Annotated in this window: 56 protein-coding genes (2 of these 56 only partly in view); 19 read left to right on the forward strand and 37 right to left on the reverse strand. The window is 64.0% G+C overall.

Annotated features, from left to right (window positions below):
- From LB559_RS23250 to LB559_RS23270, 5 genes are all read left to right on the forward strand, one after another.
- Positions 1-813, forward strand: the 3' portion of a protein-coding gene (locus tag LB559_RS23250; protein WP_224675070.1) for a carnitine 3-dehydrogenase. It extends 291 nt beyond the left edge of the window; only the last 813 of its 1,104 coding nucleotides appear in the window; its start codon lies beyond the left edge, outside the window; its stop codon occupies positions 811-813.
- Between the two features lie 4 nt (positions 814-817).
- Positions 818-1,981: an acyl-CoA dehydrogenase family protein gene (locus LB559_RS23255; protein ID WP_224675071.1), complete on the forward strand. Its 1,164-nt coding sequence runs from the start codon at positions 818-820 to the stop codon at positions 1,979-1,981.
- A 3-nt stretch (positions 1,982-1,984) separates the two neighbouring features.
- A complete protein-coding gene (locus tag LB559_RS23260; protein ID WP_063169797.1) occupies positions 1,985-4,063 on the forward strand; it encodes an acetate--CoA ligase family protein in 2,079 nt (692 codons plus the stop codon).
- Entirely contained in the window at positions 4,056-4,838 is a 783-nt protein-coding gene (locus LB559_RS23265) for a carnitinyl-CoA dehydratase (protein WP_013528298.1), read from the forward strand. The genes LB559_RS23260 and LB559_RS23265 overlap by 8 nt, the downstream gene beginning before the upstream one ends.
- Positions 4,839-5,055: 217 nt before the next feature.
- On the forward strand, positions 5,056-5,994 hold the full coding sequence (locus LB559_RS23270) for an alpha/beta hydrolase (protein ID WP_063169796.1): 939 nt from the start codon (positions 5,056-5,058) through the stop codon (positions 5,992-5,994).
- Between the two features lie 35 nt (positions 5,995-6,029).
- Here the strand turns inward: LB559_RS23270 and LB559_RS23275 are convergent, their stop codons facing one another.
- From LB559_RS23275 to LB559_RS23295, 5 genes are all read right to left on the reverse strand, one after another.
- The gene (locus LB559_RS23275) at positions 6,030-7,688 is read right to left on the reverse strand and encodes an FAD-binding dehydrogenase (protein WP_224675072.1); all 1,659 of its coding nucleotides are present in this window, start codon (positions 7,686-7,688) and stop codon (positions 6,030-6,032) included.
- 41 nt (positions 7,689-7,729) lie between these two features.
- Complete coding sequence (locus LB559_RS23280; protein WP_013528301.1) at positions 7,730-8,716, reverse strand: Gfo/Idh/MocA family protein; 987 nt, start codon at positions 8,714-8,716, stop codon at positions 7,730-7,732.
- Between the two features lie 68 nt (positions 8,717-8,784).
- Positions 8,785-9,360 (reverse strand): YceI family protein, encoded by a 576-nt coding sequence (locus LB559_RS23285; protein ID WP_224675073.1) that lies wholly within the window; start codon positions 9,358-9,360, stop codon positions 8,785-8,787.
- A 69-nt stretch (positions 9,361-9,429) separates the two neighbouring features.
- Complete coding sequence (locus LB559_RS23290) at positions 9,430-10,002, reverse strand: cytochrome b (protein WP_224675074.1); 573 nt, start codon at positions 10,000-10,002, stop codon at positions 9,430-9,432.
- Between the two features lie 291 nt (positions 10,003-10,293).
- A complete protein-coding gene (locus LB559_RS23295; protein WP_224675075.1) occupies positions 10,294-11,184 on the reverse strand; it encodes a LysR family transcriptional regulator in 891 nt (296 codons plus the stop codon).
- Between the two features lie 96 nt (positions 11,185-11,280).
- Here LB559_RS23295 and LB559_RS23300 point away from each other — a divergent pair, with 96 nt between their 5' ends.
- Positions 11,281-12,276 (forward strand): aldo/keto reductase, encoded by a 996-nt coding sequence (locus tag LB559_RS23300; protein ID WP_224675076.1) that lies wholly within the window; start codon positions 11,281-11,283, stop codon positions 12,274-12,276.
- 111 nt (positions 12,277-12,387) lie between these two features.
- Here LB559_RS23300 and LB559_RS23305 read toward each other — a convergent pair whose 3' ends face one another.
- The 8 genes from LB559_RS23305 to infC all read right to left on the reverse strand — a co-directional run bounded on the left by LB559_RS23305 (position 12,388) and on the right by infC (position 19,333).
- On the reverse strand, positions 12,388-12,990 hold the full coding sequence (locus tag LB559_RS23305) for a nucleotidyltransferase family protein (RefSeq protein WP_027161016.1): 603 nt from the start codon (positions 12,988-12,990) through the stop codon (positions 12,388-12,390).
- 40 nt (positions 12,991-13,030) lie between these two features.
- Positions 13,031-15,439: a phenylalanine--tRNA ligase subunit beta gene (gene pheT, locus LB559_RS23310; protein ID WP_224675077.1), complete on the reverse strand. Its 2,409-nt coding sequence runs from the start codon at positions 15,437-15,439 to the stop codon at positions 13,031-13,033.
- Entirely contained in the window at positions 15,436-15,858 is a 423-nt protein-coding gene (locus tag LB559_RS23315; protein WP_224675078.1) for a GFA family protein, read from the reverse strand. The genes pheT and LB559_RS23315 overlap by 4 nt, the downstream gene beginning before the upstream one ends.
- Positions 15,855-16,952, reverse strand: a complete 1,098-nt coding sequence (gene pheS / locus LB559_RS23320) for a phenylalanine--tRNA ligase subunit alpha (protein ID WP_013528309.1) — start codon at positions 16,950-16,952, stop codon at positions 15,855-15,857. Before pheS ends, LB559_RS23315 begins: the two co-directional genes overlap by 4 nt.
- Before the next feature lie 153 nt (positions 16,953-17,105).
- Positions 17,106-17,507, reverse strand: a complete 402-nt coding sequence (gene rplT, locus LB559_RS23325; RefSeq protein WP_013528310.1) for a 50S ribosomal protein L20 — start codon at positions 17,505-17,507, stop codon at positions 17,106-17,108.
- Between the two features lie 93 nt (positions 17,508-17,600).
- Positions 17,601-17,804: a 50S ribosomal protein L35 gene (gene rpmI / locus LB559_RS23330; protein ID WP_006201248.1), complete on the reverse strand. Its 204-nt coding sequence runs from the start codon at positions 17,802-17,804 to the stop codon at positions 17,601-17,603.
- A 181-nt stretch (positions 17,805-17,985) separates the two neighbouring features.
- Positions 17,986-18,633, reverse strand: coding sequence for a methyltransferase family protein (locus tag LB559_RS23335; RefSeq protein WP_013528311.1), 648 nt, complete (start codon positions 18,631-18,633; stop codon positions 17,986-17,988).
- Between the two features lie 163 nt (positions 18,634-18,796).
- Positions 18,797-19,333, reverse strand: coding sequence for a translation initiation factor IF-3 (gene infC / locus LB559_RS23340; protein ID WP_013528312.1), 537 nt, complete (start codon positions 19,331-19,333; stop codon positions 18,797-18,799).
- 220 nt (positions 19,334-19,553) lie between these two features.
- Between infC and LB559_RS23345 the strand changes: the two genes are divergently transcribed.
- The 4 genes from LB559_RS23345 to LB559_RS23360 all read left to right on the forward strand — a co-directional run bounded on the left by LB559_RS23345 (position 19,554) and on the right by LB559_RS23360 (position 22,925).
- On the forward strand, positions 19,554-20,324 hold the full coding sequence (locus LB559_RS23345) for an alpha/beta hydrolase (RefSeq protein WP_224675079.1): 771 nt from the start codon (positions 19,554-19,556) through the stop codon (positions 20,322-20,324).
- Positions 20,324-21,466, forward strand: a complete 1,143-nt coding sequence (locus LB559_RS23350; RefSeq protein WP_013528314.1) for a benzoate/H(+) symporter BenE family transporter — start codon at positions 20,324-20,326, stop codon at positions 21,464-21,466. Before LB559_RS23345 ends, LB559_RS23350 begins: the two co-directional genes overlap by 1 nt.
- A 117-nt stretch (positions 21,467-21,583) precedes the next feature.
- The gene (locus tag LB559_RS23355; protein WP_063169787.1) at positions 21,584-22,066 is read left to right on the forward strand and encodes a DUF2852 domain-containing protein; all 483 of its coding nucleotides are present in this window, start codon (positions 21,584-21,586) and stop codon (positions 22,064-22,066) included.
- 100 nt (positions 22,067-22,166) lie between these two features.
- Complete coding sequence (locus tag LB559_RS23360; RefSeq protein ID WP_013528316.1) at positions 22,167-22,925, forward strand: M48 family metallopeptidase; 759 nt, start codon at positions 22,167-22,169, stop codon at positions 22,923-22,925.
- 5 nt (positions 22,926-22,930) lie between these two features.
- Here LB559_RS23360 and LB559_RS23365 read toward each other — a convergent pair whose 3' ends face one another.
- Complete coding sequence (locus tag LB559_RS23365; protein WP_013528317.1) at positions 22,931-23,149, reverse strand: hypothetical protein; 219 nt, start codon at positions 23,147-23,149, stop codon at positions 22,931-22,933.
- A 112-nt stretch (positions 23,150-23,261) separates the two neighbouring features.
- Between LB559_RS23365 and LB559_RS23370 the strand changes: the two genes are divergently transcribed.
- From LB559_RS23370 to LB559_RS23390, 5 genes are all read left to right on the forward strand, one after another.
- Complete coding sequence (locus tag LB559_RS23370; RefSeq protein WP_224675080.1) at positions 23,262-23,921, forward strand: phosphoribosylanthranilate isomerase; 660 nt, start codon at positions 23,262-23,264, stop codon at positions 23,919-23,921.
- A 91-nt stretch (positions 23,922-24,012) separates the two neighbouring features.
- Positions 24,013-25,263 carry a tryptophan synthase subunit beta gene (trpB, locus tag LB559_RS23375; protein WP_224618287.1) on the forward strand — a complete coding sequence of 417 codons (1,251 nt, stop codon included), beginning with the start codon at positions 24,013-24,015 and terminating at the stop codon, positions 25,261-25,263.
- Positions 25,264-25,265: 2 nt separating this feature from the next.
- Entirely contained in the window at positions 25,266-26,105 is an 840-nt protein-coding gene (gene trpA, locus LB559_RS23380; protein WP_013528320.1) for a tryptophan synthase subunit alpha, read from the forward strand.
- Between the two features lie 100 nt (positions 26,106-26,205).
- On the forward strand, positions 26,206-27,132 hold the full coding sequence (accD, locus tag LB559_RS23385) for an acetyl-CoA carboxylase, carboxyltransferase subunit beta (RefSeq protein WP_013528321.1): 927 nt from the start codon (positions 26,206-26,208) through the stop codon (positions 27,130-27,132).
- A 118-nt stretch (positions 27,133-27,250) separates the two neighbouring features.
- Positions 27,251-28,576 (forward strand): bifunctional folylpolyglutamate synthase/dihydrofolate synthase, encoded by a 1,326-nt coding sequence (locus tag LB559_RS23390; RefSeq protein ID WP_224675081.1) that lies wholly within the window; start codon positions 27,251-27,253, stop codon positions 28,574-28,576.
- Positions 28,577-28,640: 64 nt separating this feature from the next.
- On the opposite strand, the gene LB559_RS23395 is transcribed toward LB559_RS23390, so the two are convergent.
- From LB559_RS23395 to LB559_RS23465, 15 genes are all read right to left on the reverse strand, one after another.
- Positions 28,641-29,054 (reverse strand): type II toxin-antitoxin system VapC family toxin, encoded by a 414-nt coding sequence (locus LB559_RS23395; RefSeq protein WP_013528323.1) that lies wholly within the window; start codon positions 29,052-29,054, stop codon positions 28,641-28,643.
- Positions 29,051-29,299, reverse strand: a complete 249-nt coding sequence (locus LB559_RS23400; RefSeq protein ID WP_013528324.1) for a type II toxin-antitoxin system VapB family antitoxin — start codon at positions 29,297-29,299, stop codon at positions 29,051-29,053. The genes LB559_RS23395 and LB559_RS23400 overlap by 4 nt, the downstream gene beginning before the upstream one ends.
- A 107-nt stretch (positions 29,300-29,406) precedes the next feature.
- Positions 29,407-29,688, reverse strand: coding sequence for a cupin domain-containing protein (locus LB559_RS23405; protein WP_013528325.1), 282 nt, complete (start codon positions 29,686-29,688; stop codon positions 29,407-29,409).
- A 128-nt stretch (positions 29,689-29,816) separates the two neighbouring features.
- Positions 29,817-30,140: a thioredoxin gene (trxA, locus tag LB559_RS23410; RefSeq protein ID WP_013528326.1), complete on the reverse strand. Its 324-nt coding sequence runs from the start codon at positions 30,138-30,140 to the stop codon at positions 29,817-29,819.
- Positions 30,141-30,216: 76 nt separating this feature from the next.
- Entirely contained in the window at positions 30,217-33,735 is a 3,519-nt protein-coding gene (gene addA, locus LB559_RS23415; protein ID WP_224675082.1) for a double-strand break repair helicase AddA, read from the reverse strand.
- Positions 33,732-36,866 carry a double-strand break repair protein AddB gene (gene addB, locus LB559_RS23420; protein WP_224675083.1) on the reverse strand — a complete coding sequence of 1,045 codons (3,135 nt, stop codon included), beginning with the start codon at positions 36,864-36,866 and terminating at the stop codon, positions 33,732-33,734. Before addB ends, addA begins: the two co-directional genes overlap by 4 nt.
- Positions 36,863-37,591 (reverse strand): nucleotidyltransferase family protein, encoded by a 729-nt coding sequence (locus LB559_RS23425; RefSeq protein ID WP_224675084.1) that lies wholly within the window; start codon positions 37,589-37,591, stop codon positions 36,863-36,865. Before LB559_RS23425 ends, addB begins: the two co-directional genes overlap by 4 nt.
- Positions 37,588-39,099 carry a tRNA (adenosine(37)-N6)-threonylcarbamoyltransferase complex ATPase subunit type 1 TsaE gene (tsaE, locus tag LB559_RS23430; RefSeq protein ID WP_224675085.1) on the reverse strand — a complete coding sequence of 504 codons (1,512 nt, stop codon included), beginning with the start codon at positions 39,097-39,099 and terminating at the stop codon, positions 37,588-37,590. Before tsaE ends, LB559_RS23425 begins: the two co-directional genes overlap by 4 nt.
- An 8-nt stretch (positions 39,100-39,107) precedes the next feature.
- Positions 39,108-41,663 carry a sensor histidine kinase gene (locus LB559_RS23435; protein WP_224675086.1) on the reverse strand — a complete coding sequence of 852 codons (2,556 nt, stop codon included), beginning with the start codon at positions 41,661-41,663 and terminating at the stop codon, positions 39,108-39,110.
- Between the two features lie 199 nt (positions 41,664-41,862).
- Positions 41,863-43,263, reverse strand: a complete 1,401-nt coding sequence (gene ahcY, locus LB559_RS23440) for an adenosylhomocysteinase (protein WP_224675087.1) — start codon at positions 43,261-43,263, stop codon at positions 41,863-41,865.
- A 181-nt stretch (positions 43,264-43,444) separates the two neighbouring features.
- Positions 43,445-43,741, reverse strand: a complete 297-nt coding sequence (locus tag LB559_RS23445) for an HPr family phosphocarrier protein (protein ID WP_027039963.1) — start codon at positions 43,739-43,741, stop codon at positions 43,445-43,447.
- The gene (locus tag LB559_RS23450) at positions 43,738-44,139 is read right to left on the reverse strand and encodes a PTS sugar transporter subunit IIA (RefSeq protein ID WP_023761135.1); all 402 of its coding nucleotides are present in this window, start codon (positions 44,137-44,139) and stop codon (positions 43,738-43,740) included. The genes LB559_RS23445 and LB559_RS23450 overlap by 4 nt, the downstream gene beginning before the upstream one ends.
- A 164-nt stretch (positions 44,140-44,303) precedes the next feature.
- On the reverse strand, positions 44,304-44,765 hold the full coding sequence (locus LB559_RS23455; protein WP_224675088.1) for an HPr kinase/phosphorylase: 462 nt from the start codon (positions 44,763-44,765) through the stop codon (positions 44,304-44,306).
- Positions 44,766-44,782: 17 nt separating this feature from the next.
- The gene (locus tag LB559_RS23460) at positions 44,783-46,567 is read right to left on the reverse strand and encodes a sensor histidine kinase (RefSeq protein WP_013528336.1); all 1,785 of its coding nucleotides are present in this window, start codon (positions 46,565-46,567) and stop codon (positions 44,783-44,785) included.
- 20 nt (positions 46,568-46,587) lie between these two features.
- Positions 46,588-47,289 (reverse strand): response regulator transcription factor, encoded by a 702-nt coding sequence (locus LB559_RS23465; RefSeq protein ID WP_013528337.1) that lies wholly within the window; start codon positions 47,287-47,289, stop codon positions 46,588-46,590.
- A gap of 343 nt (positions 47,290-47,632) precedes the next feature.
- Between LB559_RS23465 and LB559_RS23470 the strand changes: the two genes are divergently transcribed.
- From LB559_RS23470 to LB559_RS23485, 4 genes are all read left to right on the forward strand, one after another.
- Positions 47,633-49,243: a phosphoenolpyruvate carboxykinase gene (locus LB559_RS23470; RefSeq protein ID WP_224675089.1), complete on the forward strand. Its 1,611-nt coding sequence runs from the start codon at positions 47,633-47,635 to the stop codon at positions 49,241-49,243.
- An 86-nt stretch (positions 49,244-49,329) separates the two neighbouring features.
- Entirely contained in the window at positions 49,330-49,767 is a 438-nt protein-coding gene (gene arfB / locus LB559_RS23475) for an alternative ribosome rescue aminoacyl-tRNA hydrolase ArfB (RefSeq protein WP_109666974.1), read from the forward strand.
- Between the two features lie 90 nt (positions 49,768-49,857).
- A complete protein-coding gene (lysM, locus tag LB559_RS23480) occupies positions 49,858-50,331 on the forward strand; it encodes a peptidoglycan-binding protein LysM (protein WP_224675090.1) in 474 nt (157 codons plus the stop codon).
- 102 nt (positions 50,332-50,433) lie between these two features.
- Complete coding sequence (locus LB559_RS23485) at positions 50,434-51,078, forward strand: alpha-ketoglutarate-dependent dioxygenase AlkB family protein (protein ID WP_224675139.1); 645 nt, start codon at positions 50,434-50,436, stop codon at positions 51,076-51,078.
- Here LB559_RS23485 and coaA read toward each other — a convergent pair.
- The 8 genes in view from coaA to LB559_RS23525 are tightly spaced (at most 23 nt apart) and all read right to left on the reverse strand, a layout consistent with a single transcriptional unit that may run on beyond the window.
- A complete protein-coding gene (gene coaA / locus LB559_RS23490; RefSeq protein ID WP_013528342.1) occupies positions 51,065-52,024 on the reverse strand; it encodes a type I pantothenate kinase in 960 nt (319 codons plus the stop codon). The genes LB559_RS23485 and coaA overlap by 14 nt on opposite strands.
- 23 nt (positions 52,025-52,047) lie before the next feature.
- On the reverse strand, positions 52,048-52,371 hold the full coding sequence (locus tag LB559_RS23495; RefSeq protein ID WP_224675091.1) for a phosphoribosyl-ATP diphosphatase: 324 nt from the start codon (positions 52,369-52,371) through the stop codon (positions 52,048-52,050).
- Between the two features lie 9 nt (positions 52,372-52,380).
- On the reverse strand, positions 52,381-53,175 hold the full coding sequence (gene hisF, locus LB559_RS23500; protein WP_224675140.1) for an imidazole glycerol phosphate synthase subunit HisF: 795 nt from the start codon (positions 53,173-53,175) through the stop codon (positions 52,381-52,383).
- Positions 53,172-54,008, reverse strand: a complete 837-nt coding sequence (locus LB559_RS23505) for an arginase family protein (protein WP_224675092.1) — start codon at positions 54,006-54,008, stop codon at positions 53,172-53,174. The genes hisF and LB559_RS23505 overlap by 4 nt, the downstream gene beginning before the upstream one ends.
- On the reverse strand, positions 54,005-54,748 hold the full coding sequence (gene hisA / locus LB559_RS23510) for a 1-(5-phosphoribosyl)-5-[(5-phosphoribosylamino)methylideneamino]imidazole-4-carboxamide isomerase (protein WP_224675093.1): 744 nt from the start codon (positions 54,746-54,748) through the stop codon (positions 54,005-54,007). Before hisA ends, LB559_RS23505 begins: the two co-directional genes overlap by 4 nt.
- Positions 54,749-54,752: 4 nt before the next feature.
- Positions 54,753-55,043 (reverse strand): DUF1330 domain-containing protein, encoded by a 291-nt coding sequence (locus LB559_RS23515; RefSeq protein WP_013528347.1) that lies wholly within the window; start codon positions 55,041-55,043, stop codon positions 54,753-54,755.
- A gap of 5 nt (positions 55,044-55,048) precedes the next feature.
- A complete protein-coding gene (gene hisH / locus LB559_RS23520) occupies positions 55,049-55,699 on the reverse strand; it encodes an imidazole glycerol phosphate synthase subunit HisH (RefSeq protein WP_224675094.1) in 651 nt (216 codons plus the stop codon).
- Position 55,700: 1 nt separating this feature from the next.
- Positions 55,701-55,813 carry the 3' end of a DUF2628 domain-containing protein gene (locus LB559_RS23525; protein WP_224675095.1) on the reverse strand. 364 nt of this gene lie beyond the right edge of the window, so only the last 113 of its 477 coding nucleotides appear in the window; its start codon lies off the right edge, out of view; its stop codon occupies positions 55,701-55,703.

Raw genomic sequence — 55,813 nt, forward strand, 5'->3', positions numbered from 1 at the left:
GTGCTGGCCGAGATCGACGCTCACGCGCCGGCCAACGCGATTGTCGGCTCCTCGACTTCCGGCATCAAGCCGACCGACATGCAGGTGGCGATGAAGAAGCATCCGGAGCGGCTGGTCGTCGGCCATCCGTTCAACCCGGTCTATCTCCTGCCGCTGGTGGAGATCGTCGGTGGCGAGCAGACCTTCCCCGAGGCGATCGAGGTCGCCAAGGAGATGTATGCCTCGATCGGCATGAAGCCTGTCGTCATCCGCAAGGAGATCGAGGCCTTCGTCGGCGACCGCCTGCTCGAAGCGGCATGGCGCGAGGCACTTTGGCTGATCAAGGACGGCATCTGCACGGTCGAGGAACTCGACGACATCATGCGCTATGGCTTCGGCCTGCGCTGGGCGCAGATGGGCATGTTCCAGGTCTATCGCGTCGCCGGCGGCGAGGCCGGCATGCGCCACTTCATGGCGCAGTTCGGGCCGTGCCTGAAATGGCCATGGACCAAGCTGATGGACGTGCCTGAGTTCAACGACGAACTGGTCGACCTGATCGCCACGCAGTCGGACGAACAGGCGCATGGGCTGTCGATCCGCGAGCTGGAAAAGATCCGCGACGACAATCTGGTCGCCATCATGGATGCGCTGTCGAAACAAAACAAAGGCAAGGGCTGGGGCGCCGGCGCGCTGCACAAGGACTATACCAGGCAGCTGGCCAAGCTGGCGGCGAAGAAGCCTGTGGCCTCCAAGGCGGCCGAGAAGGCCAAAGCCTTGAAACCGGTCAAGAAAGCCGAAAAGCCGAAGAAAAAGACCGGCAAGAAGAAAGGCTGAGAGCATGGATTTCGGGCTGTCGGAGGAACAGAAGCTCATCGTCGAGACGACGCGCGCGTTCGTCGAGAACGAGCTTTACCCGCATGAGCGCGAGGTCGAGCGCACCGGCGTGCTGCGCCGCGACCTGATCGAGGAGATCAAGGTAAAGGCGATCGAGGCAGGGCTCTATGCCGCCAACATGCCGGCCGATGTCGGCGGAGCGGGCCTCGATACGGTGACCTGGCTGCTCTACGAGAAGGAACTCGGCCGCGCCAATTACGCGCTGCACTGGACCTGCGTGGCGCGTCCCTCCAACATCCTCCTGGCCGGCACACCCGAACAGCGCGAGAAATATCTGTTCCCCTGCATCCGTGGCGAGAAATGGGACTGCCTGGCGATGACCGAGCCGGGCGCCGGCTCCGACCTGCGCGGCATGAAGGCGACCGCCGTGCAGGATGGCGACGACTGGGTGCTGAACGGCACCAAGCATTTTATCTCCCACGCCGACCTCGCCGACTTCGCCATCGTGTTCATGGCTTCCGGCGAAGAGGATTCGCCGCGCGGAAAACGCAAGAAGATCACCGCCTTCTTCGTCGATAAGGGCACCAAAGGCTTCACCGTCCGTGACGGTTACCGCAACGTCTCGCATCGCGGCTACACCAACGCCATCCTCGAATTCGACGATTGCCGGCTGCCCGCCGCCCAAGTGTTGGGCGAAGTCCATAAGGGGTTCGACGTCGCCAATTCCTGGCTCGGCGCCACCCGGCTGCAGGTCGGCGCCACCTGCCTCGGTCGCGCCGAGCGTGCGCTTGGCCATGCCGTCGAATACGCCGCGCAACGCCAGCAGTTCGGCCAGCAGATTGGCAAGTTCCAGGGCGTATCGTTCAAGCTTGCCGACATGGCGACCGAATTGAAGGCCGCCGACCTGATGGTGTTCGAAGCCGGCTGGAAGTACGATCAGGGCACCGTCACCGACCAGGACATGGCCATGGCCAAGCTGAAGGCCACCGAAATGCTCGCATACGTTGCCGATGAAGCGATCCAGATCCATGGCGGCATGGGGCTGATGGACGATCTGCCGCTGGAGCGCATCTGGCGCGACGCGCGCGTCGAGCGCATCTGGGAAGGCACATCCGAGATCCAGCGCCACATCATTTCAAGGGCGCTGCTGCGCCCGTTCGGGGCATAACATATGCATAAACTGGAGCGTCTCCTGCGGCCTAAATCGATCGCCGTCTTCGGCGGTGCGCAGGCTGCAGCCGTCGTCGCGCAATCGATCAAGATGGGTTTTGCCGGCGAGATCTGGCCGGTGCATCCGACCAAGGACGAGGTTGCCGGTCGCAAGGCCTATCGTTCGGTGGCTGACCTGCCCGGCGCGCCGGATGCTGCCTTTGTCGGCGTCAACCGGCATTTGACCATCGAGGTGATCAAGGCGCTGGCCGAACGCGGCGCCGGCGGCGCCGTCTGCTTTGCCGCCGGCTTCCTCGAAACCGAGGCCTATGACGATGATGGCGAGCGGCTGCAGGCCGAGCTGGTCGCGGCGGCCGGCCAGATGCCGATCATCGGGCCGAATTGCTACGGCCTGATCAATTATGCCGACGGCGCGCTGCTGTGGCCCGACCAGCATGGCGGCATAAGACTGGCCGAGGGCGGCAAGGGCGTCGCCATCATCACCCAGTCCTCCAACATCGCCATCAACATGACCATGCAGAAGCGCGGCCTGCCGATCGCCTTCCTGATGACCGCCGGCAACCAGGCGCAGACCGGCCTGTCCGAAATGGCGCTCGGCCTGATCGAGGATGAGCGGGTCACGTCGCTCGGCCTGCACATCGAGGCCTTCGATTCGGTAGCCGGCTTCGAACGGCTGGCGGCACGAGCCCGCGAGCTGAAGAAGCCGATCATCGCCATGAAGGTCGGCCGTTCCGAACAGGCCAGGCAAGCGACTGTCTCGCATACCGCGTCGCTCGCCGGCTCGGACGCGGCCTCGGGTGCGTTCCTGCGGCGGCTCGGCATTGCGCGTGTCGATTCGATCCCCGCCTTCATCGAGGCGCTGAAGCTGCTGCACATCACCGGACCTTTGCCCGGCTATAGGCTGTCGTCGATGAGCTGCTCCGGCGGCGAGGCCTCCGTCATGGCCGACAGCGCCGAAGGCCGCTGGGTCAATTTCCCTGTGCTGACCGACAGCCATCGCGCCCATGTCAAATCGACGCTCGGGCCGCTGGTCGCGGTCGCCAATCCCTTGGACTATCACACCTTCATCTGGAACAACGAGCCGGCGATGACCGCCACCTTCACCGCCATGGTGTCGGGCGGTTTCGACCTCAACATGCTGGTGCTCGATTTTCCGCGACCCGACCGCTGCTCGGTCACCGACTGGTGGGCGACGTTGCGCGCTTTCGAATCGGCGCTCAAGACCAACAAGGCGCATGGTGCGATCGTCTCCTCGCTGCCGGAGAACCTGCCGGAGGAATACACCGCCGAACTGATGGCGCGCGGCATGGTGCCGTTGTTCGGCATTTCGGAAGCGATGGATGCAGCCGGCGCAGCAGCCTTCATCGGCTGGGCTTGGGCTGAACCGCAGGCGCAGCCGATCGACACGTCGGCCTCCGGCGCCTCTGGCGGGGACCACGTCACGCCCGACGAAGCCGAGGCGAAGTCACGGCTGATCAAAGCCGGCCTGCCGGTGCCGAAGGGCGAGCGCGCCGCCAATGCCGTCGAAGCGGTGATTTCGTCCATGGCGCTCGGCTTTCCCGTCGCGTTGAAGGCGCTCGGCGTCACCCACAAATCCGAAGTTGGCGCTGTCAGGCTCAATCTCAGGGATGCCGAATCCGTCAGCACCGCAGCGCATAACCTGTTGCCGCTCGGCACCGGGCTCTATGTCGAGCGCATGGTGCGCGACGGTGTTGCCGAACTCATCGTCGGCTTCACCCGCGATCCGATGTTCGGCGCGGTGATGACGCTCGGCACTGGTGGCGTGCTGGTCGAGCTGTTGCGCGACAGCGTCACGCTGATGCTGCCGGCGACCCGCGACGATATCGAGGCGGCGCTGCGCGGCCTGAAACTGTTCCCGTTGCTCGAAGGCTATCGCGGCCGGCCGAAGGCCGATGTCGCGGCTGCCATCGATGCTATCTCTGGCATTGCCGCCTTCGTGCAGCAGAATGCCGGTGAGATCGAAGAACTCGACATCAACCCGCTGATCGTCTGTGCAGAGGGCAAGGGCGCCTGGATCGCCGACGCGCTGCTGGTGCTGGGAGAGAACAAGAATGTCTGACGTCATTTCGACCCGCCGCGAGGGCACCATCCTCGAAGTCACCCTCGACCGGCCCAAGGCCAACGCCATCGACCTGAAGACCTCGCGGCTGATGGGCGAGACCTTCAAGGCGTTCCGAGACGATCCGGAATTGCGCGTCGCCATCGTCAAGACCGCTGGCGACAAGTTCTTCTGCGCGGGCTGGGACCTCAAAGCAGCTGCCGGCGGCGATGCGGTCGACGGCGACTATGGCGTCGGCGGCTTTGCCGGCCTGCAGGAGCTGCGCGACCTCAACAAGCCGATCATCGCGTGCGTCAACGGCATGGCGGTCGGCGGCGGCTTCGAGCTGGCGCTGTCCTGCGACCTCATCTACGCCTCCGATCATTCCTCCTTCGCGCTGCCCGAGATCCGAGCCGGCACGCTGGCCGACGCGGCGACGATCAAGCTGCCGAAGCGCATCCCCTACCATGTCGCCATGGACCTTCTGCTCACCGGCCGCTGGATGGATGTCGCTGAAGCGCATCGCTGGGGCTTGGTCAACGAAGTGCTGCCCAAGGAAAAGCTGGAAGATCGCGTCTGGGAGATCGCCCGGCTGCTCGCAGGCGGCCCACCGCTGGTGTTTGCCGCGATCAAGGAGACGGCGCGCGTGGCCGAGGCGCTGACCTTCCAGGACGCCATGAACAAGGTGACCCGCCGGCAATTGCCGACGGTCGATGCGCTCTATGGCTCCGAGGACAATATGGAGGGTTTTCGCGCTTTTGCGGAGAAGCGGGAGCCGGTGTGGAAGGGGAAGTGAGGATTGTTGCCGAAATGACGGCGCTTATCCCCCTCTGTCCTGCCGGACATCTCCCCCTCAAGGGGGGAGATTGGCAGCTTCGATCTCTGCACTCTTCTTGCGACGCCGAAGGTTGGCGAAAGCCTTCGCAACATCCGATCTCCCCCCTTGAGGGGGAGATGTCCGGCAGGACAGAGGGGGGCGCCCAGGCTCAGCCTTGGCCGCCTCTCCAGCACCCATGACCGACTACATCAAGCTCATCGACGCCGAGACCTGGGCCTTCATCGAGCGCACCAATTCCTATTACCCGCCCGATACGATCGACTACACGATCGTGCAGCAGCGCGAGATTTACGACCGCATGTGCCGGGAATTCTTTGCCGGCTACCCCGAGGGCGTCGCTGTCGAAACCTCCGCCATTGCAACGCCGACGCACGATATCCCGATCCGTATCTACCGAAGCCCACTTCAGGCAGGCGTGACGGTGCTCTATGTCCATGGCGGTGGCTTCATCCTTGGTGGGCTGGACAGCCATGACGATGTTTGCGCGGAGCTGTGCTCGCGCACAGGCTATGAGGTGGTCTCCGTAGATTACCGGCTGGCGCCGGAACATTTGCATCCAGCCGCCTTTGACGATGCCATGAGCGCCTTCGAATGGGCCGCCGCCAATCGCGATCATCCTATCGTGCTCTGCGGCGACAGCGCCGGCGGCAATCTCTGCGCCGCCGTCAGTCACGCCACGCGCGGCCATTCGAAAAGGCCGGTCGGCCAGGTGCTGATCTATCCCGGCCTCGGCGGAAACCGCTCGAAAGGCTCCTATGTCAAGCACGCCGAAGCGCCGATGCTGACCGTGCGCGATCTCGAATTCTACAAGCACATTCGCACTGGAGGGCAAGACCGTAGCGGCGATGCGACGCTGGCCCCGCTTGCCGACACCGATTTCTCCAACTTGCCGGAGACAGTGCTGATCACCGCCGAATGCGACCCGCTGTCATCGGATGGCGAGACCTATCGCGACCTGATCATCACGGCAGGTGGCCACGCGACGTGGTTCGAGGAGCCGGGATTGGTGCACGGCTATCTCAGAGCCCGGCACACGGTTGGCCGCGCCCGCACCAGCTTCACCCGGATCGTCGGTGCGGTGACCGCGCTTGGACAGGGCGACTGGCGCTGGTGATCGCGGCCAAACTCTGAGGACCAAGTGACGCCCCTTCACGCCACCGAGGCAGCCGCTGCCCGGCCGGCGCTGCGGCCGGAAAAGATGCAGCCGCCGAGGAAGGTGCCTTCGAGCGCCGCATAGCCATGCACGCCGCCGCCGCCGAAACCGGCGGCTTCGCCGACGGCATAGAGCCCGGCTACCGGCTGGCCATCTGCCCCCAGCACGCGGCTGTCGAGATCGGTCTGCAGGCCGCCCAGCGTCTTGCGGGTCAGGATGTTAAGCCGCACCGCGATCAGCGGGCCATTTGCCGGATCGAGCATCTTGTGCGGCTTGGCCGTGCGGATCAGCCGGTCGCCGAGATAGGCGCGCGCGCCGCGCAGAGCGGTGATCTGCATATCCTTGGAGAACAGGTTGTCGAGCTGCCTATCGCGGGCGTGGATCTCGCGCTCGACTTGAGCCACCTCAAGCAGCGCCTCGCCGCCGGCCAGCGCGTTCATGCGCGCGACCAGCGCCGGCAAATCGGCCTCGACGATGAAGTCCTCGCCCTTTTCCATGAACGCCTTGACGGGGCCCGGAATGCCCGATGTGGCGCGGCCGAGCACCTGGCGCCAGCTCTTGCCGGTCAGATCGGGGTTCTGCTCGGAGCCCGACAGCGCGAACTCCTTCTGGATGATCTTCTTGGTCAGGATGAACCAGGAGTAGTCGAAGCCGGTGCTCATGACGTGGGAGAGCGTGCCCAGAGTGTCGAAGCCGGGATAGAGCGGCACCGGCAGGCGCTTGCCGCGCGCATCGAGCCACAGCGATGATGGGCCGGGCAGGATGCGTATCGCATGGTCGGTCCAGATCGGCGCCCAGTTCTTGATGCCCTCGACATAGTGCCACATGCGGTCGCGGTTGATGATCGAGCCGCCGGCCCGTTCCGTGATCGCCAGCATGCGGCCGTCGACGTGGTCGGGCACGCCGGTGATCATGCGCTTGGGCGCCGCGCCCAGCCGCTGCGGCCAGTTTTCCCGTACAAGCTGATGGTTGGCGCCGATGCCGCCGGAAGCGACGATCACGGCTTGCGCGCGAAGCTCGAAATCTCCCGATATTTCGCGCGAACTCTTGTGGCCGCGCTCGGCGGTGCTCGGTTGCAGGATGTCGCCGCGCACCCCGTCGACAGTCGCACCCGTGCGGGTCAATTCATCGACCCGATGGCGGAATTTGAAACTGATCAGTCCGCGCTTCTGCGCCTCGCGCACGCGCTGTACGAAAGGTTCGAGAACGCCGGGGCCCGTGCCCCAGGTGATGTGGAAGCGCGGTACCGAATTGCCGTGGCCGATGGCATTGCCGCCGCCTCGCTCGGCCCAGCCGACCACGGGAAAGAATTTCAGGCCGCGCTGTATCAGCCAGGAGCGTTTTTCGCCGGCGGCAAAGCCGACATAGGCTTCCGCCCATTTGCGCGGCCAGAAATCCTCGGGCCGATCGAAAGCCGCGGTGCCCAGCCAGTCTTCCAGCGCCAGGTCATGCGAATCGCGGATGCGCATGCGCCGCTGCTCGGGCGAATCGACGAGGAAAAGGCCGCCGAACGACCAGAATGCCTGGCCGCCGAGCGACTGCTCCGGCTCCTGGTCGACGATGATGGTTTTCTTGCCGGCCTCGGCGAGCTCGGCGGCGGCAACCAGCCCTGCAAGGCCGGCGCCGACAATGATCACGTCCGCATCGTCAGCCATTTTTCCTCCCAGAATTAGCCGGCTATTTCAATGCGAGGAATTCAGACGGTCTCCCAGCCTTCTTTGCCGCCGGCGCGGAAGATGGCGTCGATGACTTTCTGGTTGAGCACCGATTCCTCCAGCGTGAAGACGCGCTCCTTGCCGCCCTGTGCCGCGCGCGCGAAGGTCTCGACCTCCAGCCGGTACTGCTGCGTGCCGGGAAAGCGGAAAACCTGCGCCTCGGTGTGGTTCTGGTTGTGCAGTTCGACGCGGTGGTGGTCGTAGAGCCCGGCATTGAAAGGCGAGAACAACTCGATGAAACCCTTCTCGCCGTGGAACACCATCACCTGGCGCGCCGCCATCTGCGTCGACAGATAGAACGACAGCTCGAAGTCACCGAAATCGGCACGGATCGAGGAGTAGATGTCGGTGCCGAATGTCTTGTCGCGCTCGATCGTCGCCTGCACGCGCAGCGGCTCCTTGCCGGTGGAAAAGCGCGTCGACACGGTCGGGTAAACGCCGATGTCGGGCAGCGCGCCGCCGCCGAGGTCGAGCTGGTTGCGCATGTTGCTGGGGTCGACGTTGTAGTAGGAGAACGCGCCCTGCACATGGCGCAGCCGGCCGATGGCGCCGCTGGCGATGAGCTCGCGCACCTTGATCCATTGCGGGTGGTAGATGACCATGAAGGCTTCGCAGACCAGCACCTTTTTCTGGTCGCGCAGCTTGATCAGCGGCAGGATGTCCTTGGCGTCGAGCGCCAGCGGCTTTTCGACCAGCACATGCTTGCCGGCTTCGATGGCCTTGGCCGCCCACTCGACATGCTGCGAGGTCGGCAGCGGGATGTAGACGCCGTCTACTTCTTTCGAGGCGAGCAGTTCCTCATAGGAGCCGAAGGCATGGCGTGCACCGAAGCGGTCGGCCAGCGCCTTGGCCTTCGACAGGTCGCGGCTGGCGATCGCCGACAGCACGCCATTCTCCGCCTCGACCATCGCCGGCAACAAATGCTCGCGGCCGATCTTGGCCGTCGACAACACACCCCATCGGAACATCAGGCTTCTCCATCACGATTACAGGCGACGAGGTTTGCCCGAAATCGCCGGAAAAGCCAATGACGAGGTCAGCCCCTTTTGCCGGTCAGCGTCATGTCGAAGTCGACGATGTTGGAATAGATCGGCGTGCCGACATCCATGCCGTAGCGCGACCTCAGCACCTTGCCGGTGACATGGAATTTGATCATGCCGGCCTTGAGACCGCCGAGCTCGGCCGTGAATTTTTCCGGGAACGTCTTGCCGCGCGCCGTCAGCCGGCCGCTGACCAGAGCCGTGGTGTCGCTGGTTCGGGTCACGCTGGTAGAGCGGAACTGGATTTCCGGGCTGTTGGCGGCATCAAACACCGCGTCGGAGCGCAGGAAGGCATCGATACGGCCCTGGCCGGTGCCGACGCTTTCGGGAAAAATGGTGAAATTGACAGCTGAGCGCCCGACATCGCTGTTGTCGATGCGGATCGAGCCCTTGAAGCGGGCGAAGGTGCCATTGAGGCCGCCGCCGCCGACCTTGCCGATGGAGAAGCGGATGCTGGAGCTGACCGGGCTGATCGAATAGCTGCCGGCGGCGTCACCCAGCGCGACGGCCGCAGAAACAGGCATGGCAAGGCAAGCGGCGACCGCCGCAAATCCGAGTATGCGCGTGTACATGAGGATGTTCCTTGTTGGAGGCAGCGCATTTCTTGCGCCCTCACTCCATGAACGAATGAACCGCTCGCTCTATTCCGAATGTGACGAAGGCGTGACCATGCGCGTGAGCACGCCATCCCTGAGCTGGAAATGATGCCGCAGCGCCGCCGCGACGTGGAGAGCCACAAGCGTCATGCCGGCATAGGCGAGATACCAATGTGCCGCCGCCCAGAAGCTCTCGGCACCATCCGATTCGGCCAGCGGCAGGTTCGGCATGACGAACAGGTTGAACGGCAGGCTGGGGATCTCCAGCATCGAGACCGACACCAGCGCCCAGCCGGACAAGGGCAAGGCAAGCTGAAACGCGTAGAGCGCAAGATGGGCCAACGGTGCTGCCCGACGCTCCAGGGTTCCGACCGAGCGCGGCAGCGCCGGCGTTGCATTGCCAAGACGCCAGGCGATGCGCAGCAACACAAGCCCGAGCAGCAGGAAGCCGAAAGATTTGTGCAGTTGGATCAGCTCGAAGGCGGTGCGCTGGCTGGTCAGCCGCACCATGACGAAGCCGAGCCCGAACTGGCCGATGAAAATGAGCGCAATCAGCCAGTGGAGAAGGATCGCGCCCCAGCCATAGCGGGTGGCGCTGTTGGTGATCGATGTTTGCATGGGGAGTGAACGAATGTTGGTTCGGCTTTCTTCCCGCGCGCTTCACCCTCCACCTTGTGGGGAGGGTCGCGCAGCAAATGCCGCGAAGCGGCTTTTGCGAAGCGGGGTGGGGGTCTCGTAAGGCGCTACCCACCCCGTCCCTCAGCCGACCTACCGGGGCGAGCCGCCGATCTCGCCCGTCCTTCGGACTCCCATCAGGGCCCTCCGGAGGGAGACGAAAGGCGCGAGTTCGCCGAGCCTGACTCCCTTCCTCTCCCTCCGGAGGGCCACAAGGGGAGGGGCGAGCCCGCTCTATCCACTCACCTTGAAGAAATCGACAAACGCCCGGAGCGCCGGGCGCATCTGCCGGCGGCTCGGATAATAGACGAAGAAGCCGTCGAAGGAGGGGCACCAGTCCTCCAGCACACGGATCAGCCTGCCGTCGGCGAGCGGCGCGCGGACATAATCCTCAAAGACGAAGGCGAGCCCAGCGCCGTCGACCGCCGCCTGGGCGATCAAATGGTCCTCGTCGAGGATCAGCGGTCCCTCCACCGCCATCTCGATCGCCTCGCGGCCTTTCTCGAACTCCCAGCGGTAGAGGATGCCGCTGGAGAAGCGGAAGCGGATGCAGCGGTGGTCAGCCAGGTCGCGCGGGTGACGCGGCTTGGGGTTGACCTCGAAATAGACCGGGGCGCCGACCACCGCGCCGCGAAGGTCCGGCCCGATGCGCACCGCGATCATGTCGCGCTGCAGGCTCTCGCCTAGCCTGACGCCAGCATCGAAGCCCCCTTCCACCACGTCGGTGAAACGGTCCTCGATGACGATCTCCAGCACGATATCGGGATAGGCCGACGCAAAGGCGCCCAACCGTGGCGTCAGCGCCAAATGGGCTGCGGTGCGCGGCACGGTCAGGCGCAGATTGCCGGCCGGCCGGTCGCGTGTCTCGATTGCCGTCTCCAGCGCCAGATCGATCTCCGACAGCGCCGGCCGCAGCCGTTCCAGCAACTGCGCACCTTCTTCGGTCGGCGCGACGCTGCGTGTGCTGCGCGCCAGCAGCCGAACGCCAAGCCGCGCCTCTAGGCTGGACACCGCATGGCTGACCGCCGAAGGCGCGATGGCCAATTCCCTGGCCGCGCCGCGAAAGCTGCCGCATTGGGCAACGGTTGCCAGCACGGCCAGTTGGGAAAGATGCGCGCGATTCATTGATCTATCTTTTAGTACAGCCCGTGCAAATGAGAGCCGATTATCGAACACAAGGCAAGGCGCTATTTCTCCCGCATCGCAACAAGGAGACGCGTTATGCAAACCCGCAAACTAGGAACTGAATTGAATGTCTACCCCGTCGGCCTCGGCTGCATGGGCATGAGCTTCGCCTATGGCGGCCAGGCGGAAGCCGACGCAATCGCCACGCTGCACCGCGCCATCGATATCGGCATCAACTTCTTCGACACGGCGGAGGTCTATGGCCCTTTCGAGAACGAGATCCTGCTCGGCAAGGCGCTGAAGTCCGCGCGTGACAAGGTGACGATCGCGACAAAATTCGGCTTCAGGATTTTGGAGGAAGGTACAGGCCTCGACCGCATGGCCGGCGTCGACAGCCGCCCCAAGCACGTCAAGGCGGTCGCCGAGGCGTCGCTGAAGCGGCTCGGCACGGATGTGATCGACCTCTACTACCAGCACCGTGTCGACCCCAACGTGCCGATCGAGGACACGGTCGGTGCCATGGCCGAGCTGGTGCGCGAGGGCAAGGTGCGCGCGCTCGGCCTGTCGGAGGCGAGTGCGGCGACCATCCGCCGGGCCCATGCCGTGCATCCAATTGCTGCCGTGCAGAGCGAATATTCGCTGTGGAGCCGCGACCCGGAAGACGAGGTGTTCGCCGTCTGCCGCGAACTCGGCATCGGTTTTGTTCCCTACAGCCCGCTCGGCCGTGGCCTGCTGACCGGCACGATCGCCAAGCCCGAGGCGCTGAGCGACGACGACTGGCGCCGGACCTTGCCGCGCTTCCAGGCCGAGGCGATGGAAGCCAACGCCGCTGTCATCGCGACGCTGGAAAAGCTGGCAGCTGAAAAGGGGGTAACTTCGGCCCAACTGGCGCTGGCCTGGGTGCTGCACCAGGGCGATTTCATCGTGCCGATCCCCGGCGCAAGAAGGATACGCCATCTGGAGCAGAATGCGGCGGCTGCCGGGATCGCGCTGAGCGCGGTCGAGGTGCAGGCGATTGGTGACGCGCTGTCGCCCGACAAGGTGGTCGGTAGGCGCTATGCGGAGAAGGAGCTGACGCTGGTCAATGGTTGAAAACTGGTGAGTAATCGGAAGGGGCGCCGCGCGCCCCTTTTTCGTACGCAGCGCGGTGCAGAAGGTGGGGACGCTGACGTGAAGCGCCCCCCCTCTGCCCTGCCGACATTTTTACCAAGGCTCGACACTAATCTCCGGCCAGTTCTCCCTTGCACGCTTACCCTTCGCCTCATGCGTGCGCTGATTGTCCATCACCCGGTTCGGCGTGATGCGAAACGAGAAAATGTCGTCAAGACCAAACGGTGCCACGATCTCGAGCTGCCCGTCAGCGTCGTATCGAACCCCGACGGCGTGCGTCTTCGAGGCAAAATGGCTGACGGATTCGCTGGCGCTCGAATAGCGCGGGCACGGCCGTCCGAACTTCTGCGGATACCACAGATGCACCCGCGCCTGGTTGCGCACCTCGACCGGCAACGCCAGCCCCTCGAAATGCTTCTCCGCCCGGCGGATCACCGCGTCCTCGGCCTCATAGGACAGGTCGCTGTCATCGAAGTAGAAAAGATCAACATCCTTGATGCCGTAGCCCGACGGTTTGCCGGTCAGGTGGTTCCAGATGCTGTTGTAGAGAGCGCCGGATACCACCAGCCAGTCCGGCAGGTCGAGCGTGCGAGCCCGCGCCACCGCGTCGCATAACAGCGGGTCGGCAGACACGATGGCGAGAAACGCCGCGCGCTGTTCTTCAAGGGGAAGGCCGGAATACCGCAGATGGTCCATCGCCCTTTGGAGGGCGATTCGCCATCTGCTCGCAAGTTTTTTAGCCCCGCAGAACGCCCCCGGTCTGCTTGCCGACATTCTCGATGATGCGCTTGGCCAACGCCTCGAAATCCTCGTCGGTGAGCGTCTTTTCGACCGGCTGGATCGACACTTCGATGGCGATCGATTTTTTGCCCTCGCCCAGCGAAGCGCCTTCGAAAATATCGAAGACCGAGACGGCGGTGATGAGCTTCTTGTCGGCGGCGAGCGCTGCGCGCACCAGCGTGCCGGCCTCGACCGACTTGTCGACGACGAAAGCGAAATCGCGCTTGACCGCCTGGAAGGGCGACAGTTCCAGTTTCGGCTTGGTTTTCGTCGGCTTGGCCTTCGGTTCAGGCACGGCATCGACGAAGACCTCGAAGCCGCACAGCGGGCCGGAAACATCGAGCCCTTCCAGCGTCTTCGGATGGAATTCACCGAAAGTTCCGAGCACGGTTTTCGGGCCGAGCTTGATCGTGCCGGAACGGCCGGGATGATACCAGGCCGGGCCGCCGGCCTCGATCTGCAGCCGGTCGACAGGCGCACCGCAGGCTTCCAGTGCGGCGATCGCATCGGCCTTGGCGTCGAACACGCCGACTGGACCGGAATTGCCGGCCCAGTTGCGGCCGGAACCGTCGAGCTTGGCGGTGCCGCGACGCACGCCGGCGGCGACGCGCCGCTGCTGGTCGGCGCCGTCGCCCTCATAGGTGCCCGACACTTCGAACAGCGCCACGTCGCCAATACCCTTGTCGGCGTTGCGCTGGGCAGCCGCGATCAGCCCCGGCAGCAGCGAGGGCCGCATGTCGGACATATCGGCGGCGATCGGGTTGGCAAGCTTCAGCGCGGTCTGGCCGCCGCCGAACAGCTCGGCATGCTTGGCCGGAATGAACGACCAGGTAACGGCTTCCATCATGCCGCGCACGGCAAGCGCGCGCTTGGCTGTGCGGGTACGGACCTGCAGCGTGGTGAGGATCTTTGCATTGACCGCGTCATGCGCACCGAGCGGCTGCGGTGCGATGTTGTCGACACCGTGGATGCGCATGACCTCCTCGACCAGGTCTGCCTTGCCATCGACGTCGGGGCGCCAGGACGGCACGGCGACATCGACGACATCGCCCGAGCCCTCCGGCTTGAAGCCGAGGCGCGACAGGATGTCGAGGCTTTCCGCGCTGGGAACTTCGATGCCGGTCAGCCGCTTCACTTCCGAAAGCGGGAAGGAAACGATCTTCGGCGTGTGACCGGCATAACCGACGACCTCCATTTCGGTCGGCGTGCCGCCGCAGAAATCGAGCACCAGTTTCGTCGCCAGTTCGACGCCCGGAACCATGAATTCGGGGTCGACGCCGCGCTCGAAACGGTAGCGCGCGTCGGTAATGATGCCGAGCGTGCGGCCGGTGCGCGCCGTGGTGATCGGATCCCAAAGGGCGGATTCGATCAGCACATCTGAGGTGTTCTCGTCGCAGCCCGAATGCTCGCCGCCCATGACGCCGGCGATCGACTCGACGCCGTTGTCATCTGCGATGACGCACATTTCCGGCGTCAGCGTGTATTCGCGGCCGTCGAGCGCCTGCACCTTTTCACCATCGCGCGCGCGGCGCACGACGAGATTGCCGGCAACCTTGCTGGCGTCGAACACATGCAGCGGGCGGCCGCGGTCGAAGGTGACGTAGTTGGTGATGTCGACCAGTGCGCTGATGGGTCTCAGCCCAATGGCGATCAGCCGCTGCTGCAGCCATTTTGGCGAGGGTCCATTCTTGACGCCCTTGACCAAGTTGAGCGCGAAGCCGGGGCAAAGCTCCGGCGCTTCGATCGTCACCTTGACCGGACACATGCCATTGCCGACATGCGGCATGATGGCGCCGCCGACGAGGCGGCCAAGCCCGCTCGCCGCCAGATCCCTGGCGATGCCGTAGACGCTGGTGGCATCCGGCCGGTTCGGCGTCAAGTTGATCTCGATGACCGGATCGTCGATGTGCGCATAGGCGGCGAAGCTGGTGCCGACCGGCGCATCCTCAGGCAGATCGATGATGCCATTGTGTTCGTCGGAGAGCTCCAGCTCGCGCTCGGAACACATCATGCCGTGGCTTTCGACGCCCCTGATCTTGCCGACCGTCAGCGTTACGTCGATGCCGGGCACATAGGTGCCGGGCGCGGCAAAGGCGCCGATCAGGCCCGCGCGGGCGTTTGGCGCGCCGCAGACGACCTGCACCGGAGGCTTGCCGTCGCCGGTGTCGACGGTCAGCACGCGCAGCCGGTCGGCATCGGGATGCTGAACCGCCGTCAGCACCCTGGCGATGACGAATGGTTTCAGGCTCGACTTGTCGTCGACATGCTCGACTTCGAGGCCGATCGAAGTCAGCCGCTCGACGATCTCGTCGAGCGTGGCGTCGGTCTCGAGGTGGTCCTTGAGCCAGGAGAGGGTGAATTTCATGGGGCTGTTCCGTCTGGTCTTTTGACGCTTGATTTCAGATGTCTCGGCAGGTCGTCGGACATATGCAGGAAGGCAAGCTGCTCGCCGATATAGGCATGCAGCGTCGGCTGGAAATCGGCCGGCATGTCCATGGCGCCGAGCATGAAGTAGATGTCTTCTTCCAGCCGCTCGTCGACATAGGCGATGGGTGAGCCGCAGGTGCCGCAGAAAGAGCGCGTCACCGGGCCGTTCTCATACATCTTCAGCGCCTTGCCGGTGAAGGCGACCTGATCGACCAGGAAGCCGACAAAGGCCGACACCGGCGCGCCGCTGGCCCGCCGGCAATCGCCGCAATGGCAGTAGCTGACGTGATGCGGTTCGGCAGAGGCCTCGAACCGCACGGCGCCGCAGCGGCAGTCGCCGGCATAGGGCGCTGTCATGCGCTCAGGCCTCCGAACAAAGTCGGCATGTCGAGCGGCCGGAAGCCGTAATGCGACAGCCAGCGCACGTCTGCATCGAAGAAGGCGCGCAGGTCCGGCATGCCATATTTCAGCATGGCGATGCGGTCGATGCCCATGCCCCAGGCAAAACCCTGATATTCGTCCGGATCGAGACCGCCATGGCGCAGCACGTTGGGATGCACCATGCCACAGCCGAGGATCTCCATCCAATCGGAGCCTTCGCCGAAGCGCACTTCGCCGGGCCGCGAGCGATCGCACTGGATGTCAACCTCGAGGCTTGGCTCGGTGAACGGGAAGAAGGACGGCCGGAAGCGCATCTTGACCTGCGGCACCTCGAAGAAGGCCTTGCAGAACTCCTCCAGCACCCATTTCATGTTGGCAACGTTGGCCGTCTTGTCGATCACCAGCCCCTCGACCTGATGGAACATCGGCGAGTGGGTGGCGTCCGAATCCTGCCGGTACGTCTTGCCAGGAATGACGATGCGGATCGGCGGCTTCTTCGTTTCCATGGTGCGGATCTGCACCGGCGAAGTGTGCGTGCGCAAAAGCTTGCGCTCGCCCTTCTCGTCCGGCTGGAAGAAGAAGGTGTCGTGCATCTCGCGCGCCGGATGGCCTTCGGGGAAATTCAGCGCGGTGAAATTGTAATAGTCGGTCTCGATGTCGGGACCTTCCGCGATGGAAAACCCGAGGTCGCCGAAGATCGCGGCAATCTCGTCGATGACCTGGCTGATCGGATGGATACGGCCGCGCTCGGCCGGCGACTGCCGCACCGGCAACGTCACGTCGACCTTTTCGGCGGCGAGGCGGGCGGTGATCGCCACATCCTTGAGCTCAGCCTTGCGGGCAGTCAGCGCGTCGGTGACGCGGTTCTTGAGGCCGTTGATGGCCGGGCCTTTGATCTGGCGCTCCTCGGCGGTCATGGCGCCAAGTGTCTTCAGCATCTCGGACACGCTGCCCTTCTTACCGAAAGCAGCGATGCGCACGGCCTCGATGGCCGGCTCATCGGCGGCCGAGGCGATCTCGGCCAGAAGTGAGTTTTCAAGCGTATCCAGGCCAGTGGTTGCGTCGTTCACGGTCAAACTCGCTGCGTTGGGAGGTCGGCCTCAAAGTGAAAGTCACTCCTAAAGTGAAATCACTCCAAGGATCAGGCAAAAGAAAAACCCGCGCCAGCCGTGCCAGCGCGGGTTCCCCAAATCAGAATTGCGAATGCTTGGGAAGCGCTGGTCTTAGGCGACAGCGCTTTCAAAAGCGTTCGGCGTGGTGTTCTTCAGATATTCGAGCGCCACCTTGGCCTTGGCGACCAGGGCCGCGAAAGCCTGCGGCTCGTGGATGGCCATGTCCGACAGGATCTTGCGATCGATCTCGATGCCCGACTTGTTGAGGCCGTCGATGAAGCGGCCATAGGTCAGGCCATGCTCGTGGGTCGCGGCGTTGATACGCTGGATCCACAGCGCGCGGAAGGAGCGCTTGCGGTTCTTGCGGTCGCGGTAAGCGTATTGCAGCGACTTTTCCACCGCCTGCTTGGCGATGCGGATGGTGTTCTTGCGGCGGCCGTAGAAGCCTTTCGCGGCTTTCAGGACCTTCTTGTGCTTGGCGTGCGAAGTGACGCCTCTTTTTACGCGTGCCATGTCATGATCTCCTTAAAAGCAATTCCAGGAAAAGTGCCTTGCGGTTTTCCGTTCGGAATTGCGTAAAACAAATGCGTGTCCGGACCGAATGCCTTAGAGGCCGTTCGGCAGAAAATTCTTGATGACCTTCTTGCCATCCGGTTCAGCCAGAACCATCGTGCCGCGGGCATTTCGAATGAACTTGTTGGAACGCTTGATCATGCCGTGACGCTTGCCGGCCGCAGCCGACAGGACTTTACCCGTACCTGTGATCTTGAACCGCTTCTTGGCGGCCGATTTGGTCTTCATCTTGGGCATTTTGCTACTCCGTATTGTTGGCGCACTATCGCGCTTCTTGTTCGCTTCAGGCCGACCAAAGCCCGAAAAGCAAATGAAACCGCCACGGCATGCCCTGCCGGGCGGTTTTCTTGAACGGCGGTGCTATACGTCAAAGACGGCCCGCGCGCAACACCTGTGGAGATGCGGCGCTGTGTCCTCGTCAGGGCAGCGTGAACCAGACCGGCAACATGCCTGACAGCTGGGCGCCGTCGATCAATTCGAAGGCCGGCAGCGCGATCAGAAACACCAGGCCGTCGAGCAGCGTGGTCAACAGCAGGCGCGGCTTGAAGTTTCCGGTATCGCCCTCCTGGTAGAGCGACAGTTTTGGGAAGAAGCGCGGCACCCGCGCCAGATAGGCCTGATACGGCGCGCCGAGCGCTTCCTTGAGGAACTTCTCCTCGCGCAGGATGACGATATGGAACGCCCCCGCGCACAAAAGCCCGAAGAGGATGATACCGGAGAACGAACCGATCTGCGCGCCGACACCGGCTGCGGCTACGGTCGAGAACACATAGAGCGGGTTGCGGGTGATCGAGTAAGGCCCGCCAGTCACCACCTCGGACGATTTGCGCCCGCCTATGTAGAGTGTCGCCCAAAGGCGGCCCACGATGCCGAGGAAAATCAGCAGCACGCCGAACATTTCGATCGTCTCGTGCACGGCTGTGTCGGGCGGAAACGTCGATTGGCCAAATAGCAATGCTGCAAACAGCACGACCACGAGAACGGCAAGCACTATCCGGCGCATATGCTGGTAATTGCCCAGCCCGTGTTTGAAGTCCACGTCCGAAACCTTGACTTCATCGACCATAGTGAATCCGATCGTCAGGAATTTTGCCGGCGATCGCAGCGTCTGAACAAGAAGAAGGCGTCCCGCCGATCGCCGGGACGCCTTGCGATGTGATTCAGGCGGATTTAAGCGCGATGGCCAAGCCTGACGTCATCGTGATCCTAGATACGCGCCGATGCAGATCTTAGCGCGGCGACAGCACCATCATCATCTGGCGGCCTTCGAGCTTCGGTTCCGCTTCGACCTTGGCAATCGTCGCCACTTCCTCGCGGACCTTGTTCAGAAGCTGCATGCCGAGTTCCATATGCGCCATCTCGCGGCCACGGAAGCGCAGCGTCAGCTTGACCTTGTCGCCTTCCTCGAAGAAGCGGCGAACCGCCTTCATCTTGGTCTCATAGTCATGGCTGTCGATGTTCGGGCGCATCTTGATCTCCTTGATCTCGATGACCTTCTGGTTCTTGCGCGCCTCGGCCGCCTTCTTCTGGTTGGCGTATTTCAACTTGCCGAGATCAAGGATCTTGACGACGGGGGGCACCGCGTTGGGCGATATCTCGACGAGATCGAGCCCGGCCTCTTCGGCCAGCAGCAATGCGTCGTTGATGGAAACATCGCCGCGGTTCTGGCCTTCGGCGTCGATAAGCTGGACCCGGGGAACCCGGATGTCACGGTTGGAGCGCGGGCCATCCTTGGTCGGCGCCGCTGCTTTGAAAGGTCTGCGAATGGTCGTGGTCTCCTTGGCCGTTTCGTTCAGGATTTGTCAGTGTTGATGCATGGACGCGCCAATGTGGTGAGCGCGCGGGCGGAGTCAATAGCACAGCATTGACAGAAAATCACCCTGATCGCTGCCCTGCACCAAACAAAGAACATAGTGAGCACTTTTCGCCACGCCACCGACCGTGCCACAAGAATCCCGCGCCAGAAGAGGGCCTGAGGAAAAAGCCATGACCGCAACGCCCCCCGTCTTTATGGATGTCGATGGATCGCGCATCGCGGTGCGCCATACTGCTGGCTCTGCGCCCGGCATCGTCTGGCTCGGCGGCTACAAGTCGGACATGCTGGGCGCGAAGGCGCAGACGCTGTCGGACTGGGCGGCAAAAGAAGGCCGCGCCTTTCTGCGCCACGATTATTCCGGCCATGGCGAATCCGGCGGCGCCTTTGCCGACGGCACGATTTCGACATGGCTTGCACAAAGCCTTGCCGTGTTCCGGCATTTCACCAAGGGCAAACAGATCCTGGTCGGCTCCTCGATGGGCGCCTGGATCGCGCTGCGCATGGTGCAGGAATTGCGCAAGGCTGATGACAGCAACGTCGCCGGCCTGGTGCTGCTGGCGCCGGCACCGGATTTTACCGCTGAACTGATCGAGCCGGTGCTGACCAAGGCGCAGAAGCGCGATCTCGCCAAAAAAGGCTTCTTCGAAGAGCCGTCGGACTATTCCACGGAACCCTACATCTACACACGCGTGCTGATCGAGGACGGGCGCGACAACCGGGTTATGACAGGCCCGATCGACACCCATTGCCCGGTGCATATCCTGCAGGGCCTGGCCGATGCGGATGTGCCGGCAAGCCATGCACTGAAGCTGGTCAGCCTGCTGCCCGCCGACGACGTGACCCTGTCGCTGATCCCTGACGGCGACCATCGCCTGTCGCGACCGCAGGATCTCGACATGCTGGTGCGGGCCGTCGATGCGATGGCGCAGAGGGGAAACTGATGCGCCTTTCCATTCCGATATCCGCCTTCGTCGCGGCGATCGTCGGCTTCGGCGGCACGCTGGCCATCGTCATCGCCGCCGCCAATGCAGTCGGCGCGACGCAGATCGAGACGGCAAGCTGGGTGACGACGATCTGCCTGGCCATGGCGATCGAGAGCCTGTGGCTGTCATGGCGCACGAAAATGCCAGTCATCACCGCCTGGTCGACGCCGGGCCTGGCGCTGATCGCGGCATCGAGCGGCTTTTCGATGGGTGAGGCCGTCGCCGCCTTCATCGTCACCGGCGTCCTTCTGATCGCCACCGGGCTGTTTCGGCCCCTGACGAAGCTGATCTCGAGAATTCCGCCTTCCGTCGCCTCGGGCATGCTGGCCGGTATCGTCGTCACCTTCGCGCTCAATGCGGTGAAGACCATTCCCATCGACCCGTGGCTGATCCTGCCGCTGATTGCAGCCTTCTTCGTCATCCGCCTGTTCAACCCGGCGCTGTCGGTGCTGGCGGTGCTGATCGGCGGTGGCCTTGCCGCTTTCCTCACCGGCCGTGTCGGCGGCCTGCCGACACCGGAACTGTCGACGCTGACGCTGATTGCGCCTGATTTCACCGCCAAGGCGGTGATCGGGCTGGCACTGCCGCTCTATCTCGTCACCATGGCTTCGCAGAACCTGTCCGGCCTCGCCGTGCTGCGCGCCGCCGGCTACCATCCGGAGCCCGGCCCGCTGATCGGCGTCACCGGCCTGTTTTCGCTGCTGTCGGCGCCGTTCGGCGGCTCGACCACCAATCTGGCGGCGATCTCGGCGGCGATCTGCACCGGGCCGGACGTCCACCCCGACCCCGCCGAGCGCTGGAAGACCGGGCCGTTCTATGCGCTCGCCTATCTCATCTTTGCGATTTTCGGCGCTTCGCTGGTGGCGATCTTCGCGGTGCTGCCACAGAGCCTGATCGTACTGGTGGCGGGCCTGGCGCTGATGGCGTCGCTCGCCAACGCGCTTTCTATCGCGCTGAAGGAAGAGGCGGATCGCATGGCCGCCACCGTCACCTTTGTCGTCACCGCGTCGGGTCTGACGCTGTTCGGCGTTGGCGCCGCATTCTGGGGCCTGATTGCCGGGCTGGTCGTGCTTTTCCTCGATATGATCAAAAAGCGATAAACATTTCAGATGCTTGTCCGGATTTGGCGGACATTGTCTTGAATCGCCGTTTTTCTCTTCCCATTTCGATTCCACGCAGCCGGGTTTGGCTGTCTCCAACCGAAGGAATGGGAGAAAATGAACACATCCGCATTGATCCGTCCGGCCTGGACGCCGGCAACCATCGCGTTGATGGTTGTGGGTTTCATGGTGTTCTGGCCACTCGGCTTCGCCATGCTCGCCTACATCATCTGGGGCGACCGCCTCGATGGCTTCAAGCGTGACGTCAACCGCGCGACCGACGGCATCTTCGCCGGTTGCCGCCGCGGTTCCGACAAGGCCGCGCGCTGGGGCAATGGTTCCGCCCGCACCGGCAACGTCGCTTTCGACGACTGGCGCGAAAAGGAACTTGAGCGGCTGAACGAAGAGCGCCGCAAGCTCGACGAGATGCTGACCCAGTTCGACGAATACGCCCGCGAATTGCGCCGCGCCAAGGACCAGGACGAGTTCGACCGCTTCATGGCCAACCGCAACAAGTCGACGGCGCCGACGAAGACCGATCCGAGCACCGGAACGACGACCACCAAGCGTGGCAAGGGTTCGAACCTGCTTGACGACTGAGATCCGGCGACTGGTCACATCGTGAAAAAACGGCGTCGCGCGAGCGGCGCCGTTTCTTTTTTGTTCTAGTCGTTTTTCTCGAATCGCGTATCGTCCCGCCATGACTCTCGGCTTCTTTCGCAATCTGACAAAGCCCAAGCCCACGCCTGTCGTGGAGCGCGAATATTGCGTCGCCGGTCGCACGCTGCCGCTCAAGATCGTCGAGAGCGCCAGGGCGCGCCGAATGACGCTGCGTATCGATTCAGGCGGCCAGGGTCTGCGCATCACCGTGCCGCCAGGCCTGCGCCGCGGCGAAGTGGACAGGTTCCTCGAGCGGCATCAGGACTGGCTGGAGCAGCGACTGGCCAAGGTGCCGACGCGGCCGCAGGTGCGGCCCGGCATCAGGATCCCGGTGCGCGGCGTGCCGCACCGCATCGTCCATGAACCGTCAAAGCGCGGCACCGTCACCGTGTCGCGCGACGAACGTGGTCCGCTCTTGATCGTGCATGGCGACCGCATACATCTGCCGCGCCGCCTCGCCGATTTCCTCAAGCGCGAGGCCAAGAAGGAAATCGAGAAGCTGGTGGCCAAGCACACCGAGGCGCTTGGCAAGCGCGCCAAGGCGATCCGCTTCAAGGACACGTCAAGCCGCTGGGGGTCATGCACCTCCGAAGGCAATCTGTCCTTTTCCTGGCGCATCATGATGGCGCCGTCGCCGGTCATCAACTATCTCGTCGCGCATGAAGTGGCGCATCTCAAGGAGATGAACCACGGCCCGAAATTCTGGAAACTGTGCGAAAAGCTCTGCCCCGACACCGATCGCTGCAAGGACTGGCTGAAGCGCAATGGCGGTGCGCTGCAGGCGATCATGTTCGAGTAGATCGCTCAATCGTCGTTGGCGGCGTTCAAGTCTTCGGGCCGCAACCCCTCATCGCCATGATGCGGCCACGGCAGGAAATTGCCGTCGAACTCATCGCCGCCGAAATAGTCGAGCGCGCGGTGCGCCTCGGCGCCATTGAAGGCGGCCTTGTCGATCAGGTGCGCGATGACCTCGCGCGCCTGCGCAATCTTCTGCCTGAGTTCGGCTACGGTTCTGTCGGCCATGATCGTGCTCCCGCCTTGCGTCCTGTCCATCCATAGGTAGCGCCTTTGGCCGTGCCGGCAAACAGCATGCTTTTTCTCGACTCTTATCGCTTTTCATGCCAATTCCCGCGCCATGGCACTCGACATCAAAATCTGCGGCTTGAAGACCGACGCGGCAATGGCCGCGGCGCTGGCCGGCGGCGCCAGCCATGTCGGGTTTATCTTCTTCGCCAAAAGCCCGCGCTATGTCGAACCTGCCGAGGCTGGCCGTCTGCGCGAGGCCGCGCGCGGCAAGGCGATGGCGGTTGCCGTCACCGTCGATGCCGGCGACGCCTTCCTGGATGAAATCGTTGCCAAAATGCAGCCCGACATGCTGCAGCTGCACGGCGCGGAAACGCCCGAGCGCGTCGCCGAGGTCAAAGCCCGCTATGGCCTGCCGGTGATGAAGGCGCTGCCGCTCAGCGAGGCCGCCGATCTCGAACGAATGAAGCCATTCATCGGCATAGCCGACCGGTTCCTGTTCGACGCCAAGCCGCCGAAAGGCTCCGAACTGCCGGGCGGCAATGGTGTTGCCTTCGACTGGCGCATTCTCGCCGGCCTTGACGGCGGCGTCGATTACATGCTTTCCGGTGGGCTCAACGCCGCCAATATCGGCGATGCCCTTCGGCTTGCCAACCCGCTTGGGATCGACATTTCTTCAGGCGTGGAAAGCGCGCCGGGCGTCAAGGATCCGGCGCTGATCGAACAGTTTTTCCGGGCCGTCAGGGCCGCGCGGAACACCCGCGCAGCCTAGTGGTGCCTCAAACCAGAGCATGTCCCGGAAAAGTGGGAACCGGTTTTCCGACAAGGACATGCCTCATAGTCAAGATGCCAGGAGATCGGCGATGAACAAGCCGGCGACACCCAATTCCTTCCGCACCGGGCCCGACGAACAGGGCATGTTCGGCATTTTCGGCGGTCGTTTCGTTGCCGAAACGCTGATGCCGCTGATCCTCGATCTGGAGCGGCACTGGAACGAGGTCAAGAACGATGCGGATTTCAGGGCTGAGCTGACTGACCTGTCGACCCACTATGCCGGACGGCCGTCGAAGCTTTATTTCGCCGAAGGCCTCACGAAGCATCTTCGTGAGGTTTCCTCGGCCAGGGGCATCGCGGGCGGCGCGAAGGTCTACTTCAAGCGGGAGGATTTGAACCACACCGGTTCGCACAAGATCAACAACTGCCTCGGCCAGATCCTGCTGGCCAAGCGCATGGGCAAGAAGCGCATCATCGCCGAGACCGGCGCCGGCCAGCACGGCGTGGCCTCGGCCACGGTTGCGGCCCGCTTCGGCTTTCCCTGCGTCGTCTACATGGGCGCCACAGACGTTGCCCGGCAAAGCCCGAACGTCTTCCGCATGAAGCTGCTCGGCGCCGAAGTGCGCCCGGTGACCGCCGGCCACGGCACGCTGAAGGACGCCATGAACGAGGCGTTGCGCGACTGGGTCACCAATGTCGAGGACACCTATTACCTGATCGGCACCGCCGCCGGCCCGCATCCCTATCCGGAGCTGGTGCGCGACTTCCAGTCGGTGATCGGCATCGAGGCGCGGGCACAGATCCTCGAGCAGGAAGGCCGGCTGCCCGACACCATCATCGCCGCTGTCGGCGGTGGTTCGAACGCCATCGGCCTGTTCCATCCCTTCCTCGACGACAAGGAGGTCCGCATCATCGGCATCGAAGCCGGCGGTCGCGGTCTCGACGGCATCGAGCATTGCGCCTCGATGAATGCCGGCGCGCCGGGCGTGCTGCATGGCAACCGCACCTATCTCCTGCAGAATTCCGACGGCCAGATCATGGACGGCCATTCGATCTCGGCCGGCCTCGACTATCCCGGCGTCGGGCCGGAGCATTCCTGGCTGCGCGATTCAGGCCGGGTCGAATATGTACCCATTCTCGATGACGAGGCGCTGGAGGCTTTCAAGCTGACGACGCGCGTCGAAGGCATCATCCCGGCGCTGGAATCGGCGCACGCCATCGCGCATGCGGTGAAGATCGTGCCTGCCATGGACAAGGATCAGATCGTCATCGTCAACCTGTCCGGCCGTGGCGACAAAGACGTGCACACGGTGGCTTCGATGCTGGGCATGGAGATCTGATCATGGCCACCCGCATCGACCGCCGCATGGCGAAGCTCAGGAACGAAGGCCGCCCGGCGCTCGTCACCTATTTCATGGGCGGCGACCCCGACTACGACACCTCTTTGTCGATCATGAAGGCGTTGCCGGGCGCAGGTTCCGATATTATCGAGCTCGGCATGCCGTTCTCCGATCCGATGGCCGACGGCCCGGCGATCCAGGCGGCGGGCTTGCGGGCGCTGAAAGGCGGTCAGACGCTGGCCAAGACGCTGAAGATGGCGGCCGACTTCCGCGCCGGCGACAATGAAACGCCGATCGTGCTGATGGGCTACTACAATCCGATCTACATCTATGGCGTCGACCGCTTCCTCAAGGACGCGATCGCCAGCGGCATCGACGGGCTGATCGTCGTCGACCTGCCCCCGGAGATGGACGAGGAACTGTGCATTCCGGCATTGAAAGCCGGCATCAACTTCATCCGGCTGGCGACGCCGACGACCGACGACAAACGCCTGCCCAAGGTGCTGCAGAACACGTCGGGCTTCGTCTATTACGTGTCGATGACCGGCATCACCGGCTCGGCGCTGGCCGACACCGGCAAGGTGGCGGCGGCGGTCAAGCGCATCAAGGGCCACACCGACCTGCCGGTCTGCGTCGGCTTCGGCGTCAAGACCGCCGAGCAGGCCCGGGTGATCGGCGCCAATGCCGACGGCGTCGTCGTCGGCACCGCGATCGTCAATGCGGTGGCCAATGTGCTGGGACCGAAGGGCGAAAAGACCGCCGACCCGGCCGAGGCCGTCGCCACGCTGGTCAGCGGGCTGGCGCAAGGCGTGCGCTCGGCCCGCCTTGCTGCTGCCGAATAGTTCCCTACGTCAGGTCTTGTGCATGTCGTTATCCCAAAACCGGTTCCCACTTTTGGGCGACATGCATTAGCAACTCTTCGTCAGGACAGGAGCCGAAGCGATGAACTGGATCACCAATTACGTTCGCCCGAAGATCAATTCGATGCTCGGCCGGCGCACCGACATGCCCGAGAATCTCTGGATCAAGGATCCGGAGACCGGCGAGATGGTGTTCCACAAGGATCTGGAATCGAACCAGTTCGTCATTCCCTCGTCCGGCCATCACATGAAGATCTCGGCCAAGGAGCGGCTGAAATTCTTCTTCGATGGCGGCAAATACGAGACCCTGGACAACCCCAAGGTCATGCAGGATCCGCTGAAATTCCGCGACGAGAAGCGCTATGTCGACCGGTTGAAGGACGCCAAGGCCAAGACCGGCCTTGAGGACGCGATCATCAATGCGCTGGGCACCGTCGAGGGTCTGCCGGTTGTGGTCACGGTGCAGGACTTCGCCTTCATGGGCGGCTCGCTCGGCATGGCCGCCGGCGACGCCATCGTGCACGGCTTCGAAGTGGCCCTGCAGCGCAAGCGGCCGCTGATCCTTTTTGCCGCTTCCGGCGGCGCCCGCATGCAGGAAGGTATTTTGTCCCTGATGCAATTGCCGCGGACAACGGTCGGTGTCGACCGGCTGAAGGAAGCCGGCCTGCCCTACATCGTCGTTTTGACCAACCCGACCACGGGCGGCGTGACCGCCTCCTACGCCATGCTGGGCGACGTGCACATCGCTGAGCCCGGCGCGCTGATCGGCTTTGCCGGACCGCGCGTCATCGAACAGACGATCCGCGAGAAACTGCCCGATGGCTTCCAGCGCTCCGAATATCTGATGGAGCACGGCATGGTCGACATGGTCGTATCCAGGCTGGAAATGCGTGAAACGATCGCGCGCCTGCTCAAGATGCTGCTCAAGCTGCCGGAAGAGCAAAAAACGCTGGAGCCGGAAATCCTGCCGCCGGCGGTGGTTGCCGCGGAAGCTCGGCCGCAAGCCTGAAGCGACACGAAGCGCCGCGACCGCGATTGCACGAGGGCTTCGGCGCGCTGTAGCCTTTGATTGCCATGGCCATCCGAAACCGATTCTGGTTTTCAGGCTCATGCGCTAGGATTCCACCATGACGACGCTTGCCGCCGACCGCGAAATCGAAGCCCTGATGGCGCTTCATCCGAAAGGCTTCGACCTTTCGCTCGACCGCATTTCGCGGCTGCTGGAGCGGCTTGACAATCCGCAGGACCGGCTGCCCCCGGTCATCCACATCGCCGGCACCAACGGCAAAGGTTCGTGCGCAGCCTTTTCACGCGCCCTGCTCGAGGCTGCGGACTACCGCGTCCATGTCCATACCTCGCCGCATCTGGTCAACTGGCATGAGCGTTACCGGCTGGCCGCCGATGGCGGCGGCAGGCTGGTCGAGGACAGGGTTTTCGCCGATGCCATTGCCCGTGCCGCCAGGGCCAATGAAGGCGAGAAGATCACCGTCTTCGAGATCCTCACCGCCGTCACCTTCCTGTTGTTTTCCGAACACCAGGCCGACGCCGCCATCATCGAGGTCGGGCTCGGCGGCCGCTTCGACGCGACCAATGTCATCAAGGAGCCGGCCGTGTCGGTAATCATGCCGGTGTCGCTCGACCATGAGGCCTATCTCGGCGACCGTGTCGAACTGATCGCGGCCGAAAAGGCCGGTATCATCAAGCCCGGCTGTCCGGTGGTCATCGGCGCGCAGGAAAGCGAGACGGCGCTGCAGGTGCTGATCGAAACCGCCGAGCGGCTTGAATGCCCCACCTTCGTCTACGGCCAGGACTTCCTTGCCTTCGAGGAAAACGGCCGCATGGTCTACCAGGACGAAGACGGCTTGATGGACCTGCCGCCGCCCAGGCTGCCCGGCCGCCACCAGTTCGCCAATGCGGCGGCGGCGATCGCCGCGGTCAAAGCGGCCGGTTTCGAGATCAGCCATCGCGCCGCCGAAAAGGCGATGGTCAATGTCGCCTGGCCCGGCCGCATGCAGAAGCTCGTGCAGGGCCGGCTGGCCGAACTGGCACCCAAGGGCGCCGATATCTGGCTCGACGGTGGCCACAATCCGGGCGCCGGCGTGGTGGTTGCCGAAGCGCTGGCTGAGCAGGAAGAGAAGAACCCGCGTCCGCTGTTCCTCATCTCGGGCATGATCAACACCAAGGACCAGAGCGGCTATTTCCGTGCCTTCAAAGGCCTCGCCCGGCATGTCTACACGGTGCCGGTGAGCCTCAGCGAGGCCGGCGTGCCGAACGACGAACTGGCGATCCGCGCAACGGAAGCCGGGCTGACCGCCGAGCCGGTGAGTTCCGTCGCCAGCGCGCTGATGCTGCTGCGCGACACCTGGGACGGCCCGTCGCCACGCGTCCTGATCAGCGGTTCGTTGTATCTGACCGGAGCGGTGCTGGCCGAGAACGGCACCCCGCCGACCTGAAGCAGGCGACTATTCATGCCTTGGGTGGCTGCGGCGGCTGAGGCCGAACCTTGGCTTTCGACCTTCAGAAATCCCACGGTGAGATCAGATCAAGGCTGGTGGTGCCAAAGTCGCTGAGATTGCGCGTTGCCAGCCGGCCACCGTTCACGCGCGCTATCGCCGCAATCATGCCATCGGGGGCTGACATGCCGCGACCTTGGCGTGTCGCGGCCCCCATGATCTCGCCGTAAGCCAAGGCAGCATCTTCAGTCAGTCCAAAAATCCGGCCGGCAAATCGATGGCGCCACCGGGAAAGTCCCTGCTCCAGCCGATCGGCACGCTCATCAGGCCGTATTTTTTGGATGCCGAAGGCGATTTCAGCAATCGTCACTGTGGGAAGGGCCAGTTCAGCGTCATTGCGGACAAGCCATGCCAGGACAGCTTGGTCCGGCGCCTTCTTCAGACTCTCCGAAATCACGTTGGTATCGACGAAAATCAAAGCTCAAGTCCCGAATGAACCTGGCGGCCTTCGCGAATGATCTTTTCCAGATCGATGTCGGCGCCATGGTTTGCAGTCAAGCTGGCATAGAAGGTGGAAGCAGGTTCACGGCCAGCTTCACGAATTTCGTAGGATTCGAGCGCACGTTCGACCACATCGGCTATCGAACGATTTTCACGACGAGCAAGTCTATGAGCCAGGTCGCGTGCTTTTGCGCTTCGGACTGAGAGTTGTGGTTCGGCCATTTCGAACTCCCTTTTAGAACGGATATAGGCCGATCCACTGCTGCCATCAAGGTGGCAGTTGATGGCGTGCCATCACGCGGTGGATTCCAGCGCATTGATAGGCGGCGTTACTTCAACTCGATCTCGATAAAGGCGTATTCGCCTTCATTGGCGTTGATGACGTCGTGCTCTACGCCCTCCTTGCGGAAATAGGGCGCGCCCTTCTTCATCTCGGCAAAGGATTCGCCGTCCTTGGTCAACAGCTTCACCTTGCCGTCCATCAGCGGCACGACGACATAGTCGTGGCCATGGCGATGCCAGCCGGTGTTCTCGCCCGGCGCGAAGCGGTATTCGGTGACGATGACGCGCTCGTTGTCGATGAAGACGGTGGCCTTGGCGGATCCGGTCATGGAGTTCTCCTGTCTGGCTCAAGCAGATGACATGGAGTGCCCGGATGCGAGAGCCAGAGCCACGCACCGATGACGCCAACAAAAAGCCCGGCGCGAGGCCGGGCTTGATATCAGGAATTTCAGATGGGTCAGGCGAGGTTGCCATTGATCCAGTGCGACAGCGCGGTCTTCGGCGCGGCACCGACCTTCATGTCGGCCATTTCGCCGCCCTTGAAGATCATCAGCGTCGGGATCGAGCGCACGCCAAACTGGGCGGCAAGCTCCGGATTCTCGTCGATGTTGAGCTTGGCGATCTTGACCTTGGCGCCAAGTTCGGTGGCGATATCTTCGAGCGCCGGCGCAATCATCTTGCAGGGACCGCACCATTCCGCCCAGAAATCGACGACGACCGGTACGTTGGCGTCAAGCACGTCAGCCTGGAAGTTGCTCTTGTCGACCTTCACGGTTGCCATATGGAAAAATCCTTTTGAAAGTTTTTGTCCCACCAAATGTGGTGGTGATCGCGCCCTTCTTCAAGCAGGTGTTGTGTCACGCTCCCGTGAGTCGAGCAAGGGCGTCGTCCATGGCGCTGGCAGGCAGTTCGATCAGCCGCGGCGCCTCGGTGAACAGCAAGGCCGCCTTGACCGTGCGGCCGGGATAGAGCGGCTGCAACAGCGCGCGGTAGAGCGCCAACTGCAGGACATAGGCCGGCGGCACCTCGGCCAGAGTGGCGGGCGCCGGCCGGTTGGTCTTGTAGTCGACAATCGATACCGTGTCCGGCGTTACCGCCAGCCGGTCGATCTTGCCGGAAATCGAGCGCTTCTTGCCCTTGACCTCCAGGCTGCCCATGATCGCAACCTCGGCACGCGACGATGGCGCAAACAGCTGACCGAAGCCGGGATCGGCAAGGATCGATGTGACCGACGCCAGGGCCTTTTCACGCTCTGATGGCGGCCAGTCCGCACCGGTTCGCAAGAGATAGCGTTCTGCCGCTCCCGCACGTTCGGGCTCGGCAATACCGGGCAGCATCTGCAGCAGTTTGTGGAGGGCGAGCCCACGCAGCACGGCAAAGCCGGGCTCGGCATCGGCGTCGAGCACCGGCGACGCCTTGTCGACAACGGCTTGCTTGCCTTCGTCGATCAGCGCCGAGGCGCCCGATGGCGACAACGGACGCGGCAGATCCTCGAAGGGCAGCAAGGGCCGGAACAGCGTCGCCGGCAAAGGCCCAAAAGCGTCGGCCTGCCGTACCTGCTCGGCGGAACTTGGCGCGACGGAGGGCAGCTTGGTGACATGGAAACGGTGCACCGGCTCGCCGCCGGCGGGATGCGCACGCTGCTCGCTCTCCGGCGCACCGATCAGCGCGCGGCTGACGATCGAGTGCCAGGTGCCGGCGTTCGGCGCCCGCTTGCCATGATAGCCGCAGACGATCAGCCGGTCCTCGGCACGGGTCATGCCGACATAAAGCAGCCGGCGGTATTCGTCGTCGGCGAGTTCTCGTGCCCTTGAGGCCGCCGCTTTCGAAAAACCGTTGGCGACCTCGCTGGCCGAACGCCAGAGATAGCCCTTGCCGTCCCAGTTCGCGCCGGAGCTATCGAAGGGCATCAGGCGCGGCAAATGCTGGTCGCTGAACGGCGCGGAACCGCCATCGACCAGGAACACGACGGGCGCTTCCAAGCCCTTGGCGGCGTGCACGGTCATGACCCGGACCTCGTCGCGGGTCTGGTCCATCTCGCGCTTGATCTCGGGACCGGCGTTTTCCAGCGTCGACAGGAAGGCTTCCAGCCCCGGCAGGCCGGTTCGCTCCTCGGCAAGGCAGAAGCTGAGGAACTCGTCAAGAATATCGCCGGCTTCGGGCCCGAGCCGCGCGATCATCTTGCGGCGCACGCCATCGCGCGCCAGCAGGGCGGCATAGAATTCGAACACCGGCTTAAACGCGGCTTCGTTCGTCCAGATGTCGACCTGGGCGACGATCTTCGCCAGTCTCTCGCCTTCGCCGGCGTGCTGTCGCAGCGATGCGATCAACGACAGACCAGCCGGCCTCTGCGCGGCGAGCGTGAAAAGCGCCTCTTCCGGCAGATCGAAGATCGGGCTGCGCAGCACGGCGGCAAGCGACAAATCGTCCTGCGGCTGGATGAGGAGGTGACCGAGCGCAATCAGATCCTTGACCGCGATGTGCCCGGGCAGGCTCAACCGGTCGGCGCCGGCAACCGGAATGTCGCGGCGTTTGAGTGCGCGGGTCAGGGCATGGACGAAGCGATCGCGCTTGCGCACCAGCACCAGCACATCGCCCGGCCGCAGCCGCTTGCCGCGGCCTTCGATGATTTCGCCACTGCCGATCCAGCCGGCGATTGTGGCGGCGACGTTCTCGGCCACGCGCACCGCTGGCGCGTGGGCATGGTCGATGGCTTGTGTCCAGTCATCTGGCTCATCGACGGCTTCAGCGCCGACCGACGGCCACACCTCGACATAGCCCGGCGCGTCGGTGCGGATCGCCTGGTGGCGAAGCGGATCGGGATCATGACTGATGCCGCGCCGCACGGCTGGATCGGCGAAGACGCGGTCGACCGCGGTCAGAACATCGTCGGTCGAGCGGAACGACCAGGTCAGCTTGAGGTCGGCGAAGGACGCCTCGGCGTCACGCACTCGCCCGGCAAACAACAGCCGGCTGTCGGCGAAGGAGTCCGGGGCCGCACCCTGGAACGAATAGATCGACTGCTTCTCGTCGCCGACGGCGAACACCGTGCGATGGACCCTGTCGCGTGCGCCAAAGCCGGCAAAGAATTCCTCCGCCAGCCGTTTCACCACTTCCCATTGGTCCGGACTGGTGTCCTGCGCCTCGTCGAGCAGGATGTGGTCGATGCCCTGGTCGAGCTTGTACTGCACCCAGGGGCCGGCGTCCGGCCGCGCCAGCAGGTTGACGGTGCGGGTGATCAGGTCGTTGAAATCGAGGAAGCCGCGGCTGCGCTTCAGCATTTCGTAGCGGGCGATCAGCCAGTCGGCGATGGTCAGCGCGGCAGCCGTGCCTTCAAGCATCCGGAACAGGGCCAGCCGATCGGTGGTTTCGACTATGGCGTTGGCGGCCGAGAGATAACGCTCCGCCAGATCCGGCAACCGGTCGACCAGGGCCCTCTTGAAGGCCTTTGCCGGGTCGTAAGCGTCGCCATCGGTCTTGAGGAAGGCTCGCGCGAGCAGTTGCAGGCGGCGAATGGGATCGCCCTCGGCAAAGGCCTGCCGCGCATAGGGCAGGATGTTGTTCAGCACCGATCTGGCGTCGGTGGCCTCGGCGGCGTGGGCGAAGCCGGCAAAATAGTCGGGCAGGAAGCCCGGCAACGGCCATACCGAAGCGGCTATGCCCTCGGCCGTCTGGCCTGGATGGAAATGGAATTCGTCGAACAGGGCCTGGAAATGCGTGCCATCGCGCCCGACCGCCTCGATGAAATGGCGCAAGCCGTCGCGCTTGCGCACAATCTCACCCAGCAAGGCGTCGAGCCCGGCTTCGCCGCCCCGATTGAGAATGGAGGCAAAAGCCTCGGCCAGATCCCTGTCACCGGCGGACGTGCCCGAAATCATCTCGCGGCGCGCCGCGGCAAACAGCGATGCCTCCATCTGGCCGTCGAGCATCTCGAAATGGGCCGGGATGTTGGCCTCCAGCGGGAACTGGTGCAGCACCGATTCGCAGAAGGCGTGAATGGTCTGGATCTTCAGCCCGCCGGGCGTTTCCAGCGCCTCGGCGAACAGGCGCCGCGCCCGGCGCATGGTCTCGAGATCGGGCCGGCGCCCCTCCAGCGCCTCGACCTTTGCCGCCAGATCCACGTCACCAAGCGTCGTCCACTCCGACAGTGTCGAAAAGACCCGGTTCGACATGTTGGCGGCGGCGGCGCGCGTATAGGTCAGGCACAGGATCTTCGACGGATCGGTGCCGCGCAGCAGCAGCCGGATGACGCGCTGCGCCAGCACATGGGTCTTGCCGGAGCCGGCATTGGCCGACACCCAGGCGGAATTGCCGGGGTCGGCGGCGCGGGCCTGGCTGGTCGCGGTGTCGCTGGGAATGGGATAGGCCTTCTTCATGCCTCCCCTCCCTCGTCGCCGGCATCGCCGCCTGCCGACCATTCGAGCACGCGGGCAAGATGGTCGTAGTCGCCATCCGTCTCGCCTTCGCGGAACGGCAGCGCGCGCGACAGATACCCGGTCGCCGGGTCCGCATAGTGGATCAATAGCTTTTCCAGCCGTGCCCAGGCCTCTTCGGCAAGATCGGTCGCGGTCCGCGGCTGGCGGTTGTGTTCGAGGATGGATTCCTCGAACACCTCGCCATTCGGTTTCAGCCTGATGAAGGCCAGTTGAGAGGGCTCGCGTGCGCCCAGATCCTTGAAGGCGCCGCGCCTGAGCAGCGCGCCCTCGAGCGCCAGTTGCGGCGCAAGCAGTGTGTGCGCCTGCGCCTTGGACGGCGAGGAGCCGGTCTTGTAGTCCAGTATGTCGGCCATGCCGCCGGCCAGAAGGTCGACGCGGTCGGCGTAGCCGGACAGCGTCACGCCGGATTGGCCGACAACGGTCTTTCCGGCGCGCTCCTCGGCATGGCGCCTTGTCACAGCATCAGCGCGCGTGCGCTCCCACTCGATGATGTTGCCGGCAAGTTTCTCGAAACGCGGCCACCACACCGCCTCGACGTCGGCCGGAAGGGCGGCTTCGGCAAAGCAGGCGCGGCCGGCGGCGATGAGGCCCGCAAGCGCATCGGGAGCGCGCGGATCGGCGACGCTGCCTGAGAACAGGTGCAGGATGGCGTGAAACAGCGTGCCGCGCTCGGCCGCACCGGGGTCGCGAATAACCGGATCGAGCGGCATCAGGCCGAGGATGCGTCTTGCATAGACGGCGTAGGGGTCACGGCGCAGGGTCTCGATCTCGGTGACCGAGAAATGCGTCGGGCGCACCGACAGCGGCGGCTGCGGCTGCGGCCGTGGCGCGAAATCCTGCCTTGGGCCGGCATCCAGCGCGCGCGCCCAGGCGAGCAGCTCGTCGCCACGCCGGCGCAGCTCCGCTGCCTGGTCGCTGCCGATGAAGGTCAGCAGCCGCTGAAGCCAGCGCGACGGCACGGCGGGTGCATCGCCGGCACGTGCCGAGCGGGACAGCACCACCTTCCCGGCGCCCATGGCCATCTGGAAATCATGCGCGGCAAGGCCGATACGCCGCTCGGGCGGTTCGAGGTCGATGCCGGTCTTCATCAGCCGCGACATGAAGCGGTCGCTCTCTGGCTTGCGCGGCCATACGCCCTCGTTGAGCCCGCCGATGACCAGCGTGTCGACCGTCTGCAACCGGGCTTCCAGCGCGCCCCAGATGGCGATGTTCCGGTCGGTGCCTTGTGCCGGCTTGACCGTTTCAGGCGCGATCAGCGCCGCCATGATGTCGGGCCACTCGGTCGCCGCGAAGGACAGCGAAGCCGAAGCCGCGACCAGCCCGCGCAGCAGTTCGGCAAGCTTCTCGCCGGCGTCACCGGCATAGAGTTCGCCAAGGCCGCCGTCGGCGATGCGGCCGAGATTTTCGAGTGTCACGACACTGGCCCTGACAAGCGCGGCAAGGTCGGCGTCATCCCGGCCTCGGAAGGCTGCGAGCGGCGCCAGCGCCTGCTTGAGACGTTCGAGCAAATTCCGCGCAGTTTCGATAGAGCGCACGGTCAGCCGGGAAAACCAGAAGGGCTGCCGGCTGCCGCCGCCCAAGCCGGTGAGGCGGGCTTCGAACAGTTCCGGTAGCGAAACGATGTCGGGGCGGCCTGTGCCGCCGCGCAACGCCACCAGTTCGATCAGCTCCGCCGCGTGGCGCACATCGGCCCGTTCGAGGCCGAGGCCGAGCAGCGGATGCTTGAGCAGCGACAGCAGGCCAACCGGATCGCCTGGCCGGAACAGTGCCTCGAGCGCCAGCCTGAGCAGGCTGGCCGCCGGAGTGTTGGCGAGCGGTGTGCCACCGGAATCGTCGGCAACGACGCCGAAGCGCTGGAGCTCGATCGAGACGCGCCGCGCCAATGCGCGGTCGCCGGTGACGAGAGCCGCCCTTTGGCCGGGCTGTTCGACCGCGCGCTTGAGCGCGACGGCGATGGCGACGGCCTCATCACGTTCGCTGGCGGCTTCGAGCAAGGTCACCTCGGCGAAGGCGCCGGCAATGTCGGACGCCGGGAAACCGGCACGTGTCTCGGCCCAGAGTTCGGTGGTTTCGGCCGGCCGCAGCGCTTCGCCGACAAGGGCAGCGCGAAGCGCACGTCGCGGTTCGGCCACGCCAATCTCCTCGACGTCGCCGCGCAATACGCCGATCTTGCCGATCAGCCTGGCCAAGCCATATTGCGGGTGGCCGAGTACGGCTGGACGCGCGCCAGGCGCGGCAATCGCCTGGAACGACGCTTCGTCCAGCGTCCGGTAGAGACCCGGCAGCACGATGGCGCCGCCGGGCAGGCGCGCGATCGCGGCAAGCAATTCGGCCGTCGCTGGTATCGAGCCGGTCGAGCCTGCGGCGATGACCGGGCCGGCGGGCGGATTGCGCTGCAGCCGCGCCGCCTCGGCGCGGATCAGCGCGCTGCGATGCGCGGCCGGATTGGAGCGGTCGCTTTCCGCGAGGAATTTCGGCCAGGCTTCGGTGACGATGCCGAGGAATTCGAGCGTCACCTGCCACCATCCGGCAAGATTGCCGGTCACCAGATCGGTGAGCTTGGCCCAGTCGGTGCCTTCCGTCTCGATCTCGTCCATCAGCCGGGCGAGATCGCGCGCCAGCCAGATCGCGTCGGCGGTGGAAGCCGGGATGACGATCTCCTCGGCGAAAAGGGCGGCGACATGCGCCGGCAGCCGGCGTTTCCAGGCGCGCACCAGCGGCGTCAGCAGCAACAGGCGTTCGGTTGCCGAAATCGGCGGCGCCAGATCGATGGCCGCCGCTGCCTCGGTCTCGAACGCAGCCTCATCCTCGTCGAATTCGCCGAGTGGCCGGATGACCGGCAGGATCGCCGAGCCGCCGCCGCCGCGTGCCGCCAGGCTGTCGACGAAGACACCCCGCAAGGCACGCGCGGCACGGCGTGTCGGCACATAGATGGTGGCATCGGCCAAAGCGAGCGGGTCGCCGTCGAATCGAAACCCCGGAACAAGACGGCCGGCAAGCAGCGCCTCGGCAAGCGTCGGCAGAAACGGCGCTCCGGGCGGGATCGAGAAAACGCGGCTGGAGCCGCTCATTGCGACTCGATGAGCGCACCGGCGACCGCCGCTTCCGCGAGCGGTACGGCATCGGGCGTGCCGACGGTGATCCAGTGGCCATGCAGGGGCATGCCGAACAGGCGCCCTGCGGCGATGGCGGAATCGAAATAGGCGTTGAGCGAGTGCGGCCCGGCCGGTGCGCCCTTGAACAGGCGCGGATGGACGATCGCCGCGCCGGCATAGATCAGCCCCGCCGGATCCCCCTTTGAACGCCGCAAGCCGCCATCCGGCGCCACCAGGAAATCGGTGCTGCCGCAGTGTCCGGTCGCCTGTTGGAGATCCGCCAGCATCAGCAGAATATCCATTTTCGCCGCGTCCCATGCAAGGGCGAGGCGCTGGAGATTGAGAGGACCGTCATCGATCCAGAAGGTGTCGGCATTGAGGATGTAGAAGGGTCGCTCGCCCAGTTCCGGCAGCGCCTTGACGATGCCGCCGGCGGAATCGAGCAGTTGTTCGCTCTCATCGGAAATGACGATTTTTGGCGCGCGGCGGGCGGCGACATGGGCGACGATCTGTTCGGGAAAATAGTGGACGTTGACCACGGCCTTCGCGACACCGGCGGCAGCCAGGCTGTCGAGGCTCCAGTCGAGCAACGTCTTGCCGGCAATCCTGACCAGCGGCTTGGGAATGGTGTCGGTAATCGGCCGCATGCGTTTGCCAAGGCCGGCGGCAAGTACGATGGCGGTGTCCGGTCCTGCTGTCACAGCGCTCGCTCCTCCAGCAAACCGTGGGCGTCGTAGAACTCGCGCAGGCTTGCCAGCGCCGGATGAGACAAGGCCCGGCGCAGATAATCGCGAATGCGCGGCAGGTGTTTTAGATAATAGGGCTTGCCGTCGCGCTTTTCGAGGCGGACGAAGATGCCGAGGATCTTGGAATTTCGTTGCGCCGCCATGATGGCGTAGGATTCCAGGAAGCTTGCCTCGTCGAAAGCACCGGCTGCGTGGCGCGCCGCGACATAGGCATCCAGCGTCTTTCTCTCGATCTCGGGCGACATCGTAACACGCGCGTCCATGGCCAGCGAGGCGACGTCATAGGCGGACGGGCCGATCAGCGCATCCTGGAAATCGACGATGCCCAGCCGATCATGCCCTGAACGGTCGCCGCGCCAGATGATGTTGGGCGAATGAAAGTCGCGCAGCATCAGCGTATATTCGCGGCCGTGCAGCCGGTCGAGGAGCGCGCCCCATTGCTTGTGGTAGCCGGCGCGCAAGGCACCGCTTGCCGGGCTGCCCGTTATTGCCGGCACGTACCAGTCGACCAGCAGATCGGCCTCGATCATCATGGCCTCGCGGTCGAAAGGCGGGACATCGTGGAAGCCGCCATGCCCTGTTTCCAGGCGCTGCGGCCAGGTCCTGCCATGCATCATGGCCAGCAGCTCGGCCGCCGCCGCGCAGCGCTCGGGCAGCGGCTGGCCATCGCTGCCGAGGAACCCTTCCGAGCCAAGATGTTCGAGTAGCAGGAATCCCTGCTCCTGGTCCTCGGCATGGATTTCCGGAACGCTGACGCCGCCTGCCTTCAAGGCGCGGTCGATGGCGACGAAAGCGGAAACCGACTGGGCGGTGTGGGCGATCTCGGCATAGGGCTTGCCGTCGCGGACCGGCGGGCCGAGCACCAGCCGTGGCGAGTTCATCAGCACTTGCGGCTTTTGGCCCGGCAGCGAAACGATCTCGTAAGAGCGGGCAGAAGCATCGCCAATGAAATGGCGGCGCTGCGCTTGCGCCCAGCCGGCGCTCACGAGAAAGTCGCGCATGGCCAGCGACCGTGCGGCCCGATCGAAGGCAGGTCCCTGCCCCGACAATCGTGCCAGCCGGCCGTCGCCATGCTGGACGAGCTCGATCAGGACCGTGGTTTTCGGCAGATGGGCTTCCGCCCGCTCCGGCCATTCGACCAAAGCAGCACCTTGCGCCAAGGCTTCGTCGAAACCAAGCTCATCGATCTCGTCGGCCGAGGACAGGCGGTAGAGATCGAAATGATGCACCGGAATGCGGGTGTCGTAGCTCTGCACCAGCGTGAAGGTCGGGCTCGGAACGTCGAGGCCGGCATCGTCGGCCAAGGTCCTGATCAAGGCCCGCGCCAGCGTCGACTTGCCGGCGCCCAGATCGCCCTTCAGGGCAAGCACGTCGCCTGGGCGCAGCGACAGCGCCAGATCTTCGCCCAGCCGCGCTGTCTGGGTCTCGTCGGCGAGTAATCGCTCCAGCACCAGTCCGGTCATCTAACGCGCTACTCGGCCGCGGCACGGATGCCCGGCATGTCTGGAAAGGTGCAGATGACGGTCGTGCCCTTGTCCTTGCCGGTTTCGATGCGAACGCTGCCGCCATGCAGCTCAACGAAGCTCTTGACGATCGACAGGCCGAGGCCGGCGCCGCGCCGGCGGCCACCATTGGCGCGCGGCTCGAAACGGCGGAACACCGAATCGAGCACATCGGGCGGCATGCCGGGACCGTCGTCATGAACCGAGAATTCCACACCATCCGCCAGGTGGCGGCAAGTGAGCCGGATGGTGCTGGCTTCCGGGGCGTAATTGGCGGCGTTGCTGAGCAGATTGTAGAGGATCTGGCGGACGCGGACCTCATCGCCATGAAACGTCTTCGGCGCCGAGGCTGCTTCAACCTCGAGCCTGATCGAATGCTCTTCCAGCCGGTCGGCCACCAGTTCGGCCGCAGCGGCGATGGTGCGATCGACCTGCACCTCGGAAATATCGAGCTGCATGATGCCGGCGTCCACCGTTGCGAGGTCGAGTATGTCGTTGACGATGGTGAGCAGGACCGCGGAGGAGGAGCTGACATGCTCGACATATTCCCGCTGCTTCTGCGTCAGCGGACCGGTCGTGGGCTGTGACAGGAGTTCGGTGAAGCCGATGATGTTGGTCAGCGGCGAGCGCAGTTCATAGGAAACGTGCTGGACGAATTCGTTCTTGAGCTGGTCGGATTTTTGCAGCGCCTCGTTCTTGTCCTTCAGCGCCCGCTCGACATGGACGCTGTCGGTGACGTCGACGAAGGTCATCATCACCTGCCCGTTGGGCAGCGGGATCATGGCGTAACTCAACACGTTGCCGTTGTTGAGCTCGGTCTGTCCGTGGCGGTCGCGGCGCTCGTCGTCGAAGCCGGTGACGGCGGCAACAAAGCCGGGCCAGGGGCTGTCCGCCGCCTGCCGATCGCAAAGGTCGCGGATGGTGGAAACATGGACGCTGGGCTTGGCCGCTTCGCCGCTCAATCCCCAGAGCGTGGCAAAGGCAGGATTCGACAGCCGGAGCCTGCCGTCGGGTCCGAACACCGCTACGCCTTCGGCAAGATTGTCGAGCGTCTCGCCCTGGACCCGCACCGCTGTCTGGTAGCGGCTCTCGAGGTCCATCTTCTCGGTCAGGTTCTCGAACACCCAGGTCACGCCGCCCTTGGGCTGGGGGTTGGCGACGACGCGGATGGTCTTGCCATCCGGCAGATGCCACCAATGTTCCTGGGATTCCACAGCGCGATAGGCGCCGAGCAGGCCTTCCTTCCAGCGGCGCCATTCAGGCTGTTCGGCGATCTTGCCTTCGCTGCGCAGCCGGTCGAGCAGCAAGGCATTGTCTGGAGCGCTGTGCAGGAAGCCTGCCTCCAGGCCCCAAAGCTTCTGGAAGGCCTGGTTGAAGAACCGCAGCTTCTCGTCGGTGTCGAAAATGGCGACCGCCGTGTTGAGCTGGTCGAGCGTGTCGGCGTGGCTTCGCACCGTCCGTTCGTATTCGCCGCGAACGGCTTCGATGGCACTGGTGTCGCAGGCAAGGCCGGCCGAGCCATCGCTGCCGGCGAAATCGGTGACCGCGAACACACGGCGGTCGCCTTCGATCACGGTGGACAGCGATTGCTCGAAAACCGGATGCGTCCTGTGCTGGGCGGCAATCGCATCGCGCGCCTGGCCGCCGAGGAACTCTTTTGCCTCCCGAACCGCGGCTTCGGCATTTTCGGCTTCGACGGCATCGGCATAGGCGCGGTTGACCCACTTCAGCCCGCCATCCTCGCCGCGGAGCCACGCCGGCATGTTCAGCGCGTCGAGCAGGCCGATCATCGTGTCATGGTCGGCGGCCAGCCGCTGGTTCTCGATCTTCAGCCTGGCCTGGCTGCGCTGCGTCTCCGAGAGCGAGACGAAACGCACGAGCACATGCGCGGCACTCTTGCGGCCATGCACTTCGAGCGGCGCACCGGCCTGCGATTCGATGACCAGGTCGAAGGGTTTGGCTTTTTCGCGCAATCCCGCGACGGCATGTTCGAGTGCCGCCGCCGAACGCGGCATCAGCCAGCGGCCGAAAGCAAGAAAAGCGGCCCTATCCTCGGGAGCGCCGCTTTCGACGGGCAATGTGCCGATGAGCTCGGGCTTCTTGTTTTCCGCAGCCCAGACGACGACGCGCTGGTCGCGCAGATTGAGCAGCGCCTCGGAACGGCGGAGCGCCGCGTTGATGTCGGCGAGGCGGCTCCTGAGTTCGACATTCTCCGCCGAGGTGCGGGCTCTTTCGCGGATGAGAACGATGGCCGATATCAGTGCGGCACCCGTCACGCCGACGAACACTGCAAGCTGCATGACATCAATGGCGCTCACCGACAGTCCGGCGATGCTGGCAACAGCGGTCTCGGCATGCGCGGCGGCGCCGGCCAAGGGCCCCGCGAGCGCGGAGGTGGCAAGGAATGTCGACGCGCGGGCGCGCCAGGACAGGCTCCCCCCTTCCAGGGCGGAGCCAGCAATCCCCGAATCGTCATGGCCGCCGGAAACGGCCCGTCCCGCTCTGTGCGGGTGTTGCCCCGGCATGTCTTGGTCCTCTCCGCCGCCTGAATGCAAGACCGCCCTGATGCGTGCCTCTCTTGACCCTCTCGGGCTGGAAGCATCGCCGAATCACCTGACAATAACCCCTCGCCGAATCGGCGTGAAGGCTGATGGCGCGCAAAAATAAGGCCGGGCGAAAAGTCAATCGCCCGGCCTCAATATCTGGTAGTAATTTTAGCTTTGGTTAATAGCGGTAGTGTTCCGGCTTGAACGGACCCTGCGGCGTGACGCCGATATAGGCGGCCTGTTCACCCGACAGTTCGGTCAGGCGGGCGCCGAGCTTGTCGAGATGCAGGCGGGCGACCTTTTCGTCGAGATGCTTGGGCAGGACATAGACCTGGTTCTCGTACTGGCCGGGCTTGGTGTAGAGCTCGATCTGCGCCAGCACCTGGTTGGTGAAGGATGCCGACATGACGAAGCTCGGGTGACCGGTGGCGTTGCCGAGATTGAGCAGCCGTCCTTCCGACAAAAGGATCATCCGCTTGCCGTCCGCGAAGGTGATCATATCGACCTGCGGCTTGACGTTGGTCCATTTCAAATTGCGCAGCGCGGCGACCTGGATCTCATTGTCGAAATGGCCGATGTTGCCGACGATGACCATGTCCTTCATCGAGCGCATATGGTCGAGGGTGACGACATCCTTGTTTCCGGTGGTGGTGATGACGATATCGGCGGTCGGCGCCGCATCTTCCAGCGTGACGACTTCAAAACCGTCCATCGCCGCCTGCAGGGCGCAGATCGGATCGACCTCGGTGACCTTGACACGGGCACCGGCGCCCTTGAGCGAGGCCGAAGAGCCCTTGCCGACGTCGCCATAACCGCACACGACAGCGACCTTGCCGGCCATCATCGTGTCGGTGCCGCGGCGGATGCCGTCGACCAGCGATTCCTTGCAGCCATACTTGTTGTCGAACTTCGACTTGGTGACCGAGTCGTTGACGTTGATGGCAGGGAAGGGCAGCAGGCCCCTCTTCTGCAGCTGGTAGAGCCGGTTGACGCCGGTGGTCGTCTCTTCGGTGACGCCGCGGATCGCCGCCTTCTGCTTGGTGAAGAAACCCGGCGAAGCCTTCAGGCGCTTCTTGACCTGGGCGTAGAAGTATTCCTCTTCCTCGCTCTGCGGGTTGGACAGCACGTCCTCGCCAGCCTCGGCGCGGGCGCCGATCAGGATGTACATGGTGGCGTCGCCGCCGTCATCGAGGATCATGTTGGAGAGGCCGCCATCGGCCCACTGGAAGATCTTGTCGGTGTAGTCCCAATACTCCTCGAGCGACTCGCCCTTGACGGCAAACACCGGGATGCCGGCCTCGGCGATGGCCGCGGCCGCATGGTCCTGGGTCGAGAAGATGTTGCAGGAGGCCCAGCGGATATCGGCGCCAAGCGCCTTCAGCGTCTCGATCAGCACCGCCGTCTGGATCGTCATGTGCAGCGAGCCGGTAATGCGCGCGCCCTTGAGCGGCTGCTTGGGACCGAATTCCTCACGGCAGGCCATCAGGCCCGGCATTTCGGTTTCGGCGATATCGAGTTCCTTGCGGCCCCAGCCGGCAAGCGAGATGTCGGCGACCATATAGTCCTTGCTACCCGTCATGGCAGTACTCCGATGCGAATGTTGTGCTTGCGAATTTGTTGCGGATGCGCCCGCGCCGGTCGGCGCGTCGAAGGGCGCGAATAGTCGGCCTGACTAGCAGATCGGGGCGAAGACGACAATGGGATATAAAGAAATCTTTATCCCTGCATGTCTCTCAGACACGCATCGGCGCTCTACCAGATCAGCATTCCTCGCCGAAGCGGGACGCCACCAGTTGCTCCAGGGCGTCGATGACCTGCCGGGCCTCCGGCCCGCTGGCGGTGACGCGGATCGAATAGCCGGGGCTTGCCGCCAGCATCATCAGGCCCATGATCGAGGTGCCGCCGACCTTGACGCCATCCTTCTCGACATGCACCGAGGCATCGAAGCCGCTGGCCAGCTGGACGAACTTCGCCGAAGCACGTGCATGAAGGCCACGCTGGTTGATGATGGGAAAATCCCGGACAATCTGATCTTTTTCCGGGGACAGCGCGGTCATTTGCTGCTCAGGAGCTGGCTGGCGACGTTGATGTATTTGCGGCCGGCGGCCTGGGCCTCGTCGAGGGCGGCGGCCATGTTGTCGCCCTTGCGGATCGAGGAAAGCTTGATCAGCATCGGCAGGTTCATGCCGGCGATCACCTCGGTGCGGCCGGACTCCATCACCGAGATGGCAAGGTTGGAGGGCGTGCCGCCGAACATGTCGGTCAGCACGATGACGCCCGCCCCGGTATCGACACGGGCAACAGCGTCGACGATGTCGCGGCGACGCTGCTCCATATCGTCGTCGGCACCGATCGCCACGGTTTCGAAATTGTCTTGTGGCCCGACGACATGTTCGACGGCATGTCGGAACTCGGCGGCCAGTTGACCGTGCGTTACAAGCACGAGTCCGATCATTCTTTGGTGGCTCCCGTCATCGCCGCTTCACAGGCGCATTTTATGCTCGCCAGCCAATCCAGGCGGCGGGAGCGCTATCTTGTCGACGCACGGCCCGTTGACAAGCCCAAAATTGCGCAGGTGCATGCCATTTTGACGCATTGCAGCAAAAAACCCGGGACGGATCATAGAAAAGGCGCGATCGACAGCCGCGCCATCACGACCGGCAAGGCGGCAGCGACGTTGCGTTCGACCGCATCGATGCGCGGCACCCGACAGCCGGCGATGCTGGTGTCGGCATCCTCCTGAAAGCGTGCCGTTTCACCGGCCGGCGTCAGGCGGACATGCAAATCGACAATGGCGGCGGGCTCGAACGGCACCGCTCGCGGCCCAAGCCCAGGCACCTCGACGAGGCCTTCTATGGTGGCCGGAGCGCGGCAGAGAAGCCGCCCCGCATGCGCCTCGACAAAGAGCTGATCGTCACCGACGAGCCGCGCGAACAGGCCGTGCTGGCGACAATGATCGAGGAGCGCCAGCGCCAGCGCCGTCTTGCCCGAACCGGAAGCTCCGGTGACGAGAATGCCGCGCTCGCCGATCAAAACCATTGTCGCGTGAATGTTTTCAGGCTGCACGGCTGGACCAGGCATGGTTGGAATTCATGCTCTCAGCCTTCGGCCGGCAATGTCACGACAAAGCGCGCGCCCTTGATCTCGCCGGGTTTGGTGCCGGGGATGTTCTCGGCGGTGAGCGTGCCGCCATGGGCCTCGACGATTTGCCTGGATATCGACAGGCCAAGGCCCGAATTCTGGCCGAAAGCCTCGCCGGCCGGCCGATCCGTGTAGAAGCGTTCGAAGATGCGGTCGATGTTGTCGGCCCGGATGCCGGGGCCATTGTCGTCGACGGTGACGATGTTGAACTTGCCGGCACGCGCCAGCGAGAGGCTGATGTGGCCATGATCCTCGGGAACGAAGGAACGGGCATTCTCGATCAAATTGGTGATGACCTGGCCGATGCGCAGATCATGCCCGACGACGACATAGCCTTTGACGCCCTGCGGCAGCTTGGCGGCCTTGAACTCGATCTCGACCGCCTTCTTGTTACGCGTCGCTTCGCGCGAAACGGCGACCAGATCGGTGATGAATTTCTTCAGGTCAACCGTCCCCGCATCTTCACGCGCGAGTTCCGCGTCCAGGCGCGATGCGTCGGAAATATCGGTGATGAGCCGGTCCAGCCGCCTGACATCGTGCTGGATGATATCCATCAGCCGGCCGCGCGAATCGTCGTTCTTGGCCAGCGGCAAGGTTTCCACCGCACTGCGCAGCGACGTCAGCGGGTTCTTCAGCTCGTGCGAGACATCGGCCGCGAAGCTTTCGATCGCCTCGATGCGGGCATAGAGCGCGTTGGTCATGTCGCGTATGGCGATCGACAGATTGCCGATCTCGTCCTGACGGTCGGAAAAGTCGGGGATCTCCTCACGGCTCTTGACGCCGCGCCGCACCCGCACCGCCGCCGCCGACAGCCGGCGCAGCGGATTGGCGATGGTGGAGGCGAGCAGCATCGACAGGATGGCGGTGACAAGGGCCGCGATGCCGAAGACGCGCAGGATCGCCTTGCGTTCGGCAGCGACGATCTTGTCGATGTCGCCGCCTTCAGTCGACAGCATCAGCACGCCCAGAACGGCACGAAAGCGCTGGATCGGCACCGCCACCGAAACGATCTGCTCGCCCTGCTCGCTGACGCGCACGATGGTCGACGGGCTGCCGGTGAGCGCCTTGACCACTTCCGGGAAAGCGGCGCCATTGCCGCCCGGCTGCTCGTGGTAGACCGGCAGCTCGGTGTTGCGGAAGAAGTCGAAGACGAATTTCTGGATGCGCTCGACCAGATCGGGCTCTTCCTCCTCAACCGGCGGCAGGTCGTAGCGCAGGATCTGGCCACGCGAATACAGGTGGCGCGAATCGAGCAGCAGATTGGCGTCGCGGTCATAGATGCGGGCGCGGGTCCTGGTCGGCGAGATCAGCCTTCGCAGCACCGGGGCGACCCGCTCCGGGTTGATCGGGAAATCGAGATTGTCGAGCTGGTCGGAGCCCGGTCCCAGGCTTTCGCCGGCCTGCAGTTCAAGCAGCTTTTCCGGGTCGATGCTGATCGAATCCGTCTCGACCGTCGCCGACGCGGCGATCGCACCGGCGATGATCTCGCCCTGGGTCATCAGGCTTTCGACGCGGGCGTCGATCAGTCCGTCTCGGAAGGTGTTGAGATAGAGGATGCCGGTCACCAGGACGGCGAGGCCGGCAAGGTTGAGGAACAGGATACGCCGCGTTAGGCTGGAAAAGATGTGATGGCCAAGGAAGCGGCGCATCGGCACCGTGATCTTCGACACGAAGGACGGCATGATCCGCGACGGCCGCCTGGAGGCGCCCGCCGGCCTTGTTCGCTGTGCTTCCACTGCCATCGAATAGCAGTCCCTGCTACTTACGCTTCGCGGAACCGGTATCCGACTCCGTAAAGGGTTTCGATCATCTCGAAGTCGTCGTCGACGGCCTTGAACTTCTTGCGCAGCCGCTTGATGTGGCTGTCGATGGTGCGATCGTCGACATAGACCTGTTCATCATAAGCCGAATCCATCAGCGCATCACGGCTTTTTACGACACCGGGACGCTGCGCCAGCGAATGCAGGATCAGGAACTCGGTGACGGTGAGCGTCACCGGCTCGCCTTTCCAGGTGCAGGTGTGACGCTCCTGGTCCATGACGAGCTGGCCGCGCTCGAGCGAGCGGGCCTGCTGGCTTGGCGTCTTGGCGGCAGCCTCGCGGGCACTGGCGCGGCGCAGCACGGCGCGCACCCGCTCGACCAGCAGGCGCTGCGAGAAGGGTTTGCGGATGAAGTCGTCGGCGCCCATCTTGAGGCCGAACAATTCGTCGATCTCGTCGTCCTTGGAGGTCAGGAAGATCACCGGGAGGTCGGACTTCTGGCGCATGCGGCGCAGCAGTTCCATGCCGTCCATGCGCGGCATCTTGATGTCGAGGATGGCAAGGTTCGGCGGGCGTGCCGCCAGGCCTTCCAGCGCCGACGCACCATCCGTGTAGGTCTCGACGCGATACCCCTCGGATTCGAGGGCGATCGACACCGATGTCAGAATGTTGCGGTCGTCATCGACAAGCGCGATTGTTGCCATTTCAAGCGGCTCCCTCATGAGCTGTCCCTTCTGTCGTAGAGAAGGGGCTTTTGCAGGACAAATTAGGTACAAAATGTGGCATAGGCCTTGTCCGCTGTCACGCGCGGCATGCCGGCGGCCACAATCCTACCTCGACATGGGTTGGACGAACGAACATCGCCAATCCTTTGGGCAACCGCGAAACTTTTTGCACATATAAACGATTTAAACAACTTTCAAAATATTTAAATCGATTAATGATTTGATATCATTTGGCTTTTCTGGTTCTGACCATCTCAGCCTGCGTAGTGGGCGTGCCGGAAACGTGCCGGCAAAGATGCGGCAAATCCAAGAGGGACACTCGATGTCGGAAGTCGGCAAACGCAATTCCGCCTGCGCGATCGATCATATCGGCCTGAAAACAACCGGCGTGGTGCGCTATAATTTCGGTGCGGCAGCCCTTTATGAGGAATCGATCCGGCGCGGCGAAGCCCGCTTGACCGCACATGGCGCGCTGGTCGCCGAAACCGGACAGCACACCGGCCGCTCGCCCAAGGACAAGTTCGTCGTCCGCAACAGTGACACCGAACCACATGTCTGGTGGGACAACAACAAGGCGATCTCGCCGGCCCAGTTCGACACGCTGCTCGCCGATTTCCAGGCGCATGCCGCGGACAAGGATCTATACGTCCAGGATCTGGTCGGCGGCGCCGATGCGGGACTGAAACTGCCGACCAGGGTGATCACCGAATTTGCCTGGCACTCGCTGTTCATCCGCAATCTGCTGATCCGCCCGGATGCCGCCGAACTCGAACAGTTCGTGCCTGACATGACGATCATCGACCTACCGTCCTTCCGCGCCGACCCCGCGCGTCACGGCAGCCGCACCGAAACGGTGATCGCCGTGGATCTCACCCGCAAGATCGTGCTGATCGGCGGCACCTCCTATGCCGGCGAGATGAAGAAGTCGGTGTTCACCATGCTCAACTATCTGTTGCCGGCGAAAGGCGTGATGCCGATGCATTGCTCGGCCAACGAGGGTTCGGCCGGCGACGCGGCGATCTTCTTCGGCCTGTCGGGCACCGGCAAGACGACACTCTCGGCCGATCCCTCGCGCACGTTGATCGGCGACGACGAGCATGGCTGGGGACCGCACGGCATCTTCAATTTCGAAGGCGGCTGCTACGCCAAGACGATCAAGCTGTCGGCGGAAGCCGAGCCGGAAATCTTCGCCACCACGCAGCGCTTCGGCACGGTGCTGGAAAATGTCGTGCTCGACGCCGATGGCGTGCCGGATTTCAACGACGGAAGACTGACCGAAAATACACGCTGCGCCTACCCGCTGGATTTCATCCCCAATGCCAGCAAGACGGGACGCGCCAGCCATCCGAAGAACATCATCATGCTGACCGCCGATGCGTTCGGCGTGATGCCGCCGATCGCGCGGCTGACCCCGGCGCAGGCGATGTATCATTTCCTGTCCGGCTACACCGCCAAGGTGGCCGGAACCGAAAAGGGCGTGACCGAACCCGAAGCGACGTTTTCGACCTGTTTCGGTGCCCCATTCATGCCGCGCCATCCCTCTGAATACGGCAATCTGCTGCGCGAGCTGATTGCCCGCCACGGCGCCGATTGCTGGCTGGTCAACACCGGCTGGACCGGCGGCGCCTACGGCACCGGCAAGCGCATGCCGATCAAGGCGACGCGCGCCCTGCTTGCCGCCGCACTCGACGGCTCGCTGAAGACGGCCGAGTTCCGCACCGACCCTCATTTCGGTTTCGAGGTGCCGGTGGCTGTGCCGGGCGTCGACAGCGCCATTCTCGACCCGCGCTCAACCTGGGCCGACAAGGCCGGCTATGACCGGCAGGCGGCACGGCTGGTCGGCATGTTCGCCGTCAACTTCGAGAAATTCGAAAGTCATGTCGACGCCGTGGTGCTGGGTGCGGCGCCGCGCATGCAGGAAGCGGCGGAGTAATCGCGCCATCGGGCTCAGCCTGTCGTTGAGAGGTCCGGTTTCGATCGGGCCTTTTCTTTTTTGATCCGCCGCGCCATGACTGCGGCATGGCGAGCGACGACAACATCATCATATCGGGCGATGCCGTGATCTACCCGGGCGACCTGCACGAGGATTTCATCCGCTCGTCGGGCCCCGGCGGCCAGAACGTCAACAAGGTGGCGACGGCGGTGCAGCTGCGCTTCGACGCGGCCAACGCAACGGGTCTGTCGGAGCGCGTGCGCGAGCGGACGATCAAGCTTGCCGGCCAGCGTGCCACCAAGGACGGTGTCATCGTCATCGAGGCAGGCCGCTTCCGCACCCAGGAACAGAACCGGGCGGATGCGCGGGCACGGCTGACGGCATTGGTCGCCAAGGCCGCCGAACCGCCGCCGCCGCCGCGCAAGAAGACGCGGCCGTCGAAAGGCGCCGTGGAGCGGCGGCTGAAGAGCAAGGCCGGACGCGGCACGATCAAGAAACTGCGCGGCCGGGTGGAGAACGATTAAGCACCGCGAAGCTGCAACGCGCGGGTGGCTTCCAATTCTGGGTTGCAGATGGCAAGCTGCGATCACCCACCACAGCAATGGAGACCAACGATGGGCATGTTCGATTTCGTCAAGAGCGTCGGCAAGAAACTGGGCATCGGCGGTGACGACGAAGCTGCACCCTCGGCCGACACACTCAAGAAGGAGCTCGATTCGCACAAGCTCGGCACCGATGGCGTCGAGGTCGTCGTCAAGGGCGATACGGCGGTGCTGAAGGGTGTGGTCAAGGACCAGTCGATCTTCGAGAAGGCGGTCATCGCCGTCGGCAACACGCTCGGCGTCTCCAAGGTGCAGGCGGACGAATTGCAGGTCGCGCCAGCACCTGGCACGGCCGCCGCCCCCGCCAAGGAGCCCACCTTTTACACCGTGAAGAAGGGCGACAACCTCTGGAAGATCGCCGAGAAAAGCTACGGCAAGGGCCAAGGCGTCAAGAACACGGTCATATTCGAGGCCAACAAGCCGATGCTGACCCATCCCGACAAGATCTATCCGGGCCAGGTGCTGCGCATCCCCGACCTCGCCTGATCGGCGACTGCCAATTCAACAAGAGCGGCGGCTTTCGGGTCGCCGTTTTCTTTTGGTCGTGGCATTTTACGGTTCCGAACCATTCAAGAGGTGACCGAACCCGTGCTCGTCCTGCCCAAAGGCGTCCGCCACATGCCGGCCTATCTGTCACGCACCGTGCAGGAAGAGCTGGTCGAGGAGGTGAGAAGCATCGTCCAGCAGGCGCCGCTGTACGTGCCGGCCATGCCGCGCACCGGCAAGGAGATGAGCGTGCGCATGACCAATTGCGGCCCGCTCGGCTGGGTCACCGACAAGGAACAGGGCTACCGCTACCAGCCGACGCACCCGGTGACCGGAGCGCCATGGCCGCCAATTCCGGATGCGCTGCTCGACCTGTGGCGCGAGGTCTCGGGCTATCCGCACCCGCCGGAAGCATGCCTCATCAATTTCTACACGGCGGATGCGAAGATGGGCCTGCATCAGGATCGCGACGAGACCGATTTTTCGGCGCCGGTCGTCTCCGTCTCGCTCGGCGACGATTGCCTGTTCAGGGTCGGACAAGCGACACGCAAAGGGGCGACGCGCGAAGGCGGCACAAAATCGTTCAGGCTGCAAAGCGGTGACGTCGTGGTGCTCGGCGGCGAGGGGCGGCTGTGCTTTCACGGCGTCGATCGGATCTATCCCTCGACCTCGGCGCTGCTGAAAAACGGCGGGCGGATCAATCTGACATTGCGACGGGTGACGAAGCCGGCCGTCACAGCTTCCTGAGCGCCACTTCCTCGATCAGGTGATCGGCGCCCTTGCGCAGGATCAAGTCGGCGCGGGCCCGCGTCGGCAGGATGTTCTCGCGCAGATTCTTCAAATTGATGTTGGTCCACAGGCCTTCCGCGATGGCGCGCGCCGAACCCTCCGACAGCTGCGAGTAGCGGTGAAAGAAGGAGTCCGGATTGCGGAAGGCGGTCTCACGCAGCCGCATGAAGCGGGAAATGTACCAGTTGTGGATCAGCTTCTCGTCGGCATCGATGTAGATGGCGAAGTCGAAGAAGTCCGACAGAAAAGGCACGATCTTGCCGTCCTGCGGCAGCTTGCCGGGCTGCAGGACATTGATGCCTTCGAAGATCAATATGTCGGGCCGGTCGATGGTGACGAACTCGCCGGGAATGACGTCATAGGTCAGGTGCGAATAGACCGGCGCGCGGACATCGGGCAGCGCCGACTTGATGCCCGACAGGAAGCGCAGCAGCGCGCCGACATCGTAGCTGTCGGGAAAACCCTTGCGCTCCATCAGGTTCTCGCGCCGCAGGACCTCGTTGGGCAGCAGGAAGCCGTCGGTGGTGATGAGATCGACCTTGGGGCTCGACGGCCAGCGCGCCAAAAGCTCCTTCAACACGCGCGCGGTGGTCGATTTGCCGACCGCGACGGAACCGGCGATGCCGATGATGAAGGGCGTCTTGACCACGTCGACCGCGTTGAAGAAGGCCTGGCGTTGCCGAAACAGCAGTTGGCTCGCTTCGACATGCGCAGACAACAGCCGCGACAGCGAGAGATAGATGCGCGTGACCTCTTCGAGATCGACCGGGTCGTTGAGCGAACGCAGGCGGCGGAATTCGTCCGCGCTCAGCGTCAGCGGCGTGTCGGCGCGGAATTGCGACCATTGCTCGGCGGAGAAGAAACGAAAGGGGGAATATTTCTCGGTTGGCGCGAGCTGATCCATCGAGATACCTGCCCTCCTCGCGGTCAGCCCTTGGGCCGTGACGCCTTCTCGGCGATGCCCGAACGCCCGGTGCGGCCTTCGAGCTCCCTAAGCACGTCGCTCAGCGGAACCCCGGAGAGGCCGAGAACGACGAGCCAATGATATATAAGATCGGCACTTTCCGAAACGAGGGCCTGTTTGTCGCCCTTGACGGCGGCAATCACCGTCTCGACCGCCTCCTCGCCGAGCTTCTGCGCCGCCTTGTCGATGCCGCGCGCGAACAGTTTTGCCGTCCACGAGTCCGGGTCGCCGGAATGGGCGCGTTCCCCGACGATTTTTTCCAGCTCTGACAGCGAAAACTCGGTCATGGCCGCCGTTTAGAGCCGATTATTCACAGAGTCCAGTCGCATCGGCAGCCCTGCGGCGGCCATATGCGCCTTGGCCTGCGCTATCGTGTAGGTACCGAAATGGAAGATGGACGCCGCCAGCACCGCACCGGCATGGCCGTCGCGAATGCCTTCGACCATGTGGTCGAGCGTGCCGACGCCGCCGGAAGCGATGACCGGCGCCCGCACAGCATCGGCAATCGCGCGGGTCAGCGCGATGTCGTAGCCGGCCTTGGTGCCGTCACGATCCATCGACGTCAGCAGGATCTCGCCAGCGCCGCGATCGACCATCAGCTGAGCAAACTCGACCGCATCAATGCCAGTCTTCTCGCGCCCGCCATGGGTGAAGATTTCCCAACGGTCCTCCTCGCCGGCCATCGATACCTTCTTGGCGTCGATGGCGACGACGATGCACTGGTTGCCGAACTTGTCGGCCGCCTCGGCGACGAAATCCGGATTCTTCACCGCCGCCGTGTTGATCGACACCTTATCGGCTCCGGCCAGCAGCAGCTTCCTGATGTCGGCGACCTGGCGCACGCCGCCGCCGACGGTCAGCGGCATGAAACATTGTTCGGCGGTGCGTGCGATGACGTCGAAGATGGTCTCGCGATTGTCCGACGACGCCGTAATGTCGAGGAAGCAGAGCTCGTCGGCGCCAGCCGCGTCATAGGCCTTGGCCGCCTCGACCGGATCGCCGGCGTCGACGAGATCGACGAAGTTGACGCCCTTGACGACGCGACCGTTCTTGACGTCGAGGCAGGGAATGACACGGGCTTTCAGCATCAGCGGCCCTCTATCGTGGCGATGAGATCGTTGAGCAACTGGCCGACCAGCGGCGGAACATCGGCCTGCGCGTCGAAGGCCGGATCGTAGGCGGAGACGGTGATGCCGACGACCGGCACCGCCAGCGCCATGGCGCAAGTGGCGTCGCGCAGCTGTTCCGGGCTCGGGCCGCCCGAAGTGATATAGCGGTTGGCCTGCAGCTCCCGGGGATCGTGCACGTCCATGTCGAGATGCATGTGCACGCGTCTGGCGCCGGCGATCTTCAGTCTTTCGGTCGCCTGGGCCACCCCGGCGCATTCCGTCCGCACGATCGGCAATGTCTCGAGAAGCTGTTTTTCCGCCGGATCGAGATCGCGCGCGTTGACGAGCACGCAGCGTGACGGATCGATCGGCTTGAAGCCGGGAATGACTGATGCCATCGGCCGCCAGCATAGACCAAGCACGGTCGCCAGCGCCATGCCGTCGAGAAAGCCGTAGACGGATGTCTCGGGCGTGTTGAGGTCGCCATGCTGGTCGGCCCAGATGATCGCATCGGCGTCCTCGCCGGCAACCGCGCCGGCACTGGTCAGGCAGTTTCCGGCAAGGACGATGGGAAACCGACCGGCGTCACGGGCAAGGCGAACCTCGCTCGCAACCGCGTTGCAGACGGCAAAGCCGGTGGCGATTTCACGCTCCTGGATGTCTCCGACCCTGCCGATGTCTTCCACCGTAACGTCATGGCCGGCCATGGTCAGGGCGTCTACGAGCCCGCCTGATATCAGCGCGTCCGGACCCTGGCCCATGCCGCCATGGTAATGGCCGCTGTCATAGGAGGCCAGAATGATGGAGATTTTCACGGCCGCGTCTCCGCCCTGCCCTGCAGGATCGCCAGGGCCTCGGCCGGATCGATGCGGCCGTCATAGAGCGCGCGCCCGGAGATCGCGCCTTCGAGCTTTTGTGCGTCGGGCATGGTCATGCGCACGATGTCGGCGATCGAGGCGAGGCCGCCGGAAGCGATGACCGGGATCGAGACGGCATCGGCGAGGTCGATGGTGGCGTCCCAGTTGATGCCGGTCAAAACGCCGTCGCGGTCGATATCGGTGTAGATGATCGCGGCGACGCCGGCGCCCTCGAATTTCCTCGCCAGTTCGATGACGCCGAGGCTCGACGCCTCGGCCCAGCCCTCGACGGCGACCTTGCCGCCCTTGGCGTCGATACCGACCGCCACCTTGCCCGGGAATGCCTTGCAGGCCTGCTTGACCAGATCGGGATCGCGCACCGCCACCGTGCCCAGGATGACGCGGGCCAACCCGCGATCGAGCCAGTCCTCGATCTGCGCCAGCGTGCGGATGCCGCCGCCGAGCTGCACAGGGTTCTTCGTCGCCTTGAGGATGGCGCCGACCGCCGCGCTGTTGACGCTCTGGCCCTGGAAAGCGCCGTTGAGGTCGACGACATGCAGCCATTCGAAGCCCTGTTGCTCGAAGGCCCGCGCCTGCGCTGCAGGATCATCGTTGTAGATGGTCGCGGTGGCCATGTCGCCATGCCTGAGGCGCACGCACTGGCCGTCCTTGAGATCGATGGCGGGGAAAAGGATCATCCGTTCAGGCGCCTTCCACAATGGCGAAATGCGATGTCGAATAGAGACGTCGGAACTTCAGCGCCGCCTGGTATTCGGGCGAATGGAAGCAGGCGAGTGCGACCGCGTAGCTCTCGAACTCGATGATGACATGGCGATTGCCCGACGACCCTTCCGGGCTCGACGACTGACCGCCGCGGGTCAGGAATTTTGCGCCATATTTGTCGAAAGCCGCTTTGTTGGCGGCAATGTATAGCGGGTAGTTTTCCGGATCGGTCACCTCGACCATCGCCATCCAGTAGCCCTTCTTGCTCATGGTTTTCAGGGCCTCCAGCGCAGGAAATTGGTGATCAGCGCCAGGCCCAGCGCCTGGCTCTTTTCCGGGTGGAACTGCGTGCCGACGAGATTGTCGCGGGCGACGGCCGCCGTCACCGGGCCGCCATAATCGGCGACCGCCAGGACTTCGTCCGCCTTGCCCGCATCGAGATGGTAGGAGTGGACGAAATAGGCGTGCAGCCCGCTTGCGCCAGTCGGTATGCCGGCAAACAGCGGATGCTGACGCTTGAGTTCGATCGTGTTCCAGCCGATCTGCGGGATCTTCAGCGCCGGATCGGAAGGCATGATCTCCTTGACGTCGCCCGATATCCAGCCGAAGCCCTCGGTAATCGTCTTTTCGAGGCCGCGCTGCGACATCAGCTGCATGCCGACGCAGATGCCGAGGAAAGGCCGGGCCTTGACGATCGCAACCTCCTCAACGGCTTCCCACATGCCTTCGACGGCCTGCAAGCCGGCCGCGCAGTCGGCATAGGCGCCGACGCCGGGCAGGACGATGCGATCGGCCGTGCGCACCCGCTCGGCATCCGCGGTCAGGTCGATATCGGCCGATATGCCGGCTTCGCGCGCGGCGCGCTCGAAAGCCTTGGTGGCCGAGCGCAAATTGCCCGAACCGTAGTCGATGATCGCAACCCGCATGTCAGCTTCTTCCCGGTATGTGGGTCAGCCCCAGCGCAATGCCCGGCTGCGCTGGCCGCGCGAAGGCAGCATCGGGGACCATGCGCGGCGCCGGCACAACCTCATCGGCAAGCG

The organism is Mesorhizobium sp. BR1-1-3, from assembly GCF_020165455.1.
In the GTDB taxonomy this organism is placed as follows: Bacteria; Pseudomonadota; Alphaproteobacteria; order Rhizobiales; family Rhizobiaceae; genus Mesorhizobium; species Mesorhizobium ciceri.

What these genes read in the sequence shown, in the direction of transcription:
- LB559_RS23515 (WP_013528347.1), bottom strand. Translation starts at nt 55,043, where the DNA reads ATGAGCAAGAAGGGCTACTGGATGGCGATGGTCGAGGTGACCGATCCG.
- LB559_RS23465 (WP_013528337.1), bottom strand. Translation starts at nt 47,289, where the DNA reads ATGGCAACAATCGCGCTTGTCGATGACGACCGCAACATTCTGACATCG.
- LB559_RS23360 (WP_013528316.1), top strand. Translation starts at nt 22,167, where the DNA reads ATGACTCTCGGCTTCTTTCGCAATCTGACAAAGCCCAAGCCCACGCCT.
- ahcY (WP_224675087.1), bottom strand. Translation starts at nt 43,263, where the DNA reads ATGACGGGTAGCAAGGACTATATGGTCGCCGACATCTCGCTTGCCGGC.
- addB (WP_224675083.1), bottom strand. Translation starts at nt 36,866, where the DNA reads ATGAGCGGCTCCAGCCGCGTTTTCTCGATCCCGCCCGGAGCGCCGTTT.
- accD (WP_013528321.1), top strand. Translation starts at nt 26,206, where the DNA reads ATGAACTGGATCACCAATTACGTTCGCCCGAAGATCAATTCGATGCTC.
- LB559_RS23355 (WP_063169787.1), top strand. Translation starts at nt 21,584, where the DNA reads ATGAACACATCCGCATTGATCCGTCCGGCCTGGACGCCGGCAACCATC.
- LB559_RS23370 (WP_224675080.1), top strand. Translation starts at nt 23,262, where the DNA reads ATGGCACTCGACATCAAAATCTGCGGCTTGAAGACCGACGCGGCAATG.
- LB559_RS23365 (WP_013528317.1), bottom strand. Translation starts at nt 23,149, where the DNA reads ATGGCCGACAGAACCGTAGCCGAACTCAGGCAGAAGATTGCGCAGGCG.
- trpA (WP_013528320.1), top strand. Translation starts at nt 25,266, where the DNA reads ATGGCCACCCGCATCGACCGCCGCATGGCGAAGCTCAGGAACGAAGGC.
- LB559_RS23290 (WP_224675074.1), bottom strand. Translation starts at nt 10,002, where the DNA reads ATGCAAACATCGATCACCAACAGCGCCACCCGCTATGGCTGGGGCGCG.
- LB559_RS23300 (WP_224675076.1), top strand. Translation starts at nt 11,281, where the DNA reads ATGCAAACCCGCAAACTAGGAACTGAATTGAATGTCTACCCCGTCGGC.
- LB559_RS23265 (WP_013528298.1), top strand. Translation starts at nt 4,056, where the DNA reads ATGTCTGACGTCATTTCGACCCGCCGCGAGGGCACCATCCTCGAAGTC.
- addA (WP_224675082.1), bottom strand. Translation starts at nt 33,735, where the DNA reads ATGAAGAAGGCCTATCCCATTCCCAGCGACACCGCGACCAGCCAGGCC.
- LB559_RS23470 (WP_224675089.1), top strand. Translation starts at nt 47,633, where the DNA reads ATGTCGGAAGTCGGCAAACGCAATTCCGCCTGCGCGATCGATCATATC.
- rpmI (WP_006201248.1), bottom strand. Translation starts at nt 17,804, where the DNA reads ATGCCCAAGATGAAGACCAAATCGGCCGCCAAGAAGCGGTTCAAGATC.
- pheT (WP_224675077.1), bottom strand. Translation starts at nt 15,439, where the DNA reads ATGAAATTCACCCTCTCCTGGCTCAAGGACCACCTCGAGACCGACGCC.
- LB559_RS23305 (WP_027161016.1), bottom strand. Translation starts at nt 12,990, where the DNA reads ATGGACCATCTGCGGTATTCCGGCCTTCCCCTTGAAGAACAGCGCGCG.
- LB559_RS23450 (WP_023761135.1), bottom strand. Translation starts at nt 44,139, where the DNA reads ATGATCGGACTCGTGCTTGTAACGCACGGTCAACTGGCCGCCGAGTTC.
- LB559_RS23460 (WP_013528336.1), bottom strand. Translation starts at nt 46,567, where the DNA reads ATGGCAGTGGAAGCACAGCGAACAAGGCCGGCGGGCGCCTCCAGGCGG.
- trxA (WP_013528326.1), bottom strand. Translation starts at nt 30,140, where the DNA reads ATGGCAACCGTGAAGGTCGACAAGAGCAACTTCCAGGCTGACGTGCTT.
- hisH (WP_224675094.1), bottom strand. Translation starts at nt 55,699, where the DNA reads ATGCGGGTTGCGATCATCGACTACGGTTCGGGCAATTTGCGCTCGGCC.
- LB559_RS23350 (WP_013528314.1), top strand. Translation starts at nt 20,324, where the DNA reads ATGCGCCTTTCCATTCCGATATCCGCCTTCGTCGCGGCGATCGTCGGC.
- hisA (WP_224675093.1), bottom strand. Translation starts at nt 54,748, where the DNA reads ATGATCCTTTTCCCCGCCATCGATCTCAAGGACGGCCAGTGCGTGCGC.
- trpB (WP_224618287.1), top strand. Translation starts at nt 24,013, where the DNA reads ATGAACAAGCCGGCGACACCCAATTCCTTCCGCACCGGGCCCGACGAA.
- LB559_RS23295 (WP_224675075.1), bottom strand. Translation starts at nt 11,184, where the DNA reads ATGAATCGCGCGCATCTTTCCCAACTGGCCGTGCTGGCAACCGTTGCC.
- LB559_RS23345 (WP_224675079.1), top strand. Translation starts at nt 19,554, where the DNA reads ATGACCGCAACGCCCCCCGTCTTTATGGATGTCGATGGATCGCGCATC.
- LB559_RS23400 (WP_013528324.1), bottom strand. Translation starts at nt 29,299, where the DNA reads ATGGCCGAACCACAACTCTCAGTCCGAAGCGCAAAAGCACGCGACCTG.
- LB559_RS23315 (WP_224675078.1), bottom strand. Translation starts at nt 15,858, where the DNA reads ATGACAGCGCCCTATGCCGGCGACTGCCGCTGCGGCGCCGTGCGGTTC.
- arfB (WP_109666974.1), top strand. Translation starts at nt 49,330, where the DNA reads ATGGCGAGCGACGACAACATCATCATATCGGGCGATGCCGTGATCTAC.
- LB559_RS23405 (WP_013528325.1), bottom strand. Translation starts at nt 29,688, where the DNA reads ATGACCGGATCCGCCAAGGCCACCGTCTTCATCGACAACGAGCGCGTC.
- coaA (WP_013528342.1), bottom strand. Translation starts at nt 52,024, where the DNA reads ATGGATCAGCTCGCGCCAACCGAGAAATATTCCCCCTTTCGTTTCTTC.
- tsaE (WP_224675085.1), bottom strand. Translation starts at nt 39,099, where the DNA reads ATGACCGGACTGGTGCTGGAGCGATTACTCGCCGACGAGACCCAGACA.
- LB559_RS23455 (WP_224675088.1), bottom strand. Translation starts at nt 44,765, where the DNA reads ATGCCTGGTCCAGCCGTGCAGCCTGAAAACATTCACGCGACAATGGTT.
- rplT (WP_013528310.1), bottom strand. Translation starts at nt 17,507, where the DNA reads ATGGCACGCGTAAAAAGAGGCGTCACTTCGCACGCCAAGCACAAGAAG.
- LB559_RS23435 (WP_224675086.1), bottom strand. Translation starts at nt 41,663, where the DNA reads ATGCCGGGGCAACACCCGCACAGAGCGGGACGGGCCGTTTCCGGCGGC.
- LB559_RS23495 (WP_224675091.1), bottom strand. Translation starts at nt 52,371, where the DNA reads ATGACCGAGTTTTCGCTGTCAGAGCTGGAAAAAATCGTCGGGGAACGC.
- LB559_RS23260 (WP_063169797.1), top strand. Translation starts at nt 1,985, where the DNA reads ATGCATAAACTGGAGCGTCTCCTGCGGCCTAAATCGATCGCCGTCTTC.
- LB559_RS23285 (WP_224675073.1), bottom strand. Translation starts at nt 9,360, where the DNA reads ATGTACACGCGCATACTCGGATTTGCGGCGGTCGCCGCTTGCCTTGCC.
- LB559_RS23275 (WP_224675072.1), bottom strand. Translation starts at nt 7,688, where the DNA reads ATGGCTGACGATGCGGACGTGATCATTGTCGGCGCCGGCCTTGCAGGG.
- lysM (WP_224675090.1), top strand. Translation starts at nt 49,858, where the DNA reads ATGGGCATGTTCGATTTCGTCAAGAGCGTCGGCAAGAAACTGGGCATC.
- LB559_RS23255 (WP_224675071.1), top strand. Translation starts at nt 818, where the DNA reads ATGGATTTCGGGCTGTCGGAGGAACAGAAGCTCATCGTCGAGACGACG.
- LB559_RS23280 (WP_013528301.1), bottom strand. Translation starts at nt 8,716, where the DNA reads ATGTTCCGATGGGGTGTGTTGTCGACGGCCAAGATCGGCCGCGAGCAT.
- LB559_RS23335 (WP_013528311.1), bottom strand. Translation starts at nt 18,633, where the DNA reads ATGGTCGATGAAGTCAAGGTTTCGGACGTGGACTTCAAACACGGGCTG.
- LB559_RS23390 (WP_224675081.1), top strand. Translation starts at nt 27,251, where the DNA reads ATGACGACGCTTGCCGCCGACCGCGAAATCGAAGCCCTGATGGCGCTT.
- LB559_RS23445 (WP_027039963.1), bottom strand. Translation starts at nt 43,741, where the DNA reads ATGACCGCGCTGTCCCCGGAAAAAGATCAGATTGTCCGGGATTTTCCC.
- LB559_RS23270 (WP_063169796.1), top strand. Translation starts at nt 5,056, where the DNA reads ATGACCGACTACATCAAGCTCATCGACGCCGAGACCTGGGCCTTCATC.